The organism is Pontibacter sp. LHS1, from assembly GCF_058932855.1.
Genome location: NZ_JBZYWF010000013.1, coordinates 57,672 through 111,954 on the forward strand (window position 1 = coordinate 57,672; position 54,283 = coordinate 111,954).

Annotated in this window: 57 protein-coding genes (1 of these 57 running past the window's edge); 33 read left to right on the forward strand and 24 right to left on the reverse strand. The window is 50.8% G+C overall.

Annotation, left to right across the window (positions count from 1 at the left end; genetic code table 11):
• On the forward strand, positions 1 to 913 hold the 3' portion of the coding sequence (gene fbaA, locus AC5FXQ_RS18985; protein WP_493603988.1) for a class II fructose-bisphosphate aldolase. Its footprint begins 158 nt before the window's first position; the window shows 913 of its 1,071 coding nt (coding positions 159-1,071); its start codon lies beyond the left edge, outside the window; the stop codon is at positions 911 to 913.
• A 57-nt stretch (positions 914 to 970) separates the two neighbouring features.
• Here fbaA and AC5FXQ_RS18990 read toward each other — a convergent pair whose 3' ends face one another.
• The 5 genes from AC5FXQ_RS18990 to AC5FXQ_RS19010 all read right to left on the reverse strand — a co-directional run bounded on the left by AC5FXQ_RS18990 (position 971) and on the right by AC5FXQ_RS19010 (position 6,284).
• Positions 971 to 1,909, reverse strand: coding sequence for a 1-phosphofructokinase family hexose kinase (locus AC5FXQ_RS18990; protein WP_493603989.1), 939 nt, complete (start codon positions 1,907 to 1,909; stop codon positions 971 to 973).
• Positions 1,910 to 1,982: 73 nt separating this feature from the next.
• Positions 1,983 to 4,385: a glycoside hydrolase family 65 protein gene (locus AC5FXQ_RS18995; RefSeq protein WP_493603990.1), complete on the reverse strand. Its 2,403-nt coding sequence runs from the start codon at positions 4,383 to 4,385 to the stop codon at positions 1,983 to 1,985.
• Positions 4,378 to 5,199 carry a trehalose-phosphatase gene (otsB, locus tag AC5FXQ_RS19000; protein WP_493603991.1) on the reverse strand — a complete coding sequence of 274 codons (822 nt, stop codon included), beginning with the start codon at positions 5,197 to 5,199 and terminating at the stop codon, positions 4,378 to 4,380. The genes AC5FXQ_RS18995 and otsB overlap by 8 nt, the downstream gene beginning before the upstream one ends.
• 31 nt (positions 5,200 to 5,230) lie before the next feature.
• Positions 5,231 to 5,977, reverse strand: coding sequence for an HAD family hydrolase (locus AC5FXQ_RS19005; RefSeq protein WP_493603992.1), 747 nt, complete (start codon positions 5,975 to 5,977; stop codon positions 5,231 to 5,233).
• A gap of 121 nt (positions 5,978 to 6,098) precedes the next feature.
• A complete protein-coding gene (locus AC5FXQ_RS19010; RefSeq protein WP_493603993.1) occupies positions 6,099 to 6,284 on the reverse strand; it encodes a hypothetical protein in 186 nt (61 codons plus the stop codon).
• A gap of 226 nt (positions 6,285 to 6,510) precedes the next feature.
• Between AC5FXQ_RS19010 and pgi the strand changes: the two genes are divergently transcribed.
• Positions 6,511 to 8,160: a glucose-6-phosphate isomerase gene (gene pgi / locus AC5FXQ_RS19015; RefSeq protein WP_493603994.1), complete on the forward strand. Its 1,650-nt coding sequence runs from the start codon at positions 6,511 to 6,513 to the stop codon at positions 8,158 to 8,160.
• A 47-nt stretch (positions 8,161 to 8,207) separates the two neighbouring features.
• Complete coding sequence (locus AC5FXQ_RS19020; protein ID WP_493603995.1) at positions 8,208 to 9,809, forward strand: hypothetical protein; 1,602 nt, start codon at positions 8,208 to 8,210, stop codon at positions 9,807 to 9,809.
• Positions 9,810 to 10,065: 256 nt separating this feature from the next.
• Here the strand turns inward: AC5FXQ_RS19020 and AC5FXQ_RS19025 are convergent, their stop codons facing one another.
• A complete protein-coding gene (locus tag AC5FXQ_RS19025; protein ID WP_493603996.1) occupies positions 10,066 to 11,133 on the reverse strand; it encodes a DNA topoisomerase IB in 1,068 nt (355 codons plus the stop codon).
• 140 nt (positions 11,134 to 11,273) lie between these two features.
• Between AC5FXQ_RS19025 and AC5FXQ_RS19030 the strand changes: the two genes are divergently transcribed.
• The 4 genes from AC5FXQ_RS19030 (at position 11,274) to AC5FXQ_RS19045 (ending at position 16,871) form a co-directional block, all read left to right on the forward strand.
• Positions 11,274 to 11,684, forward strand: coding sequence for a hypothetical protein (locus AC5FXQ_RS19030; RefSeq protein WP_493603997.1), 411 nt, complete (start codon positions 11,274 to 11,276; stop codon positions 11,682 to 11,684).
• A 90-nt stretch (positions 11,685 to 11,774) separates the two neighbouring features.
• Entirely contained in the window at positions 11,775 to 14,624 is a 2,850-nt protein-coding gene (locus AC5FXQ_RS19035; protein WP_493603998.1) for a M16 family metallopeptidase, read from the forward strand.
• Positions 14,625 to 14,837: 213 nt separating this feature from the next.
• Positions 14,838 to 15,674: a M48 family metalloprotease gene (locus AC5FXQ_RS19040; protein ID WP_493603999.1), complete on the forward strand. Its 837-nt coding sequence runs from the start codon at positions 14,838 to 14,840 to the stop codon at positions 15,672 to 15,674.
• A gap of 57 nt (positions 15,675 to 15,731) precedes the next feature.
• Complete coding sequence (locus tag AC5FXQ_RS19045; RefSeq protein ID WP_493604000.1) at positions 15,732 to 16,871, forward strand: App1 family protein phosphatidate phosphatase; 1,140 nt, start codon at positions 15,732 to 15,734, stop codon at positions 16,869 to 16,871.
• 49 nt (positions 16,872 to 16,920) lie between these two features.
• On the opposite strand, the gene AC5FXQ_RS19050 is transcribed toward AC5FXQ_RS19045, so the two are convergent.
• Positions 16,921 to 17,415: a YybH family protein gene (locus tag AC5FXQ_RS19050; protein ID WP_493604001.1), complete on the reverse strand. Its 495-nt coding sequence runs from the start codon at positions 17,413 to 17,415 to the stop codon at positions 16,921 to 16,923.
• The gene (gene mtgA / locus AC5FXQ_RS19055; RefSeq protein WP_493604002.1) at positions 17,402 to 18,139 is read right to left on the reverse strand and encodes a monofunctional biosynthetic peptidoglycan transglycosylase; all 738 of its coding nucleotides are present in this window, start codon (positions 18,137 to 18,139) and stop codon (positions 17,402 to 17,404) included. Before mtgA ends, AC5FXQ_RS19050 begins: the two co-directional genes overlap by 14 nt.
• A gap of 158 nt (positions 18,140 to 18,297) precedes the next feature.
• Between mtgA and AC5FXQ_RS19060 the strand changes: the two genes are divergently transcribed.
• Both AC5FXQ_RS19060 and AC5FXQ_RS19065 read left to right on the forward strand, forming a co-directional pair.
• On the forward strand, positions 18,298 to 18,933 hold the full coding sequence (locus AC5FXQ_RS19060) for an LON peptidase substrate-binding domain-containing protein (protein ID WP_493604003.1): 636 nt from the start codon (positions 18,298 to 18,300) through the stop codon (positions 18,931 to 18,933).
• The gene (locus AC5FXQ_RS19065; protein WP_493604004.1) at positions 18,933 to 20,162 is read left to right on the forward strand and encodes a metallophosphoesterase; all 1,230 of its coding nucleotides are present in this window, start codon (positions 18,933 to 18,935) and stop codon (positions 20,160 to 20,162) included. The genes AC5FXQ_RS19060 and AC5FXQ_RS19065 overlap by 1 nt, the downstream gene beginning before the upstream one ends.
• A gap of 8 nt (positions 20,163 to 20,170) precedes the next feature.
• Here AC5FXQ_RS19065 and AC5FXQ_RS19070 read toward each other — a convergent pair whose 3' ends face one another.
• Together AC5FXQ_RS19070 and AC5FXQ_RS19075 are read right to left on the reverse strand one after the other, a co-directional pair.
• A complete protein-coding gene (locus tag AC5FXQ_RS19070) occupies positions 20,171 to 21,079 on the reverse strand; it encodes a diacylglycerol/lipid kinase family protein (RefSeq protein WP_493604005.1) in 909 nt (302 codons plus the stop codon).
• Between the two features lie 42 nt (positions 21,080 to 21,121).
• Positions 21,122 to 21,919, reverse strand: coding sequence for a M48 family metalloprotease (locus AC5FXQ_RS19075; RefSeq protein ID WP_493604006.1), 798 nt, complete (start codon positions 21,917 to 21,919; stop codon positions 21,122 to 21,124).
• Between the two features lie 275 nt (positions 21,920 to 22,194).
• Between AC5FXQ_RS19075 and AC5FXQ_RS19080 the strand changes: the two genes are divergently transcribed.
• Positions 22,195 to 22,386 carry a hypothetical protein gene (locus tag AC5FXQ_RS19080; RefSeq protein ID WP_493604007.1) on the forward strand — a complete coding sequence of 64 codons (192 nt, stop codon included), beginning with the start codon at positions 22,195 to 22,197 and terminating at the stop codon, positions 22,384 to 22,386.
• Positions 22,387 to 22,463: 77 nt separating this feature from the next.
• Here the strand turns inward: AC5FXQ_RS19080 and AC5FXQ_RS19085 are convergent, their stop codons facing one another.
• Positions 22,464 to 23,279 carry a murein L,D-transpeptidase catalytic domain family protein gene (locus tag AC5FXQ_RS19085; RefSeq protein WP_493604008.1) on the reverse strand — a complete coding sequence of 272 codons (816 nt, stop codon included), beginning with the start codon at positions 23,277 to 23,279 and terminating at the stop codon, positions 22,464 to 22,466.
• 269 nt (positions 23,280 to 23,548) lie between these two features.
• Between AC5FXQ_RS19085 and AC5FXQ_RS19090 the strand changes: the two genes are divergently transcribed.
• Entirely contained in the window at positions 23,549 to 23,938 is a 390-nt protein-coding gene (locus AC5FXQ_RS19090; protein ID WP_493604009.1) for a hypothetical protein, read from the forward strand.
• A gap of 62 nt (positions 23,939 to 24,000) precedes the next feature.
• Here AC5FXQ_RS19090 and AC5FXQ_RS19095 read toward each other — a convergent pair whose 3' ends face one another.
• The gene (locus AC5FXQ_RS19095) at positions 24,001 to 24,402 is read right to left on the reverse strand and encodes a hypothetical protein (RefSeq protein WP_493604010.1); all 402 of its coding nucleotides are present in this window, start codon (positions 24,400 to 24,402) and stop codon (positions 24,001 to 24,003) included.
• Positions 24,403 to 24,611: 209 nt separating this feature from the next.
• Between AC5FXQ_RS19095 and AC5FXQ_RS19100 the strand changes: the two genes are divergently transcribed.
• The gene (locus AC5FXQ_RS19100) at positions 24,612 to 24,947 is read left to right on the forward strand and encodes a hypothetical protein (RefSeq protein WP_493604011.1); all 336 of its coding nucleotides are present in this window, start codon (positions 24,612 to 24,614) and stop codon (positions 24,945 to 24,947) included.
• A 93-nt stretch (positions 24,948 to 25,040) separates the two neighbouring features.
• On the opposite strand, the gene AC5FXQ_RS19105 is transcribed toward AC5FXQ_RS19100, so the two are convergent.
• Positions 25,041 to 25,499 carry a DUF4199 domain-containing protein gene (locus AC5FXQ_RS19105; protein WP_493604012.1) on the reverse strand — a complete coding sequence of 153 codons (459 nt, stop codon included), beginning with the start codon at positions 25,497 to 25,499 and terminating at the stop codon, positions 25,041 to 25,043.
• A 47-nt stretch (positions 25,500 to 25,546) separates the two neighbouring features.
• The gene (locus AC5FXQ_RS19110; protein WP_493604013.1) at positions 25,547 to 25,993 is read right to left on the reverse strand and encodes a DUF4199 domain-containing protein; all 447 of its coding nucleotides are present in this window, start codon (positions 25,991 to 25,993) and stop codon (positions 25,547 to 25,549) included.
• A gap of 362 nt (positions 25,994 to 26,355) precedes the next feature.
• Here AC5FXQ_RS19110 and AC5FXQ_RS19115 point away from each other — a divergent pair, with 362 nt between their 5' ends.
• Positions 26,356 to 27,981 (forward strand): ABC-F family ATP-binding cassette domain-containing protein, encoded by a 1,626-nt coding sequence (locus AC5FXQ_RS19115; RefSeq protein WP_493604014.1) that lies wholly within the window; start codon positions 26,356 to 26,358, stop codon positions 27,979 to 27,981.
• 36 nt (positions 27,982 to 28,017) lie between these two features.
• On the forward strand, positions 28,018 to 28,710 hold the full coding sequence (locus tag AC5FXQ_RS19120; protein ID WP_493604015.1) for a hypothetical protein: 693 nt from the start codon (positions 28,018 to 28,020) through the stop codon (positions 28,708 to 28,710).
• A gap of 81 nt (positions 28,711 to 28,791) precedes the next feature.
• On the opposite strand, the gene AC5FXQ_RS19125 is transcribed toward AC5FXQ_RS19120, so the two are convergent.
• Together AC5FXQ_RS19125 and AC5FXQ_RS19130 are read right to left on the reverse strand one after the other, a co-directional pair.
• Positions 28,792 to 28,941: a lmo0937 family membrane protein gene (locus AC5FXQ_RS19125; RefSeq protein WP_007660460.1), complete on the reverse strand. Its 150-nt coding sequence runs from the start codon at positions 28,939 to 28,941 to the stop codon at positions 28,792 to 28,794.
• Between the two features lie 67 nt (positions 28,942 to 29,008).
• The gene (locus AC5FXQ_RS19130) at positions 29,009 to 29,161 is read right to left on the reverse strand and encodes a lmo0937 family membrane protein (RefSeq protein WP_007660459.1); all 153 of its coding nucleotides are present in this window, start codon (positions 29,159 to 29,161) and stop codon (positions 29,009 to 29,011) included.
• Positions 29,162 to 29,596: 435 nt separating this feature from the next.
• Here AC5FXQ_RS19130 and AC5FXQ_RS19135 point away from each other — a divergent pair, with 435 nt between their 5' ends.
• Both AC5FXQ_RS19135 and AC5FXQ_RS19140 read left to right on the forward strand, forming a co-directional pair.
• Positions 29,597 to 30,502, forward strand: a complete 906-nt coding sequence (locus AC5FXQ_RS19135) for a 3-hydroxybutyryl-CoA dehydrogenase (protein ID WP_493604016.1) — start codon at positions 29,597 to 29,599, stop codon at positions 30,500 to 30,502.
• 1 nt (position 30,503) lies between these two features.
• Positions 30,504 to 30,893 carry a VOC family protein gene (locus tag AC5FXQ_RS19140; protein ID WP_493604017.1) on the forward strand — a complete coding sequence of 130 codons (390 nt, stop codon included), beginning with the start codon at positions 30,504 to 30,506 and terminating at the stop codon, positions 30,891 to 30,893.
• A gap of 92 nt (positions 30,894 to 30,985) precedes the next feature.
• Here AC5FXQ_RS19140 and AC5FXQ_RS19145 read toward each other — a convergent pair whose 3' ends face one another.
• Positions 30,986 to 31,798 (reverse strand): 2,3,4,5-tetrahydropyridine-2,6-dicarboxylate N-succinyltransferase, encoded by an 813-nt coding sequence (locus tag AC5FXQ_RS19145; RefSeq protein WP_196114695.1) that lies wholly within the window; start codon positions 31,796 to 31,798, stop codon positions 30,986 to 30,988.
• A gap of 51 nt (positions 31,799 to 31,849) precedes the next feature.
• On the opposite strand from AC5FXQ_RS19145, the gene AC5FXQ_RS19150 reads away from it, so the two are divergent.
• The 12 genes from AC5FXQ_RS19150 (at position 31,850) to AC5FXQ_RS19205 (ending at position 43,428) form a co-directional block, all read left to right on the forward strand.
• A complete protein-coding gene (locus tag AC5FXQ_RS19150; RefSeq protein WP_493604018.1) occupies positions 31,850 to 32,980 on the forward strand; it encodes a glycosyltransferase in 1,131 nt (376 codons plus the stop codon).
• A 76-nt stretch (positions 32,981 to 33,056) separates the two neighbouring features.
• The gene (locus AC5FXQ_RS19155; RefSeq protein ID WP_493604019.1) at positions 33,057 to 34,055 is read left to right on the forward strand and encodes a 3-oxoacyl-ACP synthase III family protein; all 999 of its coding nucleotides are present in this window, start codon (positions 33,057 to 33,059) and stop codon (positions 34,053 to 34,055) included.
• Positions 34,056 to 34,152: 97 nt separating this feature from the next.
• The gene (locus AC5FXQ_RS19160) at positions 34,153 to 34,809 is read left to right on the forward strand and encodes a metal-dependent transcriptional regulator (protein WP_493604020.1); all 657 of its coding nucleotides are present in this window, start codon (positions 34,153 to 34,155) and stop codon (positions 34,807 to 34,809) included.
• 1 nt (position 34,810) lies between these two features.
• Complete coding sequence (locus tag AC5FXQ_RS19165; protein ID WP_493604021.1) at positions 34,811 to 35,743, forward strand: metal ABC transporter solute-binding protein, Zn/Mn family; 933 nt, start codon at positions 34,811 to 34,813, stop codon at positions 35,741 to 35,743.
• Between the two features lie 12 nt (positions 35,744 to 35,755).
• On the forward strand, positions 35,756 to 36,547 hold the full coding sequence (locus AC5FXQ_RS19170; protein ID WP_493604022.1) for a metal ABC transporter ATP-binding protein: 792 nt from the start codon (positions 35,756 to 35,758) through the stop codon (positions 36,545 to 36,547).
• Between the two features lie 117 nt (positions 36,548 to 36,664).
• Positions 36,665 to 37,948 carry a metal ABC transporter permease gene (locus tag AC5FXQ_RS19175; protein WP_493604023.1) on the forward strand — a complete coding sequence of 428 codons (1,284 nt, stop codon included), beginning with the start codon at positions 36,665 to 36,667 and terminating at the stop codon, positions 37,946 to 37,948.
• A gap of 153 nt (positions 37,949 to 38,101) precedes the next feature.
• A complete protein-coding gene (locus AC5FXQ_RS19180; protein WP_493604024.1) occupies positions 38,102 to 38,980 on the forward strand; it encodes a metal ABC transporter permease in 879 nt (292 codons plus the stop codon).
• A gap of 73 nt (positions 38,981 to 39,053) precedes the next feature.
• The gene (locus tag AC5FXQ_RS19185) at positions 39,054 to 39,593 is read left to right on the forward strand and encodes a thioredoxin family protein (RefSeq protein WP_493604025.1); all 540 of its coding nucleotides are present in this window, start codon (positions 39,054 to 39,056) and stop codon (positions 39,591 to 39,593) included.
• A gap of 70 nt (positions 39,594 to 39,663) precedes the next feature.
• Positions 39,664 to 41,043 (forward strand): tRNA uridine-5-carboxymethylaminomethyl(34) synthesis GTPase MnmE, encoded by a 1,380-nt coding sequence (gene mnmE, locus AC5FXQ_RS19190; protein ID WP_493604026.1) that lies wholly within the window; start codon positions 39,664 to 39,666, stop codon positions 41,041 to 41,043.
• A gap of 238 nt (positions 41,044 to 41,281) precedes the next feature.
• Positions 41,282 to 41,848 carry a helix-turn-helix domain-containing protein gene (locus tag AC5FXQ_RS19195; protein WP_493604027.1) on the forward strand — a complete coding sequence of 189 codons (567 nt, stop codon included), beginning with the start codon at positions 41,282 to 41,284 and terminating at the stop codon, positions 41,846 to 41,848.
• Positions 41,849 to 41,915: 67 nt separating this feature from the next.
• A complete protein-coding gene (locus tag AC5FXQ_RS19200; protein WP_493604028.1) occupies positions 41,916 to 42,995 on the forward strand; it encodes a tyrosine-type recombinase/integrase in 1,080 nt (359 codons plus the stop codon).
• 82 nt (positions 42,996 to 43,077) lie between these two features.
• On the forward strand, positions 43,078 to 43,428 hold the full coding sequence (locus AC5FXQ_RS19205; RefSeq protein ID WP_493604029.1) for a helix-turn-helix domain-containing protein: 351 nt from the start codon (positions 43,078 to 43,080) through the stop codon (positions 43,426 to 43,428).
• Between the two features lie 515 nt (positions 43,429 to 43,943).
• Here AC5FXQ_RS19205 and AC5FXQ_RS19210 read toward each other — a convergent pair.
• From AC5FXQ_RS19210 to AC5FXQ_RS19220, 3 genes are all read right to left on the reverse strand, one after another.
• A complete protein-coding gene (locus AC5FXQ_RS19210; protein ID WP_493604030.1) occupies positions 43,944 to 44,666 on the reverse strand; it encodes an NAD(P)H-dependent oxidoreductase in 723 nt (240 codons plus the stop codon).
• A 138-nt stretch (positions 44,667 to 44,804) separates the two neighbouring features.
• Positions 44,805 to 45,740, reverse strand: a complete 936-nt coding sequence (locus AC5FXQ_RS19215) for an AraC family transcriptional regulator (protein WP_493604031.1) — start codon at positions 45,738 to 45,740, stop codon at positions 44,805 to 44,807.
• A gap of 189 nt (positions 45,741 to 45,929) precedes the next feature.
• Entirely contained in the window at positions 45,930 to 46,406 is a 477-nt protein-coding gene (locus AC5FXQ_RS19220; protein WP_493604032.1) for a DoxX family membrane protein, read from the reverse strand.
• A gap of 635 nt (positions 46,407 to 47,041) precedes the next feature.
• Here AC5FXQ_RS19220 and AC5FXQ_RS19225 point away from each other — a divergent pair.
• The gene (locus AC5FXQ_RS19225; RefSeq protein WP_493604033.1) at positions 47,042 to 48,013 is read left to right on the forward strand and encodes a GlxA family transcriptional regulator; all 972 of its coding nucleotides are present in this window, start codon (positions 47,042 to 47,044) and stop codon (positions 48,011 to 48,013) included.
• A gap of 19 nt (positions 48,014 to 48,032) precedes the next feature.
• Here AC5FXQ_RS19225 and AC5FXQ_RS19230 read toward each other — a convergent pair whose 3' ends face one another.
• Positions 48,033 to 48,605 (reverse strand): Crp/Fnr family transcriptional regulator, encoded by a 573-nt coding sequence (locus AC5FXQ_RS19230; protein ID WP_493604034.1) that lies wholly within the window; start codon positions 48,603 to 48,605, stop codon positions 48,033 to 48,035.
• A gap of 214 nt (positions 48,606 to 48,819) precedes the next feature.
• Between AC5FXQ_RS19230 and AC5FXQ_RS19235 the strand changes: the two genes are divergently transcribed.
• Complete coding sequence (locus AC5FXQ_RS19235; protein ID WP_493604035.1) at positions 48,820 to 49,245, forward strand: DUF4357 domain-containing protein; 426 nt, start codon at positions 48,820 to 48,822, stop codon at positions 49,243 to 49,245.
• A gap of 108 nt (positions 49,246 to 49,353) precedes the next feature.
• Here the strand turns inward: AC5FXQ_RS19235 and AC5FXQ_RS19240 are convergent, their stop codons facing one another.
• The 3 genes from AC5FXQ_RS19240 to AC5FXQ_RS19250 form a co-directional block, all read right to left on the reverse strand.
• Positions 49,354 to 50,058: a ClpP family protease gene (locus AC5FXQ_RS19240; protein WP_493604036.1), complete on the reverse strand. Its 705-nt coding sequence runs from the start codon at positions 50,056 to 50,058 to the stop codon at positions 49,354 to 49,356.
• A 127-nt stretch (positions 50,059 to 50,185) separates the two neighbouring features.
• On the reverse strand, positions 50,186 to 50,404 hold the full coding sequence (locus AC5FXQ_RS19245) for a hypothetical protein (protein ID WP_493604037.1): 219 nt from the start codon (positions 50,402 to 50,404) through the stop codon (positions 50,186 to 50,188).
• 6 nt (positions 50,405 to 50,410) lie between these two features.
• Positions 50,411 to 50,971, reverse strand: coding sequence for an RNA polymerase sigma factor (locus AC5FXQ_RS19250; RefSeq protein ID WP_493604038.1), 561 nt, complete (start codon positions 50,969 to 50,971; stop codon positions 50,411 to 50,413).
• Positions 50,972 to 52,313: 1,342 nt separating this feature from the next.
• Here AC5FXQ_RS19250 and AC5FXQ_RS19255 point away from each other — a divergent pair.
• The 3 genes from AC5FXQ_RS19255 to AC5FXQ_RS19265 all read left to right on the forward strand — a co-directional run bounded on the left by AC5FXQ_RS19255 (position 52,314) and on the right by AC5FXQ_RS19265 (position 54,192).
• Complete coding sequence (locus AC5FXQ_RS19255; protein ID WP_493604039.1) at positions 52,314 to 52,892, forward strand: Crp/Fnr family transcriptional regulator; 579 nt, start codon at positions 52,314 to 52,316, stop codon at positions 52,890 to 52,892.
• Positions 52,893 to 52,957: 65 nt separating this feature from the next.
• A complete protein-coding gene (locus AC5FXQ_RS19260) occupies positions 52,958 to 53,398 on the forward strand; it encodes a carboxymuconolactone decarboxylase family protein (protein ID WP_493604040.1) in 441 nt (146 codons plus the stop codon).
• Positions 53,399 to 53,694: 296 nt separating this feature from the next.
• Complete coding sequence (locus AC5FXQ_RS19265) at positions 53,695 to 54,192, forward strand: DoxX family protein (RefSeq protein WP_493604041.1); 498 nt, start codon at positions 53,695 to 53,697, stop codon at positions 54,190 to 54,192.
• Positions 54,193 to 54,283 lie beyond the last annotated feature (91 nt).

Genomic DNA, 54,283 nt, shown 5'->3' on the forward strand with positions numbered 1-54,283 from the left:
AGTTATCATTCAATTCTCACACGGTGGTGCGCAGTTTTTTGCTGGCAAAGGCCTTGAGAACGATAACCAGAAAGCCGCTGTTGCAGGCGCTGTTTCCGGTGCCCAGCACGTGCACCTGATGGCTGAGGCCTACGGTGTTCCGGTAGTGCTGCACACCGACCACGCTGCTAAGAAATTGCTTCCCTGGATAGACGGTCTGCTGGACGCCGGCGAGAAATACTACGAGCAACACGGCAAGCCACTTTACAGCTCGCACATGCTCGATTTGTCAGAAGAAGAGATCAAAGAGAACATCGAGACCTGCGCCAGCTATCTGAAGCGCATGAACAAGATCGGCATGACTGTAGAGATCGAGCTCGGTGTGACGGGTGGTGAGGAAGACGGCGTGGACAACACCGGCGTGGACAGCTCCCGTCTGTATACCCAGCCTGACGAAGTGGCTTATGCCTACGAAGAGCTGAAGAAAGTAAGCGACCGCTTCACCATCGCGGCGGCATTCGGTAACGTGCACGGCGTATACAAGCCAGGTAACGTAGAACTGCGCCCTGAGATCCTGAAAAACTCACAGGACTTTATCAAAGAGAAATTCGGAACAGGCGACAACCCGGTAAATTTCGTATTCCACGGCGGTTCAGGTTCTGAGAAAGCGAAGATCACAGAAGCGATCGGTTACGGAGCCATCAAAATGAACATCGACACGGATATGCAGTGGGCCTTCTGGGACGGTGTGAAAAACTACTACGAGTCAAAAAGAGACTACCTCCAAGGCCAGCTCGGCAACCCGGAGGGCGCTGACTCTCCGAACAAGAAGTACTACGACCCGCGCGTGTGGCTGCGCAAAGGCGAAGAAAACTTCATCGCCAGACTGAAAGAGGCCTTCGAAGACTTAAATTGTGTGAACAAGAATGCCTAAGGTATAGTTTTAGATTATGAGGAAGGGTGAGGCGAGAGCTTCACCCTTTTTTATTTACTACCTATGCTCCATTAACCACTGGTAAATCTCCTCGGTATCCTCTTTGCGGCAAAGTTCAGATCCCGGTGTCATGGTCGCGGCGGTGCCGGCGGCTACGCCGTAGCGCACCACTTCCTCCAGCGGGCAGCCTCTGAGCAAACTCATCACAATACCAGCAACCATGCTATCACCAGCACCAACGGCACTCTGTTGCTTCACGGTGGGCGGTACCACGTAATGTATACCTGACTCTTTGGACGCCAACATGGCACCGCGAGGGCCAAGCGACACCACCAGCACCTTACACTTGCCCTCATTCAGCACCTGCATGGCAAAATCTTCTTGCTCCATCGCTGAGATATGGTCTTTTCCGGCCAGTTTGGCTAACTCACCCAGATTGGGTTTGATCAGGTATAGCCCCTCTCCTGCCGCCTTCACCAAGGCCTCGCCGGAGGTATCCACGATCAACTTGAAATTGCGTTCGTGCGCGATCACCGCCATCCGGAGGTAAAAGTCATCGGGCACACCTGGAGGAAGACTGCCGCTGGCTACCACATACTCGGGTACCTGCTCCAACTTCTCCAGTTTATCCAGCACCTGCTGCCACTCCGACTCCTCGATGTAGGGACCTGGCATGCCGAAACGAAACTGGTCGCCGGTGCTGTCCTCCATTACCATCAGGTTCTCGCGGGTCCAGCTTTTGGTTTGGCCGGACCAATATTCCACACCCTCTTCCTTTAACAGGTCACAGAGCTTTTCTCCGGCTGGTCCTCCAGAGAGTAGCCAGGCGCAGGAACTTCCACCCAGTTTATGGATAGCGCGCGAAACATTGATGCCTCCTCCCCCCGGCTCGTATATGGGCTCGTCGCAGCGGAGCTTCTTCTCAGGCAGCACCCGCTTCACATGGGTGCTTTTGTCTAAGGCTGGATTGATCGTGATAGTTAGAATTTTATGCATGCTTCTTCAGGTATAATAGGTTCCGACGCAGGTATAGGTATAGGTATAGGTATAACTTGGGTCCTAAATAGCTTTAGCGCTGAATATCAAATTCCTTCTGATCACCTGTCCGGAAGGTATAGACTTTGCCCTGAACTCCTATTTTTACTTCTTTGGACCAACCTTTGTCAAACGTGATGATCATTTTCCTGGTGGTAATATTCAGTTGCAGCCAATGTCCCCGATAGCGCAGCTGCAGGTTGAGGCAGGGCATCTCATCGGGAAGCACGGGGTTCAGCCACAGCACGTCATCGCGGATTTCGAGGCCGGTATAGGCGCGCTGCACGAGGTCTACCGTACCCGCCATGGCACCAAGGTGTATGCCTTCAGCTGTGGTGCCGCCCTGTATATCCTCCAGGTCGCTCATCAGAGCCATCTCAAAATTAGCCCAGGAACGCTTGCGGTCTGAACGGGCCAGCACCCATGCATGTACGATCTTGCTTAGTGTGGAGCCGTGGGAGGTGCGCTGTTCGTAGTAGGCGATGTTATCAGGTATGCTCTCGGGCTTGAAATCATAGTCCAGTTGCCTGAAGATAGAGAGCAGCTCTTCAGATGAAAACAGATAGAAAAGCATCAGCACGTCTGCCTGTTTGCTGGCTTTATACTTATTCACGTTGTCACCTTCGCTCTCCAGAATGCGATCGAGGCGCATAGCCTCTCCGTATTTCGCTTTGTACGTCTCCCAGTCGAACTCCTGCAGCTGATCGTAGCCATCAAACTGCGCGATGATCTTCGTGTCTTCCAGAAAAGGAACATACATCCGCTTGCTGATCTCTTCCCAGCGTGTCAGATCATCCGGGGTGAGGTGCAGCTTGGTAAGCAGCTCTTCGAAGCGGGAGTCGTCGATCACCTCCTTTAGTTGCAGCGCCTTCTGAATCACCCACACAGCCAGCACATTGGTATAGGCGTTGTTGTTCAGGCCTATTTCGTTTGAATCGGGATATTCGGTGTGGTACTCGTCAGGACCTACCACATGCAGAATTTCGTAGCGCCCGGTTTCTTTATTCAGTGTGGCAATGGTAGACCAGAACTGGGCGATGTCCAGTAACAGCTCAGCGCCGTGATAGCTGAGGAAATCCATGTCTTCGGTGGCCTGGTAGTAATTCCACACATTGTATGCCACTGCCGAACTGATGTGCCGCTGCAGGTAAGTGTTGTCAGGCAGCCATCGGCCGGACTGCGGATTGAGGTGAATGACCTGACTTTCCTCCCGGCCATTGCTGCCGCTTTGCCACGGAAACATCGCCCCTTTATAGCCCGACTCTTTCGCTGCGCTCCGGGCCTCGTTCAGGCGGCGGTAGCGGTACATGAGCAGCTCCCGCGTAATGGCAGGCAGGTGCAGGTTGAGGAAAGGAAAGATAAAAAGTTCGTCCCAGAAAATGTGTCCTCTGTAGGCTTCCCCGTGCCAGCCGCGGGCAGGCACGCCTACATCGAGGTCGACGGTATGACCGGAAACTGTTTGCAGCAAGTGAAACACGTGCAACCGCAGAACCGATTGCACCTTTTTGTTGCAGGCCGTGTCGAGGTCGCAGCGGTTCCAGAGCCGCTGCCATGCCCGCTTGTGCTCTTCCAGGGACTCTTCAAAGGTGCCTTGCCTGATGATGTTGACACAGGCATCCAGCAAAGGTTCGGAGGTGGCCCAGTCGCGTGAGGTATAGAGCAGCACGCTCTTTTCGAGGCGAAGCGGCTGGCCTTCGGTAGCCTGCAACTTAAACTGATGCTCTACATAGCCCTGTTCGATTCTGGTCTGCGGCAAAATGCCGCTGGAGTCGCCGTTCAGGTATACCCGTGTGCGGGCTACCTGCGCCATGCGTGTTTTAGACTGCACCGTCTGCACCACCAGGTACATGCTTTCTTCATCATACTGCCCCTGGTCGAGCGTTTCCAGGTGCTGACTAGCGAGTGCGCGGTAACGGGCTACGCCGCTGTTGATCACCCGTCCGTCCAGGGCGGCACGCAACTCCACTTCTCCCGACCAATTGATTGGTGTCAGTTGCCACTCCAGCGCAGCGAGGTGTGGGTTGGCCATGCTGACAATGCGGCGGGTGTTTAGTTTCGACTCACGGCCCTTGCCGTCGCGGAAATGCACCGAGCGACACAGTATGCCGTGCTTCATGTCCAGCTCCTGCCGGAAATCCTGCACCTCCACGTTGCTCATGTGAAACCACTCTTCACCTGACTGCCGGAAGGAAACCGGAAGCCAGTTGGGCCAGTTCACGAGATCTTCATTTTCGATCTGCTTGCCGGCCACTTCGGAAGTGAGCCGGTTGTAACCGCCGGCCAAGTAGGTGCCGGGGTAATAGATGTCTGCTTCGGCACGTGCTTCTTCAAATGCGCCACGGGTGGCAATGTAGCCATTGCCTAAAGTGCAGAGCGCTTCGCGCAGGGTTTGCTCTTTGGGAACCCACTTATCGTAAATGATGCTCCATTCAGCCATGGCTTATTTTTTTGATAGTGTCTGTCAGGTCTTCCAGAAAAACACGCACTTCGTCTACACTTTCCAGGCGGTAGGTAGCGGCCGTCTTGTCGTCGTGCTCACCTACCAGTATACCGATGCCCTGCCCCTGCAGCTCGGCAAAGGCATCTTCGTCGGTAATATCGTCGCCAATGTAGAGCGGGAGGTAGTTGCCCTGGTTCAGGCCCAGTTCTTCCATCAGCCACATCACCGCTTTGCCCTTGTGCCAGTCAATATTCGGCTTCAGTTCGTAGATCTTTTTGCCCAAGCCAATCTTCAGCTGCGGCATGGAGTCCAGCACCTCATCCACGGCTTTTCGCACCGCCTCTACCTGATCGACGGCAACGTTGCGGTAGTGCACTGCTATCGCGTACTTTTTCCGCTCTACCAGACTGCCCTCCACTTTTCTGAGCTTTTCCTGAAGCATGGTATCTGCTTTGTCAAGAGCGGACAAGGCGGCTTTGGCTCCACCCGGTTCCGAGGCCATACCTCCCGGACCAGTTATATCAAAACCGTGGGAACCGGCAAAGTACAGGTTATCAAGCTGCACGAGTCCCTCCACATTCTGCCGGTCGCGGCCGCTCACCACGGCCACCTTCGTAACGGTAGCCAACTCTTGCAGGGCCTGCCGCATTTCGTCGGACAGCACAGCCATTTCGGGGCGCTGCACAATGGGGGTCAGACAGCCGTCGTAGTCGAGGAAGATGGCGGGCGTTTTGACCTGAAACTGTGCTTTGAGTTCATTGAGCTGGTTGAGGGCCGAGGGTAGTTCGTGCGCCTCACGTTTCTGTATCATAGTGTTGGATTAGGGGTGTCGATAATGTGGTTTATACCTTCGGAAATTCTTTGATAACAATGTCAGCACCATTTGCCTGTAGGCCTTCGGCATCGTGGTGACGGTCTATACCTACCACCAGCGCAAAGCCACCGGCTTTACCAGCCTGCACGCCTTTACGGGCATCTTCAAATACGGCGGCCTCCTCAGGCGCTATACCTAGCCGGCGGGCTGCCTCTAAAAAGATATCAGGCGCCGGTTTGCCTTTCAGTCCCAGCTCAGCGGACTGCAGCCCATCCACATGCTCTTCAAAGAGCCGCTCTATACCTGCGGCATGCAGTACATCCACACAGTTCTTGCTCGCCGATATGACAGCCGTGCGCATGCCGTTTTGCCTTTGTCGCTTCAGCCAGGCAATGGTGTCTTCAAACACATCCACGCCCTCCTGCTTGAGCAATTCCTGAAAGTACATATTTTTGAGATTCCCTAGGCCCCCCACTGTTTCTTCTCCTACTTCATCTTCTGGTGTACCCTCGGGCAGAGTAATACCGCGTGAGGCCAGAAAGTTGCGCACCCCATCGTAGCGGGGGATGCCATCAATGTGCTCCCGGTAGTCGGTTTCAATGTCGAGTGGTTCGTAGCGCTTTCCTTCTTTCTCGCCGCGCTGTTTCAGGTAGGAATCAAACATGCGCTTCCAGGCTTGGGCGTGTACCCGGGCTGTTTGTGTAATGACACCATCAAGATCCAGAATCAGTGCTTTTATGTTTTTGTCTTGAAGTAATTGCTGGAGGGTACTCATAGTTCGTTGGTTTTTTGAAATGAAAGAATTCCAGAGAAGTGATAATCTGCCTGATCTAAATGACTCAACTGCAAACTGAAGCCAGCACATGAGCCATTCAGATCAAGCGGATTTTTTATCCCTAAGGAATACCTTCTGTGCGTTCATGTGGTGGTATGTCAGGTCCCTGCTCCGGCCGGGTCGAGAGATGCTGTCCGCCGGTTACATACTTCGCATGGGTGGGCGGTGTCCTTTTCCCGTCATCCTCCCGCAGGATCTTTGCTTTAGGGGAGTTTTTATCAGTGGGTTGGTTCTTTTCCTCTTTCATAATCTGTAAGTTTAAATGTGTAATTCAGATAAACCAGGTGCAGAAACAATAAAGCCCCGCATCAGTCTTTCCAATCTTAAACCTACGCAGCTACAAGTTAAATGATGCCGATTGCAAGCCCAGCACCTAAAATACTGTATCTTTAAGCCTCAAATCCTGCTCATTCAAACAACCTTGCAGGAGTTTTCAGAGTAGTTTCAGCCGTAACCATCATACAAAATAAAACATGCTACACACCGACAACCCGACCACAACCAAAGCCTGGAAAAAACTGGAGGATCACTTCACCCAGCTAAAAGATCAGCACCTGCGCGATCTGTTTAAAGCTGATCCGCAGCGCTTCGAAAAGTTTTCCTTTGAAGTGGACGGCACACTGTACGACTTCTCTAAAAACCGCATCACCGAAGAAACGCTGGACCTGCTTGCCCAGCTGGCAGAGGAAACGAAGGTGCCTGCCGCCATCGAAAGCATGCTACGCGGCGAGAAGATCAACGCCACTGAAGACCGCGCCGTGCTGCATACCGCCCTGCGAAACTTCACCGATCAGGAGCTGGTGGTAGACGGAGAGAATGTGCTGGAGGAAGTGCGGGATGTGCAGCGCCAGATGAAGGACTTTTGCAACCGTCTGCACAGCGGTGAGTGGACAGGCTATACCGGCAAAAAAGTGCGCCATGTGGTAAACATAGGTATAGGCGGCTCCCACCTGGGTCCGCAGATGGTGACCGAAGCGCTGAAGAAGTACCAGAAGCCGGATATCGAGGTACATTTCATCTCCAACGTAGACGGTACAGACGCGGCAGAAGTGCTGCGCAAAGTAGACCCGGAAACGACCCTCTTCATCATCGCTTCCAAGACTTTTACGACAAAAGAAACCATTGCTAACGCCCATACGGCACGCAGCTGGTTTCTGGAAACTGCCAAAGACGAGGCGCATGTGAGCAAGCATTTTGTGGCCCTCTCCACCAACACCGAGGCGGTTTCTAAATTCGGTATTGCGCCGGAAAACACCTTCCGCTTCTGGGATTGGGTAGGTGGCCGCTTCTCGCTTTGGTCAGCCATTGGTTTGTCGGTGGCCTGCGCCCTGGGGTATGACAAGTTCGAGGAATTGCTGCGTGGCGCCGAGGCCATGGACAAGCACCTGAAAAATACGCCGATGCGCCAGAACATACCGGTGCTGATGGCTTTGCTGAGCATCTGGTATACCAACTTCTTTGAGGCGCAGTCACATGCTGTGCTGCCGTACGACCAGTACCTGCGCCTGTTGCCAGAGTACCTGCAACAGCTGCAGATGGAAAGCAATGGCAAGACCGCTATGCGGAACGGTGAGTTTGTGAACTTCCAGACGCAACCAGTGATCTGGGGAGCAGCCGGTACCAACGGGCAGCACTCTTTCTTTCAGCTGATCCACCAGGGCACGGTGCTGATTCCTTCTGATTTCCTGGCCCCGGTGAATAGCCATAACCCGATTGGCGAGCACCACCCTATGCTCCTTTCCAACTTTTTTGCCCAGACTGAGGCCCTGATGAAAGGAAAAACTGAGGAAGAAGTACGTGCCGAGCTGGAGAAGAAAGGTATGGCCGGCGAAGAGCTGGAGCAACTGGTGCCGCACAAAGTGTTCGAAGGCAACAAGCCCTCTACCTCCATTATGTTCGATCTGCTCACGCCTTATGCATTAGGCAGTTTGATCGCTATGTACGAGCACAAAACGTTTGTGCAGGGCGTGATCTGGAACGTGTACAGCTTCGACCAGTGGGGCGTGGAACTGGGCAAGCAACTGGCCGGCACGATTGAAGAGGAAATCCTGGGCAACAAGGAAGCTGAGCATGACAGCTCCACCGCCGGACTGATCAGCTACTACAGACAAAAACGCAAATAGCGAAAACCTTGTGACGGTGCTGCGTTTAAGTAAGGTATCTATACCTTATGCAGCACCTATACCTTAAAACGGCGCTTCTGCTGCTTCTCACTCTATTATTGAGCGGTTGCGCCGACAGTGATTTTTACCAGGAAGACGCATTGGTGCAGCCGGGAGAGTATGACCTGCCTCCGGCTGGCACTGACAGCGTATGGGTGGTGGCAGGCCGCCACTACGAACGCGGCTGGCTGCACCGCCTCTTCTGGGGCCGACACCACCGTGACAGTTGGGTCACTCCCGTAAAGCTTCCTGTGTTCGATCTCTCACGCATGAACGGTGGCATGAAGGTTGTCAAAAAAGGCGGGGGCTACCAGACCAGTAGCTTTCAGCTCCAGGACAGCCTCGGCCGCATTTATGCTTTCCGCTCCATCGACAAAGACCCGGTGCTGGTGCTGGCCAAATTCTGGCGCCCCACCTTTGTCACCAATATACTGCGCGATCAAACCTCCTCTGCCAATCCCTACGGCGCCCTAATCATACCTGACTTAGCCGGCGCCGCCGGGATCTACCATACCTCTCCCACCCTCTACTATGTACCCACTAATGATACTTTGTTTGGAGAACATGCCGGGGCGGTACAGGGCAAGGTATACATGCTCGAGGAGAAGTTTGAAGGTATAGCCGATACGCTGGGTATGTTCGGTCAGGTGACAGGTTTTGAAGATTCCGATGATGCCCTTCGCATGCGCTATGAAACTAACACACACCACTTCGATCAGAAGGCTTTTGCCCGCGCCCGGCTACTGGACGTGCTGGTCGGTGACTGGGATCGCCACAAAGGCCAGTGGGATTGGGCGGCTTATCAGGAAGGACCAGAGGATATCAGGTATAAACCCATACCTAAAGACCGGGACCAGGTATTCCTGAAAATGAATGATGGGGTTATGCCTTTTATCGCCACCAGCAAACTGATGGCCCGCAAGTTCAACTCCTTCGGACCGAAGATCAAAGATGTAAAAGCCCTGATGATCAATGCACGGTTTATAGACGAGCGTCTGCTCCATGAACTTACCCGGGCGGACTGGGTGGCAATAGCAGAGGATATGAAGCATAGGCTCACAGATCAAACCATCGAAAAGGCGGTCAGAAACCTGCCGCCGCCCATTTTTGCCCTTAAGGGAGAAAGCACCATCCAGAGCCTGAAAAACCGACGCGATCAACTGCCTCAGGTGGCTGAAGAGATGTATGAAATCCTGGCCAGGCATGTGACCATTGCCGGCACAGACGAGAGCGACAAATTTCATGTCAAGCGGCTGGACGATGAACGCACGGAAGTCTTGTTGATACGCCCTGCCCAAAACGGTATACCTGAGAAGGTGCTGTACCATCGCATACTTTTCAGAAAAGAGACTGAAAAGATCACACTGCACGGCCTTAGCGGAGACGATGAATTTTTGCTGGAAGGCGATGTAGCAGAAGGTATACTGGTAGAGGTATTTGGAGGATTAGGCGAAGACGAAATCAGGGACAGATCGTCTGTAAAAGGCTGGCGCAAGATGACGCACATCTACGACACCGAACGCGGCAATGAGATCGACTTCGGCACCGAAGCTAAAGACCTCACCACCCGGGATGTGAAAGTGCATGCCTACGACCGGGAAGGGAATTAAAGTTTAAGAGTTGGGGAGTTTGAGAGTTTAGGAGTATATATCTGTTGTAACAGACAATCATCCAATAGTATTAACTTAGGCGTTTTAGTATCATTTCGACCAAACGGAGAAATCTAAAGCGTTGCCTTTGTGTTAAAAATTCAAATTTCTCCTTTCTAGCAAGATAACAACATGGTCGATTACCCATAAAATCAGCAGAATCGGAATAGAAACTGTCCCTTTAAACTAAAACCCCAACTCTTAAACTCTTCAACTCCTAAACTCTCAAACTCTTTTCAAGCATCTTCAGCACAAACTCTTCCATGCTGCTGAGGTGTTGGGTTTTGGATTTGGATGGGTCGTGCTTTTTGAGGTAGCTCATCAGTTTGTCTTCCCGGAAGAGATTCACAACCTCCGGATGGATGTAGTACTTACTGCAAACAGTTGGGGTGTTACCCAGGCCTTTGGCCACTTCTTTCACGGCTTCTTTTATACCTTTCTCTTTATCGATCTCCGGGTCCTCGTCGATTACCCGCTCCAGGCACTCCACCATGCGTACAGTGCCACCCCAGGTTCTGAAATCCTTTGCAGTGAAATCGTGTGCGGTCACATCCCGCAGGTATTCGTTCACGTCGCCGGACTCCAGTGTTTGCCGCTCCCCGTCTTCATCATAATACTGAAACAGGTCATAGCCCGGAATGTCCTTGCACTTTTTGACCAACTGCGCCAGCCGCCTGTCTTTCAGGTCGATCTTCTGCTCCACTCCCTTCTTGCCCACAAACGAAAAGGTAACAGTGCTGCCATTAAAGGTAACGTGACGGTCGCGCAGCGTGGTAAGGCCATAGGACTTGTTTGACTTGGCGTAGGCCCGGTTACCGATCCGAATCAGCGCATTATCCATAATCGACACCACCAGGGCTGTCACCTTACGCTTGTCCAGCTTGCGGGATTGAATGTCCTGCTGAACCTGCTCTCGCAGTGCTGGCAGTGACTTTCCGAATGTGATCATGCGGCCGAACTTAGTCAGGTTGCGGGCATTTTGCCATTCAGGGTGATAAATATACTGCTTGCGCCCTTTGTCGTCCCTACCCGTAGCCTGCAAATGACCACGGGCTGATTTAGCAATCCATACTTCGGTCCAGGCGGGCGGTATCACCAATTTTTTGATTCGTTCGAGCGTCTTTTCATCTGTCACTTTCTCCCCTTTGTGGTTAAGATAATAAAAGCCAGTACCGGCTTTCTTACGAGTGAGACCCGGCTTCTCGTCTGAGGTGTAGATTAACCCCGCCCACTCGGCCGAGAGAGCAGGATCTTTATATAAATTATGTAGTTCTTTCTTCGTCATCTGCTGAGGCATTAGGCGCCTCCTGCCCATAATACTTCAATCTTGTGCAAAAGTTATTCGCCTCAAAGGTGGTGCACCCGCTTTTGCTTATACCTCCTCAACATTTACCCTTATATTTGCCTCCGGATAATGACGTACCCATGACCATACATAAACAGATCTCTTACCTCTACGCCTTCTTTGGCGTGTTCATGCTGGGCTGTGGCGCAGTGGCCGTAGATGTGGCTGGCGAACAGGCCCGTACTGCGCTGATCACAGGTATAGCCGGTGGTTTGCTGGCCCTTATTGCCGGCCACTTCCTGAACCGCCGCCATCGCTGGGGCTTTTTGCTGGGCTCGGCCGAGGCTGGTCTGCTGACGCTGCTGCTGGGCTGGCGATCGGGCACCTATTTTATCCGCCTGCTCGAGATGGTGCAGGAAGCGCCGGAGCCTAACTCTACCCAAACGGCAGGTATGGCTTTCCTGCTCACGACGGCCATGCTCGTAGTCGCGCTTTTGACTCTGGCCGTGTCTGTTATGTTCGCAAAACAAGTGTTTGCCGAGACAAAATAGGTGTTCGTCTATATTTTTCTATAGCATTAAACCTTTATGTGTTATATTGGTCCTAACACAAGACCAATCGTTCACCTAAAACAATTTAATATGCTACAGAAAATCGGTTTGAGTATCGTGCTCACGGCCAGTGTGGTCAGTGCAGCCGAGGCGCAGACAAAACTCGTGGAGAAGGTAACCAAGAAAAGCGATGAGCTGGTTATACCTTACGAAAAGTATAAACTGGCCAATGGCCTCACCCTGATCGTGCACGAAGATCACTCCGATCCGGTAGTGCATGTGGACGTAACCTACCACGTAGGCTCTGCCCGCGAAGAAGTAGGCAAGTCCGGCTTCGCCCACTTTTTTGAGCACATGATGTTCCAGGGCTCCGACAACGTGGCCGACGAAGAACACTTCAAAATTGTGTCGGATGCTGGCGGTACCCTGAACGGTACTACTAACCGCGACCGTACCAACTACTTCGAAACTGTACCAAGCAACCAGTTGGAAACAGCCCTTTGGCTGGAGGCTGATCGCATGGGCTTCCTGCTCGACGCTGTAACCCAGAAGAAATTTGAGGTGCAGCGCGAAACGGTAAAGAACGAGCGTGGTCAGAACTACGATAACCGTCCTTACGGTCTGGTGTACGAGAAAACATCACAGCACCTGTACCCGCACGGTCACCCTTACTCCTGGACTACGATTGGTTACATCGAGGACCTGAACCGTGTGAACGTGGACGACCTGAAAAACTTCTTCCTGCGCTGGTACGGACCAAATAACGCGACTGTAACAGTGGGTGGCGATGTGAATCCGGCTGATGTTGTGAAGCTGGTAGAGAAATACTTTGGCTCTATACCTGCCGGCCCGGCCGTGGAGGACATGAAGCCAATGCTGGCGAAGTTGGACCAGGACCGCTACATCTCTTACGAAGATAACATCCGCTTCCCAATGCTGCGTATGACTTACCCGGTGCCTGAGGCTGGTCACAAAGACGAGCATGCACTGGACGTACTGGCTGAAATCCTGGGACAGGGTCGTAATTCTATCTTCTACAAAAACTTTGTAAAAGAGCAGAAAGCGATGCAGGCTTCTGCCTTTAACTCTACATCAGAGCTGGCAGGCGAATTTGGCATCACCATCATGGCGTATCCAAACAGCACACTGGCTCAGATGGAAGAACTGCTGCGCAAGTCAATCGCTGAGTTTGAAACCCGCGGTGTAACCGACGAAGACCTGCAGCGCTACAAAGCCTCTGCCGAGTCGAGCCTGATCAACCGTATGGCAAGCGTGAGCGGCAAAGTATCACAGCTGGCTGCCTACGAAACGTTCCGCAATAACCCGAACTACCTGCAGGAGGAAATTCGCCGCATCAACGCGCTGACCAAAGACGACGTGAAGCGTGTGTACAACCAATACATCAAAGGCAAGCATGCCGTTATCCTGAGCGTGGTGCCAAAAGGCAAGCCAGAGATGGTGGCCAAAGCTGACAACTATACCGTTGATACCAACGTGTCGGTAGCACAGCCGCAGGATTACAGCGGCCTGAGCTATACCAAGGCAGTTGACTCATTCGACCGCAGCAAGCGCCCGGTAGCGGGTCAGGCTAAAGCCGTGAGTGTACCGAACTTCTATACCTCTAAGTTCAAGAACGGCATGAAGGTAATCGGCACCAAGTCTGATGAGATTCCAACCGTTACACTGCAACTGACCATACCTGGCGGACACCGTTTGCTGGCCAATAATCCTGGAAAAGCAGGTATAGCTTCACTTACAGCATCTCTGTTGAACGAGGATACTGAGAATTACACGTCAGAAGCATTCACCAACGAGCTCGACAAACTGGGTAGCTCTATCCGCATCGGCTCCGGCACTGAAGACACCTATGTAACGGTACAGTCGCTGAAGAAGAACCTGGACAAGACTCTCGTGCTGCTCGAAGAGCGCCTGTTCCGTCCTAAGTTCGCCGCCGATGACTTTGAGCGTCTGAAAAAGCAGCAGCTGGAAGGTATAGCCAACCAGTCGACACAGCCAACGGCCATTGCCAGCAGCGTGTACAACAAACTGCTCTATGGCGAAAACCATATCATGGCGATCCCAACTTCTGGTACTACGGAGTCGGTAAGCAGCATCACGCTGGACGATGTGAAGCAGTTCTACGCTGCCAACTTCACACCTACGGGAGCTGAGCTGGTAATCGTAGGTGATATCACAGAGAAAGAGATCATCGGTAAACTGGCCTTCCTCAAGAACTGGAAGAAGAAGAACGTGACGGTACCTGCAGATGTGAAGGCTCCGGCCATTGCAGGCACTAAGATCTACTTCGTAGACAAGCCAGACGCGGCGCAGTCAGAAATCAGAATCGGCTATGTAGCCCAGCCTTATGACGCGACAGGTGAATACTACAGAACATCGCTGATGAACTTTGTACTGGGTGGTGCCTTTAACAGCCGCATCAACCTAAACCTGCGTGAAGACAAAGGCTATACCTACGGTGCCCGTTCAGGCTTCGGAGGCAGCCGTTTTGCTGGTCCTTACACGGCTTCTGCCGGTGTACGTGCCGATGCCACTGCCGCTTCTGTAGTTGAATTCATGAAAGAGATCAATGACTACAGAACAAAAGGCATCACAGAAGAAGAGCTACAGTTTATGAAGAACTCTATCGGTCAGTCAGATGCCCGCCAGTACGAAACGCCTGCACAAAAAGCGAACTTCCTGGGCCGCATCCTGCGCTACGACCTAAAGAAGGATTACGTAAGCAAGCAGACGCAGATTCTAAACAACATCACAAAGCAGGAAATCGACGCCCTGGCAGCCAAGCACCTGCCAGCCGACAAAATGCACATCGTGGTAGTGGGTGATAAGAAAACTGTATTGCCTGAGCTGCAGAAGCTGAGCTACGATGTAGTGGAGCTGGATACCAACGGCAACCCCGTAGGTACCTCTTCCGTAAAATAGATCATACTACACTTGGAAAAGCCCCTGAATTTCAGGGGCTTTTTTTATTTGTACTGTTTTGAACCGCCACTGCTCTACTCCCCCCTCAAACCAAGGCTAATTTTAATCCGTAAGCGCATACTAAAATCAATTTCCGTTAGTTTTAAGCTAATCGCAGGGTATAGCATTACAACCTGTACCTTCGCACAGCTTAAACTTATCACCCCTAATCAAATGATGAAGTATATCAATCTTACTGCACCCTGGCTGCTTGTTTTCGTCAGCGTGTTTTTCATGAGCAGTTGCAAAGACAATGAAGGCGTAATCTTTTCTACCCAGGATGACATCCGACTAGGTGAGCAGGTATCACATCAGGTAGACTCCACTTTCCGCGCCCAGGGCAAGCTACTGGAGCGCAACTCTAGCAACGCCAATGTGCAAAAAGCCTACACCCACCTCGACCGCATCGTGAACCGGGTACTCAACTCCGGCGAGATCAAGTATAGAAACGAGTTTGTCTGGTCCGTAAAGATCATCGACGATCGTGAGACACTAAATGCGTTTGCAGCACCGGGTGGACATATTTATGTGTATACCGGCCTGATGAAGTTTCTTGATGACGAAGACCACTTTGCCGGCGTGCTGGCCCATGAAATTGCTCATGCCGACAAGCGCCATAGTGTACAGCAACTACAGCGCGAGTACGGCATCGCCATTCTGCTTTCGGTAGCGTTGGGCAACAATGCCGGCACACTTCAACAGATAGCAGGTCAGTTGGCCGGCACATTGGCTGGTTTGCGTTTTAGCCGGGGTGCCGAAACCGAGGCCGACAACGCCTCTGTGGTATACCTGGACGCCACCGATTACTACGCTTGTGACGGAGCAGCTGGTTTCTTCGTGAAGCTGAACGACCAGGCCCAGGGCAGCAATCCGCCAGAGTTCCTGAGCACGCACCCGAACCCGGACAACCGCATTGAAAACATACAGCAGCAGGCGCGGCAGCGCAACTGCTCCACTGACGGGCCCGCTAACACTGATTTTAATGAGCTGAAAAGAAGCCTGAACTTATAACCAGCAAAGGTCTGCCGCAGGGCAGGCCTTTCTGTTTAAGCACCATACCTAAACACTATGAAAAAGATAAAGAACACTGCTGCGAAAGCAGTTTTAAAAGTTGAGGAGAAATTCGACACCCTGACATTTAACCTGCGTCGCAAACTCAATATGTTTGGACCGCTGCATATTATGACTTACCGCAGCTATGGCACTCCTACCCGCCTGTATGTAAAGGGCCGCGTGCTGGTTGACAAGAACATTACGGTGTCAGAAGAAAATGACACGCTTTGGGAGAACATCCTGAACATGTACAAGCGTTTTAACAGCCGTGAGATTCCGGGAGCACGTGTTGAGCTATGCCTCGAAGATCAGAAGCACGAGATCACAACGGACATTGAGGGCTATTTTGTGGTGAACCTCGCCCCCGAAAAGCCGCTGCAATTAGAGGACATCTGGCACACGATCGATGTAAACCTGACAGACTCTCCCGTAGCGTTTGAAGGTCCGGTTAAGGCGCAGGCGCATGTACTCGTTCCACCACCAGATGCAGAGTATGGCATTATCAGCGACATCGACGACACCATTGTGCGAACCGGTGCCACGAGTCTGCTGCAGACAGGCCGAAACGTGCTGCTCAATAATGCCCACTCCCGTATACCTTTCCACGGCGTGTCTTCCTTTTACAAGTCACTGCAGCTGGGGCGAAACGGGAAGCGCAACAATCCCTTTTTCTACGTCTCCAGCAGCCCCTGGAATACCTACGACCTGCTCTACCATTTTCTGGAGCTGAACGAGATCCCGCAAGGTCCGCTCCTGCTGCGCGACTTTGGGATGGATGAAAGCAAGCTCGGCGCCTCTGATCATATGAGCCATAAGTACAAGGAGATCGAAAATATCCTGATCACATACCCGGAGCTCAAGTTCATCCTGATCGGCGACAGCGGGCAGCAGGATGCAGAGATTTACGCCGAGGTCGTGCGCAATCATCCGGGCCGCATACTAGCTATATACATTCGGGATGTAAATATCGAAAAGCACTCCAAGAAAGTAGTGACAATTTTCGACGAGTTTAAGGATAGCAAAGAAGTGGAAATGGTGCTCGTGAAAGAAACGCTGGAAGCAGCCGAACACGCCGCCCAATGCGGTTATATCTTTAATGAAGAACTCCCGGAAATCGCCAGAGAAACAGAAGTAGACGCTGCGGGAGATGAGTAATTAGATTGAATGAATGAGTGGTTGAGTGACTCACTCATTCACTGAATTCCTAACTGGAATGGTCTGCTACGATCTTCCAGCCCTCGGGGAAGCGTTTCAGGATGATGGAGAAATGTCCCTGGAGGTCGCCTAGTTCGGCTTCGCGCTGAAGGTGCCATTTGCCTACTACCAGCATGTTGTCAGCAGCCAGGTGGCGTATTTCCTTCAGGTCGAAGGTCAGCTTGCCCATGGCCGCCGGATCAGGGTAGCTCTTGCGGTAGTTGTCGAGGGTCTTTTGCCAACCGTAGGTCAGGCCGCTTTTGCCGACGAACAGCAGGGAGTCTGATTTCCAGTAGTCCTGCATAAAGCAGTCGAGGTCGCCCTGACTCCAGCAAGCCGACTGCGAGGCCAGCATGTCACGCACCTGGGCTTCTGCCACCGCCGTGTCCTGTGTAACAGGAGAATCTGTGGTAAGCTCCACCTGCTTTTCTTCCTGCTGCTGACAGGAAGTGAATGACAGGCCTATACCTAGGACCAGCGCGTAGATAGACTTATTTCTTCTCATCTTTTTCTGGAAGTATGGTTTTGATGTAAGTGGTCCCGCCCAGTCGGCCCATCGCACGGGCTATGCGGTACTGTCGTCCCAATACATAAGCCGATGGTCGCTCGGCAGAGTATCGGATCGGGTTTGGGAGAACCGCTGCCAGTCGTGCCGCCTGCTGACGACCGACCTGCGAAGCCGGCTTCTTGAAGTACTTTTGAGAGGCTGCCTCCACACCAAACACCCCGTCTCCCATTTCCGCAATATTCAGGTATACCTCTATGATGCGCTGTTTGCCCCAAAGCAGTTCGATCAGAAACGTAAAATAAGCCTCCACTCCTTTGCGCAGGTAACTCCGGCCATGCCACAGAAACACGTTCTTGGCCACCTGTTGGCTGATGGTGCTGCCCCCTCTGATGTTGGTTCCCTTCTGATTGCGCTTGAACGCATCGGCAATGGCATTGAAGTCGAAGCCATGGTGCTCCAGGAAAAGCTGGTCTTCTGATGCCACCACGGCCAGCGGCAACTGATCCGACATCTCCTCCAAAGAAACAAACTTATACCTGATCGCAGGCTCAGCCTTGCCTGCTGCACCGGCTTCGGCACGTCGCTTGACCATGTGCAGCGTAACAGGTGGAGCCACCCAGCGGTATACCAACACCCACAGCACACTCAGGAGCACGAGGCTCAGCAAAAGCTTTGTAGTGACGAGCCTGATCTCGCGAAAGCCCAGCCGTTTCTTCTTCATTTTAAAAGGTTGAAAATAAGTGCGCAAAGCTAAGTGTTTTGGCTTATAATGCAACAAAAGCAACCACACTGAATTGAGATACTTAACACGGCTCTGATCATACCCGTATTCCATATACAAATACCTGTAATGCCTGTAATCAAGCTAAAGAAAAGACCATGCAAAAGTATCTGCCATTGTTTCCATTGAATATCGTGGTTTTTCCGGGCGAGAAGCTGAACCTGCACATCTTCGAGCCACGCTACAAACAGCTGGTACACGACTGCATCAAAAGCGGCGGGACCTTTGGTATACCTACCTTCATCAACAATGGCGTGGGACTATATGGTACGGAGATCAAACTGCTGCACGTCGAGAAAAAGTACGATACCGGGGAGATGGATATACGCACCCAGGGTCTGGGCATATTCAAGATACTGGAGTTTGACAGGCAGGCGCCGGGTAGGCTGTACGCAGGCGGCAAGGTAGAGGAAGTAGAGAACCTGGAGGACGAGGACATTGTGACGAAGGTACAGATACAAGAGAAGCTGCAGGAATTGTATACAGCCTTAGGTATAAGCAGCATCCTGATGGAGCTACCCGAAAACTTCACCTCTTTTGACGTTGCCCATCATTTAGGACTTAATACTGAACAGGAATATACCTTATTGCAGTGTAACAGTGAGGCTCTGCGGCAAGAGATGATCCTGCAGCACCTCGAACAGGTATTACCTATCGTAGCTGAAACCGAAAAACTGAAGGAACGCGTCAAGCTCAACGGCCATTTCAAAAACCTCACACCACCTAACTTCTGATGCTGCTATACTTCATCCTCATACCTACCGTGCTATTTGTGGTTTTTGGTCTTTTCAGCTACTGGCAGGAGCTCAGGTACCGGAACAAACCATTCTATAAACTATCTGATGTAGGCTGGCGCAAATGCCTGCCCAAACCGGAGGCGCGGCTGGTGCACAGCATCGCTTTTATGGGAGACGTGGGTTACGTAGCCACCGATGGCACCGACCCAGTGATGCGGCTATTGGAAGAATGGCAGGAAAATACCGGGCCAGATGGAAGTGTTTTGTTTCTCGGGGACAACCTTTACCCTGTAGGACTTCCTGCTGAAACACACCGACACTACCCTGCCGCCAAAGAGCGCCTGGACTTCCTGCTGCAGCAAATGGGTACGTATGCTGGCCGCAAAATTTTTCTGAGTGGTAACCACGACTGGAACAAAGGGCGCAAAAAGGGGCTGGAGTATGTCTTGCGGCAGGAAAAGTATGTGGTGGATACACTGCGGGACGAATGCAGCTACCTGCCACGCCACGGTTGTCCGGGACCGGATGCCATACAGCTAGCCGACGGGCTGCTGCTGGTGATCATCAACACACAGTGGTGGGTGCACCGCGGGGAAAAGCCGATGGGACGCAATCAGGGCTGTCCCTATGATGACATCGAAGACTTCTTCCTGCGCCTGAACAAGATCTTAAGACGAAACAGGCACCAGCGCATTGTGGTGGCCGCGCATCATCCGCTTTACAGCAATGCCCTCCACGGTGGCAAATTCACGATCAAGCAGCACATTTTTCCGCTGACTGCTGCGCACAAGCGCTTTTATATCCCACTGCCCATTTTCGGGTCGTTGTATCCTTTCTACCGCAAAATGTTCGGTGCCTATGAAGACATGTCGCACCGGAAATACCGCAAGATGCGCAAACGCCTGCTCCGTATATTCCACCAGTACAGCAACATCGTGTATGTGGCAGGGCACGACCATAACCTGCAGCACTTCGTGGTGCGGGACAATCATTACATCGTCAGCGGGTCCGGGAGTAAAACATCATTCGTGAAGAAGGGCGGCAAAGCTACCTTTACGCTGGAGCAGCGGGGTTTTTTTGTGCTCAACTATTATGATACCGGCGAGGTATGGATAGAAGCCCTTGCGGTGGCAGAGGGGGAAAACGTTTCAAAGCCCGGAGCTGTTGTGTTCAGAAAAGAACTCGGTTCCGTACTGCAACCAAAAGAGCAGACGCAGGAGGTATAGTTTTTCGCTCAACCTTCCTCTTCAGGTATAGGCAGTAAGACTTTCAGACTTTTAGGGTGCATCGTTACTTTTATCTCCTCCCCCAGCTCAGCCGGCTCCCCATCAATGTGCACTACTTCATGGTCAACATTGTAAACAGTGGCTTTGCGGCAGCTGATACGGCGGGTATAGACCGAACCGTCTATGTTATCTGTATACATGCGGAAGAGCAGTGCCGGAGCTGCGGCCTTGGGGAAAGGCTCAATCAGGCAGATCTCAAAACGGCCGTCGTTCAGAATTCCGCTCGGGTTGATGGCAGCATTGCTCCCAAAGGCATTGGCATTGGCAATCGTGACCATAAAAGCCTCTCCCTCAAAATTCTCCGTATCCGTTTCTATGCGGTAGAACTTTGGTTCGTAGTTCATGTATTCCTGCAAGGCTATCCAGGCATAGGCACCAGGGCCCCGTTTGTCACCCTCACAGAATCGCTTTACGACAAGAGCATTAAAACCCAGATCGCTCAGGTGAATAGAAGGCTGCCCGTTCAGATCAATCGTGTCGATGTTGCGCACCACATGTTCGTGGATCAGCTGCAGCGCCTCCTCTGTGTCCTGCGGTATACCCAGGTCTTTTGAGAGTCCGTTGCCTGAGCCGAGCGGAATGATGCCCAGGGGCGTTTTACTGCCAATCAGGAGGGCCCCAACCAAGCTAACAGTACCATCTCCGCCTACAGCAAACACTGCATCGTACTGATGCTGCTCGATTAGTCTCTTTACATGATCCTGATCTCCAGCACCAGTGGTACGGTATATGGTGCAGCTCAGCTGATACTCGGCACAGGTAGTCCTTATCTCTTCCTCCAGCTCGCTTTTGTCTATGTCGCCTGCGATGGGATTGATAACAAATAGCAGGTTTTTAATCTTATCCTCTTGTTGCATGCTGATGTCGTGGTGTCGTTGGTTGGTTTTAAGTTTGACGGCTTATTCGATCAAACCAGCGGGCAAGCCATTTGGATATTCCTGTTGGATGGCACGCTCTATCTCAGCTATACGGTTGCCTGGGTTTGGGTGCGTTTGTGTGAACTCAGGACCACTGGCACCGCCGCTGGCTTCCTCCAAAATGCGCATCACCTCTAGCATGGCCCGCGGGTCATAACCCGACTCACCTGTCAGGCGCACCGCCAGCCTGTCGGACTCCAGTTCATCTTCCCGGCCGTAGCGCATGTTCATCAGTTTCCCGATCATGGCGGCAGCCACAGCACCAGTCTGAGAGGCAGGGTTATCCGGATCATAAGTGGCAATGGCAGCTGCGCCTGTAAGGCCTTGGGTAAGCTTTGCCTTAGCTAGTTGCTGGGCAGAGTGTCGCCCAACCACATGCCCTATTTCATGGCCCAGCACACCTGCCAGTTGTGCCTCTGAACTAAGGCGGCGCAGCAGGCCAGCTGTTATAAAGATCTGTCCGCCAGGCAGGGCGAAGGCGTTTACGGTATTTTCATCTGCCAGCAGGTGAAAGTCGAACTGATAGGGTGTTTCTCTGACACGGGTATTCTGAACAAGGCGCTGCCCTATCTCATTTACCTGCGCCCTCGCCTGCTCGTCAGGGTGCAATCCACCATATTGAGAAGCCATTTTTGGGGCGGTCTGTAGTCCCAGGGCGATCTCTTGCTCTACGGTCATGTCTACGTGCTGCACCTGGCCGGTAAACTCATTTTCCTGCCTGTTGCACCAGTATGTGACCAGTGATACCGCCGCAATCACGATGGCGACGATAAACTTCATGACTGCTCTCATCTTACGCTACTTCTTAAAAGTTTTAACTGCCAGTCAAATCCATGGCCAACTGTCGCACAAAAGTATCTGAGCCGGTCGGGTATGCTGCTTCATCATATACTTTTATTGCACTAAAAAGTATACGCAAGCGCAAGGAAAAAAACGAGCAGTAAAAGACAGGTATAGGTATAAGGAGTATAAATAGCTACCCTATTTTATATGAAATTCGTAATACATTAAAATTGCTGCAAAAGCAGCTTCAACTAAAACGGAATATCATGAATATGAAACGAACATTCGGTGCCATTCTGACCATACTAGGTATAATCGGCATCATCTGGGGGGCATATGCTTTTGTGATGGGAGGCGACGGTGCAGCTATTGGCCAGTACACGGCCGCAGTGCCCTTTATTGTAGGCCTGATCTTTTTCTTTGCGGGTATCAACCTGGTTAAAACAACAAAAGACCAGACCTGAGTCTATCATGCTATAAAACAGAAAATGCCACGTCGGATTATCGGCGTGGCATTTTCTGTTTTTGGGTTGGCTTAACGCTATGTGCGAACGGGTGATGTACCCTGCAGCGCTGCAAAGCCCTCAACGGCTCGCTCTATGTTCAGGTAGTCCGAGGTATAGGCCTTATCTGCACTGTGAATGTAGAGCACGGTATTGTCCTTGATCAGCTCGATCACGTCACCCGAAATAGCCCTCGGCACAGCCGGGCATCCCAGGCTACGACCTAGCCGGCCATACTGCTTCACAAAGTCATCGCTTACGTAGTCAGCGCCGTGCAGCACGATGGCACGCTCCATGGCTTTGGAGTTATACTTCTCGTCCATACCTGACAAGCGCAGCGAAAGGCCATGCTTGCCATAGTAAGTCTTGTCGGTGAGGTAGAAGCCCATGCTGCTCATATTGGAGTTAGGCTCGTTCGAAAATTTCTCTGCTCTTACATTGCCTGTATTGCGGCCATGCGCCACCAGGTTATTATAGAGCACTTTATTCGCATCCAGATCAATAATCCACATGCGCTTCAGGTTACTCGGCTTTGTAAAATCTACAACTGTGAGGATCTGCTTGTCAGTAGCCGTCAGCCCGTCCTGCTTAAAGTTATGGTAACCGGTATAAGCCCGCTCAAACACACTGAAAGAAAGCCCGGCTATCTTTAAACCCGATCTGTTGTACACCTCCTGCACATGCTCATCAAAGGCAAGTTTTTTCTCGGCTAAGGACAAGCGGGCAAGGGAAGTGGAAGTCAGCATGGTTTCTGCCGTGCGTCCCGTCGGATCCGACTCATCGTGTCGGGCCCCACCAGGAGTGGCAACCAGCATGAAACTAAGGGCAAAAGAGGTAACAATAGCTCTTATCATAGGGTTATTCTACTTATAGGGTTTTACGCAATTACAATACTAACAGGGAAAAACACAACAATTGTTCCCCTCCACCTTGTTTATATCCCATATACTGTTCATTGTAAAGCTCGGCCGACTCGCCTATATGCTAAACGCTTGTGCACCTGCTGCTTATTATGTGAGTCAGGTATATTTTTTAGGCTTATGAAGTTTTCTGTTTTATATATTAGTGTTTTTACTTGTATGCCAAGGTCTGATGCTGCAATTTTGAGGTAAGAGAATTGCAGATGAAAACGTACTACTTCTATACCCTTTTACTGATAATGCTGCTGGGTTGCGCTGACCCGGCCCGCATTGAAGGCTTCGACAGCGATAAATGGCAACAGGATAAAAAAGGCTGCCAGGGGCAACGTAGTACGATGGTAAACGAGTTTGATGCGATTCGTCGCGAGCTTTACGGACGACCGGAGGCGGAGGTCAAGGATATACTGGGAAAACCCGATGCAGAGCAATTGATGCGACGGGGGCAGCGAGTATTCATCTACTATTTTGAACCTGGCTCCCATTGCAGTGAGCGGAACAAACTCTCCGAGGCTAACCGGGCTGAGGTACGCTTCAATGCCCTGAGCAAGGTAAGCGAAATCACCTACCTGCGTCCTCTTCCCGTTTCAAAATAATGCCCAAATTAATGCCAAAAGCCCACCTTATGATGGGCTTTGCTATTCGGGAGCATTGTCTACTATTCTTCATCCTCTTTACCAGTCAGTAAATTGACGTGCTGACGTCCTTCCAGTTCCAGAAATTGTTTCAGCTGTTTTTCGGTCAGAATGCCAGCCATCACTTTGTCCAGTTGGATCTGTATCTCTCTGTAAGTACGTTGCAGTTCCAGGGGGTCTTCCAGATTCAACTCAGCTTCAACCATACGCTGGTACCGCTCTTCATGCAGCAATTCTACCTGCATCAGTTGCTCTTCGCTTAGATTCAGTTCACGCTTCATTTCCAGGATCGCCATCTGCGGACCACTCAGGTTGAGAGCCAGCACCTTCTTGTCCAGGTCGTCGTCTGTTTCTTTGAGCCGCTGCGCTTGTGCAGTGCTAAGGGTAAGTCCTAGTATAATTAGTATGGGTATAATTCTTTTCATGGTATTCGGTTATTTCACCATCAAATGGCTACTCTTTGTTGTACAGTGTTATGAACGGAATTACATTACATTGGTTCTGCTAGAAAAGACATATTTTTTAGATTTTTCTAATAGCATAGTTTTATTCAAATATTGCATTAATAGCAAGATTTCAAATTGATTTTTAACTATAAAAATAAGTTGTATTCGAAATCAACTATATCGTAACTATGCCTCCTGATAATAGTATAAAAAGAAAAACCCTCGAAATAGTATTTTTAACAGTGGCTCCCGGTTCCGCAAAGGCGGCTCCCTCCATACAAAGTGAAATTACCATGAAAACTAAATATTATAATCCCAGTTCGCTTGAGGTTAACTTCGCAAAAGCATTTCAGGACCTGACGCAACAGCTAGAAGATAGGCTGGATGCAGGTAAAGTTGTCAATATCACGCCTATACATGATGCAGACAACCCGATGGTCATTTATAAATTAAAAGATGAGGAAGGCGATTTACATGAAGTAGTTATACAAATAATACAGCGGCCCGACAACCTCGTCAGTTGAGACGGCAGTAAAATCCAAAAAGAGAGGCGACCCGGAAAATTCCGGGTCGCCTCTCTTTTTGGAAATATCTTGTTTGTTATAGGCGTACTCCCATCATGGGCTGCCGGGCACTTTATGGTCGCGGCGCTTAAACCACTGCATGGCGATGAACGCCACCATAAAACCGGATATCACACCTTCCAGCATCAAGACCATGAAGATCACGATACCGGGCGTGATGGCCATTCGCCCACCGAAGAACTGCTCTCCGGCCAGCACATTGAGCAGCGCATTATCAAAAGCCTTGATGTAGATCACCATAAATACCGCGAACAATACCGTTGCCAGGATTGATGTAATAACACCCGTACCCAGGCCCTGGAAATAACCGATGTTGCCTTGCCGGCTTATCTTAAAGGCACGAATGGCCATGGTGACACCTATTGCCATGATCACGCCGTTCAGAAAGCGTAGCTCAATGACCTGCTCCAGACCAACGAGCTTCATAAGCAAAAAATAAACGATTAGTGCCAGTGCCGTGAACAGGCCGTATTTGAGGCCAATCTTTTCCATGATTTTGGGTGCAATTTTCTTCTTTGGTTGACAGCGTATTTATCTTATTACCTGATACGTTCTGGAGTTGTATGATCAGGCCGTTTAAACCACTGCATAGCGATGAAGGCGATCCAGACTCCAGGCACAGAGCCATAAAGAATTGTCATTCCGAACACAGCCATGATGGAGATGCTCTCTGGGAAAAGGGAACTTACCTGCAAGCTTCTGAGGTACTCAGGATCCAGCACAGACAGGTAGAGCACCAGAAACAAAGCCAGTATAGTTGATGAAACGACGCCGACGGTCCCCCCTATTGCTATTCCTTTCAGATAAGGAATCATACCGTTCAGAGCTCGTTTGTAGCTTGAGATCGCCACAACTATACCGATCACCAAAAACAGGCCACTAAGCAGAGACAGTTCTACTCTGTTTTGCAGGTTGAGTACTCCCATTAGCAGGAAGAAAGCGATATGAGCCAGCCCTGTATAGATACCATATTTGATTGAAATCATTCCGTAGGATACTTTTCCAGATGCCATATTACGTGTGTTTATATCAGAATCAATTTTTTATAAAAATGAACAGATTAACTGCTCAAATGGTTAAATGAATAAAACTGGCACATCAACCAGAATATAAAATTCCAGTGCAATCTGCCGTATATAATTAAAACAATATACTAGAGAAAGTAGCGTGGCGTTGTGATTTGCAGCATAAATTTTTCCCCCTACACGCTGAAGCGCTTCATTTCAAAGGAATTACCGGAAGGACAATCCCTGCTTAGCCTATTGGTTTACAGCAATTTGAAAAAAAGACGGTTTTTATTTCGTAATTTTGCACCGCAATCGTTTTACATACTCATTTATAGCTATCTATGATCAGCACCAACAATGTAAGCCTGTCTTATGGCAAGCGTACCCTGTTTGAAGACGTAACCATCAAGTTTTTGCCCGGCAACTGCTATGGCCTTATCGGGGCTAACGGCGCAGGCAAGTCTACCTTTCTGAAAATACTTTCCGGCGAAATCGACCCGAACACCGGCACTGTTGAGATACCGGCCAACGCCCGCCTGGCAGTACTGAAGCAGAACCACTTCGAGTACGACGAGTTCCCGGTTTTGCAGACAGTTATCATGGGCCACAAGCGCCTGTTTGATATCATGCAGGAGAAAGACGCCATCTATGCCAAGGCGGACTTTACAGAGGCTGACGGTGTACGTGCGGCTGAACTCGAAGGTGAGTTTGCGGACCTTGAAGGCTGGAACGCTGAGTATGAGGCAGCAGAGCTCCTGAGCGGACTTGGCATCAGCGAAGATCTGCACTACTCACTTATGAAAGACCTGAGCGGTAGCGAGAAAGTACGTGTGCTCCTGGCACAGGCTCTCTTCGGCAACCCGGATATCCTGCTGCTGGACGAACCAACCAACCACCTGGACGCTGAGTCGATCATGTGGCTGGAGAATTTCCTGGACAATTTCCAAAATACAGTGATCGTAGTATCGCACGACCGCCACTTCCTGGATGCCGTGTGTACGCACGTAGCCGACATCGACTTTGGCAAGATCAAGATGTTTGCGGGTAACTATGGCTTCTGGTACCAGTCAAGCCAGTTGGCTCTGAAACAGCGTGCCGACGCCAATAAGAAGACAGAAGACAAGCGCAAAGAACTCGAAGAATTCATCCGTCGTTTTAGCGCAAACGCTTCCAAGTCGAAGCAGGCAACCTCACGTGCCAAGTTGCTCGAGAAACTGACGGTAGAAGACATTCAGCCTTCTTCGCGTAAATACCCATACATCGCTTTCAAACCAGAGCGTGAAGCCGGTAACCAGATCCTGCATGTGGAGAACCTGAGCAAGTCTGTAGACGGACAGCCGATCTTCACCGATATCTCTTTTATGGTAGATAAGGGTGACAAGATCGCCGTGATTGGCCGAAACGATATTGCCGCTTCTACATTCTTCAAGATTCTTTTTGAAGAAGAGCGGCCTGACTCAGGTGAATTCAAGTGGGGCACGACCATCACAGCTTCTTTCTTCCCGAAAGACAACCAGGAATTTTTCGATACTGATCTGAACCTGGTGGATTGGCTGCGTCAGTACTCTACAGAGAAAGACGAAAGCTTTATCCGTGGTTTCCTGGGCCGTATGTTGTTCTCGGGCGAAGAGTCGCTCAAGAAAGCCAACGTGCTGTCGGGTGGTGAGAAGGTGCGATGCATGTTCTCCCGCATGATGCTTCAGTCGGGCAACGTACTCGTGTTTGATGAGCCTACCAACCACCTGGACCTGGAGTCGATCACAGCATTGAACAACTCCCTGCGCGATTTCGATGGCACGATCCTGTTCTCCTCTCATGACTTACAGTTTGTGGACACCATTGCCAACCGCATCATCGAGCTGACGCCGGGTGGCATCATCGACAAGCGCATGGGCTACGAGGAGTACCTGTCAGATGACAACATTAAGGAGCTTCGCAAAAAAATGTACGCCACAGCCAAGGTATAGCGTATATACCTGCGACAACCTGTAATAGAGCAAGATATGCCGCTACGCTATAGCTACAAACTACTGGTACTGGTACTGACCCTGTGCTGCCTGCTGGGCAGCACAGCGGCCATGGCCCAAACAGAACCCGACACGGTGCGCCGCAAACGTGAACTGCCTACAGGACCAACTGTAGAACCACAACAGCAACGGCAGCCCCGTGTGACGCAACCACAAACCCAGCCAGAGGTAATCCGCCCGCAGGTGGTGCGCCCGGGCGAAGAGGCGCCACAAGCGCTGATCGACCGCATGTTCTGGGGTGGCAGCTTTGGCCTGCAGTTTGGCACCTTCACCAACATTTCGCTGCTGCCGGTAGTCGGCTATCGGGCTACTGAAACCTTTTGGCTAGGTATAGGCGGCGTTTATCATTACAGGAGGTTCAGAGGCGATAGCATGCACAACTACGGTGGCCGTGTGTTTGCGCAGCAGCAGGTATTTGAAAACTTCCTGATTCATGGCGAATTTGAGCAGTTGAGTGTGGAGCTCCCACTGATGAACTACAATACAGGGGTTTACGAATTCAGCAGGCGCTTTATAGGTATACCGATGGCCGGACTCGGCTACAGGCAAAAAATTGGCGAACGGGGTGCAGCAGATATATTGCTACTCTACAATTTCAACGACTCCTTTGCCTCTCCTTACTCTAACCCGGTTATCAGAGCGGGTTTTAGCTTTCCGTTCAGAAAGTAACCAGAGACAAAGAGAGACAAAGGTATAAAACAGAAAAGGCTGCAACTAGTTGCAGCCTTTTCTGTTTTTAAGTAAGTATTATCAGCCCCGTATCAGTCGTAGCAATACCACGATCACGGCGATCACCAATAAGATGTGAATCAATCCACCTACAGCGTCAGGGAATCCGAGGAATCCGATCAGCCAAAAGATAACTAGCACAACGGCTATGATATACAATAAATTTCCCATAGTTTTAAATATTTTAATTTCGAAAATATAGTCTGTTATCCTATCTAACGTAGTTCCGCTATATAGGTTAAGCGCCTCGTATCAGTCGCAGCAGCACTGCGATAACAGCCAGCACTAAAAGTACGTGGATAATACCACCTACAGCGTCAGGGAATCCGAGGAATCCGATCAGCCAAAAGATAACTAGCACAACGGCTATGATATACAGTAAATTTCCCATAGTTGTTAAGTTTTAATTTCTCCTTTTCAATGCATTGAAAGCAAAACCGTCTGCTTTGTTTTCAATGCTGGTCGCATAACCAGCTTTGCATTTTTTTGTTTTAAGCTTTTTACGAGCCCAATACTTTAAAGGATGTATATAATCGCATTTTTTTGTATACTTTAAGCTAATATTATTTTTATCAGTTATTACAAGCTACCTAAAATAAGTCGATATCCTTTTGATTTACAGTTAAATCATTACTTCTGTTACAAATAAAATTGCCTGGCATAATTTTGTATAGAATATTAACTATACCTGGTACCTCAAGGCCCGCTGCCTGGCTTTACATGGCATCAAAAATTGAAGTCTTCCAAGAGAAATGTTTTTAAAATCGATGTTTGTCCGAATTCTGTTAGCTTTGTAATAGATTTTTAACTATACGCATATAGCACTATGAAGAAAATAGCAGTCATTGGTTCGGGCACTATGGGCAACGGCATCGCCCACGTGTTTGCCCAGAATGGTTTCTCAGTCTCATTGGTTGACATTTCGGAGGAGGCTCTCAACAAGGCACTCGCCACTATTACAAAGAACCTCGACCGCATCATGGCCAAAGGCAACCTGACGGAAGAGCAAAAAAGCCAGACGCTGGATCGCATCAGCACTTATACTGATCTCAAGCAGGGTGTGCAGGAGGCCGACCTGATCGTAGAAGCAGCCACTGAAAATGTGGATCTGAAACTGAAGATCTTCAGAGACCTGGATGCTTTCGCCAAGCCGGAGGCAATTCTAGCCAGCAACACCTCCTCTATTTCCATCACCAAAATCGCTTCAGTAACCAACCGCCCGGACAAGGTGATCGGCATGCACTTCATGAACCCGGTGCCGGTAATGAAACTTGTGGAGATCATCCGTGGCTACTCTACTTCAGACGAAGTGACCAGCCAGGTGATGGACATGTCGCTGCAGCTGGGCAAAGTGCCTACCGAGTGCAACGACTACCCGGGCTTTGTAGCCAACCGTATCCTGATGCCGATGATCAATGAGGCCATTTACTCTCTCTATGAAGGTGTGGCTGGCGTGGAAGAGATCGACACCATCATGAAATTAGGGATGGCACACCCGATGGGACCACTGCAACTGGCAGACTTCATTGGGCTGGACGTATGTCTTTCGATCCTGAACGTGCTGCACGATGGCTTCGGTAACCCGAAATACGCCCCATGCCCATTGCTGGTAAACATGGTGCAGGCAGGTCATAAAGGCGTGAAGTCAGGACAGGGCTTCTACTCCTGGACACACGGCAACAAAGAACTGATTGTGGCCGACCGTTTTAAGAAAAAGCATTTCGCGCAATAGTGTGGCACAGACCTTTAATGTAGTAGGCTGGTTTGAGATACCAGTGACGGATATGCCACGGGCTATTCGTTTTTACGAATCCGTACTGGGCTATACCTTGCACTACCAACCGATGGGCGAAGAGGAAATGGCCTGGTTCCCCTGGTCAGATGAAGGTTCTGGCGCTCCCGGCTCTCTGGTAAAGCACGAAAAGCACTACACCCCATCAACCGAGGGCACGTTGGTATACTTCTCCTCCCCTTCAGGCGATCTGGCCAACGAACTGGCCAGGGTAGAGCAAGCGGGCGGGAAAGTACTGCAGGACAAAACCCTGATAGCAGAAGACATTGGCTTTATGGCATTGTTCCTCGACACCGAAGGCAACCGTGTTGCCCTGCATTCAAGAGGCTAGGCTATACCTTAAAATAAGCTATACCTTAAAAACAGAAATCCCCCTGCTGGTATGACAGGGGGATTTCTGTTAAATAAAGGGAAATATAGAAATTAAACGGCTACTGCGTTTTCACGAAGGGCATCGTTCAGTGAGGTCTTCAGGTCAGTGCTCTCCTTGCGCTGTCCGATGATCAGGGCGCATGGCACCTGGAAGTCACCTGCAGGGAACTTCTTGGTATAAGAGCCAGGAATCACCACAGCACGCGGCGGCACATAGCCCTTGTACTCCTTCGGCTCGCTACCGGTCACGTCGATAATCTTGGAGCTCCCTGTAATGGTCACACCCGCACCGATCACTGCTTCCTTGCCAATGCGACAACCTTCTACCAGGATGCTGCGCGATCCGATAAAGGCTCCGTCTTCGATAATCACCGGGGCTGCCTGTACTGGTTCCAGCACGCCGCCCAAACCAACACCGCCACTCAGGTGCACATGTTTGCCCACCTGTGCGCAGCTACCTACAGTCGCCCATGTATCCACCATTGTGCCCTCTTCCACGTAAGCGCCGATGTTTACATAAGAAGGCATCATGATCACGCCTTTGGCAAGATAAGCACCATAACGGGCCACCGCATGCGGCACGACACGCACACCCAGCTCAGCATAATTCTTTTTAAGGGCGATCTTGTCATGAAATTCAAAAGGCCCCACCTCGATCGTCTTCATGGCCTGGATCGGGAAGTACATCAGCACGGCCTTCTTCACCCACTCATTTACTTTCCAGTCGTCACCTGCCGGCTCTGCCACACGCAGACGTCCTTTGTCAAGTTCTTCTATGACAGCGCGAATCGCTTCGATCGTATTCTGCTCTTTCAGCAAGTCACGGTTTTCCCAAGCCTGCTCTATTATCTGCTGTAATGCCATGCTATTTTTCGTTTTTAGAGAATGAATGCGTAAAAGTATTAAATTTAGGCGATGTCTGAAAAGAGAATCCTGCTGGCCTCGCTCCTGAAACCCATAAATGACACCCGAATCTATGAAAAGCTGGGTACGTCGCTTAGCAAAATTCAGGATGCGAGCATCCATTTAACCGGCTACGAGGCGCCTATACCTGCAGGAGCACCGGCCAACATGCACTTCCACCCCATCTTCCGGTTTCACAGACTGAGTGCTGGCCGTATGGCTGCCCAACGCGACTACTATCGTCTGCTACAGCACATCAGACCACAGCTAGTCATCGTGAGCACACACGAACTGCTGTTGCCCACCACGCTGTATAAGGCCAGGTATGGCACCCGGATCGTCTACGATATACAGGAAAACTACAGCCTCAACCTGCGCGCGCAGCACAACTACAGCTGGCCACTCAAACACCTGTTGGCCTTGGCAGTGCGGGGTATTGAAAAGATGACGTCCAGCCGCATTGATCACTTCCTGCTGGCCGAGCGCAGCTATGCGGAGGAGCTTCCTTTTTTAGGCAACCGCTATACCTTTATAGAGAACAAATACAAAGGCAATCCGATCGAACCTGCAACGCCGGTCAGACTGCCAGCTACAGGGCAGTTGCGACTACTCTACAGCGGCACCATAGCAGAAGAGTACGGCATATGGGAGGCGATTGGGCTTGCAAAGCAGCTACAGGCGGTTCGGGGTGATGTGAAGCTGACCATTATCGGTTACTGTGCCAGCAGCTATACCTTAGCGCGACTCAGAAAAGCGTGCCAGACACTGCCATTTGTGGAGTTGATCGGTGGCGACAAACTGGTACCGCACCCGGACATACTGCAGCAAATACAAAAGAGTCATCTTGGTTTGCTGCCTTACCGCCCCAATGCCAGCACATTCCGGTGCATCCCCACCAAACTGTATGAATACATGGCCTTTGGGTTGCCTATTCTGATCCAGGAAAACCCTTTGTGGCAAGGTATAGTAGAGGGAAACGACGCCGGGCTGTCTGTTGACTTTGGCCGAATAAATGTAGAAGAGCTTAACAGCGGACTTCCCCCTAGAGCCTTCTACCAGCCAGGTATACCTGCCTCCATCTACTGGGAAAGCGAAGAAGTGAAACTACTGCACGTGATCAACACACTGCTGTCTCAGTTATAGACAGTATGAAAAATTATTTTTAGACGAATCTAAATTAGAATAAAATCAGTATATTTGTAAAGCTAAACCTTATATTATGCGAAACTCAAAGATAGCTGGCGTAGGCCATTATGTACCTGAGAAGGTGGTCACCAATTTTGACCTGGAGAAACTCATGGAAACTTCTGACGAATGGATACGTGAGCGTACAGGTATACAGGAGCGCCGCTACTTCCAGGAAGGCGTAGACACCACCTCCAATATGGGAGCCAAGGCTTCCATGAAAGCACTTGAAATGGCGGGCCTAAAGCCTGAAGACGTAGACATGATCGTATTTGCGACGCTCAGCCCTGACTATGTATTCCCTGGCTCCGGCGTGCTGATGCAGCGTGAAATGGGCCTGAAAGAAATACCGGCGTTGGATGTGCGCAACCAGTGCTCTGGCTTTGTGTACGCCCTTTCTGTAGCAGACCAGTTCATCAAAACCGGCATGTACGACAACATCCTGGTGGTGGGCTCTGAGATTCACTCCAATGGTCTGGACTTCTCCACCCGTGGCCGCAACGTATCCGTGATCTTCGGTGACGGTGCCGGCGCCGTGGTGCTCTCCCCTTCTGAAAGCAACGAGCGCGGCATCCTGTCCACGCACCTGCACGCTGATGGTGAGTTTGCCGAAGAGTTGGCTGTGATCAATCCGGGCAGTACCAAGAAGGACCGCCTGACGCATGAGATGATCGACGAAGGCACGATCTACCCTTATATGAACGGCAACCAGGTGTTCAAGCATGCCGTGACGCGCTTCCCGGAAGTGATTGAAGAAGCACTTAACAAAAATGGCTATAAAGCATCTGATGTAGACATGCTTATACCGCATCAGGCTAACCTGCGCATCACCTCTTACATACAGCAGAAGATGGGGTTGCCAGCTGAAAAAGTGATGAGCAACATCCACAAGTATGGCAACACCACAGCTGCTTCTGTACCGATCGCCCTGAGCGAAGCCGTGCAGGAAGGGCGCATCAAAGAGGGTGACCTGGTATGTATGGCAGCCTTCGGTTCCGGCTTCACCTGGGCCTCTGCGCTTATTCGTTGGTAAATACTAATTGTGAATGGGTGAATGAGTGATTGAGTGAATTTTTATAGCTCAATTTTTATTCACTCAATCACTCATTCACCCATTCAAAACTAAACCTGTGCACAGTTTTACTGAAGAGAACTACATAAAAGCCATTTACAAACTTTCTGATGGCGGCAACCATGAGGTGAATACCAATGCCATTGCCGATGCGCTGGATACCAAGGCTGCGTCTGTGACGGACATGCTGCGGAAACTCAGCGCAAAAGGTATAGCTGACTATGTGAAGTACCGGGGCGTGACGCTGACCGAGAAAGGTGAGCGTGTAGCCTTGCAGATCATTCGCAAACACAGGTTATGGGAGGTTTTTCTGGTCGAAAAACTGAAGTTCAACTGGGACGAGGTGCACGACATGGCTGAGGAGCTGGAGCACATTAACTCTGATCTGCTTATCAGGCGGCTCGATGAGTTCCTGGGCTACCCAAAATTTGACCCCCACGGCGACCCGATTCCGACGGAAGACGGCGAGATGAACACCAAGCAGCAGCGCCTGCTGGCGGAACTGGAAGTGAACAGCTCCGGAACCGTAGTAGGCGTCAATGACTCACAGCCGCTTTTCCTGCAGTACCTCGACAAAATGGGGATATTCCTGGGAGCCAAGATTAAAGTGATAGATAAAATACCTTACGACAACTCGCTGGAGATTAACCTGGAAAACAAAAAAAACATGGTAGTATCCAGTGAAGTGGCGCGTAATATCTTCCTGTCTGCTTAGTATGAAAACCCCTGCTCTATTTCTGAGTCTGCTGCTGGTTCTGCTGTTGGGTACAGCCTGCACCCAGGTCGATACCAGAGGCGAGGTGCCGTCCGGAAAGCGGATGCGGATCGTAACCACGACAGGTATACTGAAGGACGCCGTCGTGAACATCGTAGGCGACGCGGCCGATGTGGACGCGATCATGGGAAGCGGCGTAGACCCGCACTTGTACAAAGCTACCCAGGGCGACCTGAACAAGCTGACCGAAGCGGATGTCATCATCTACAACGGGCTGCACCTGGAAGGGAAAATGGGGGAAGTACTGGAGAAACTGAGCCGCTACAAAACGGTATTGGCCGCGACTGCAGGTATACCTGAACACCAGCTGTTAAAGTCAGCAGAGTATGCCGACAGCCACGACCCGCACGTGTGGTTCGACGTATCCCTATGGATGCAGGTAGTCGGGCACCTGAGCAGCGAACTCCAGAAAAAAGACCCGCAGCATGCAGCGGTATATCAGGCGCAAACAGCGGCCTACCTGCGTGAACTGTCAGCGTTGCACAACGAAACCAAAGCCGCCATTGCCTCTATACCTGAGCAGCAGCGCATCCTGATCACGGCGCACGACGCTTTCGGCTACTATGGCGAGGCCTACGGCATTGAGGTGCGCGGTCTGCAGGGTATCTCCACCCTATCTGAGTTCGGACTGCAGGATGTGTCTTCGCTAGTCAAGTTCATTGTGGCAAACAAGATCAAAGCGGTGTTTGTCGAGTCCTCGGTATCGCCGAAGGCTATTGAGGCCGTGGTGCAGGGCAGCAGCAAACGCGGTCATACCGTGCTTATTGGCGGCACACTTTTCTCCGACGCCATGGGCGAAGAGGGAACACCCGAAGGCACCTACACCGGAATGGTTCGGCATAACACAAACACGATTGTAACTTCTTTAAAATAAGAAGGCTAACATATGATACTTCAAGTAAAAAACCCAGTAGTAGAAGTACACGACCTGACGGTGAGTTATGACCGCAAGCCGGTGCTGTGGGGCATTGACCTCACCCTGCCGGCCGGTGCGCTCGTGGGTGTGATCGGTCCGAACGGTGCAGGCAAATCTACTCTTATCAAGGCTATGATGAACCTGCTGCCAGTGAGCAGCGGCTATGTACGCATCTTTGACCAGCCGTTGAAGCAGGTATACAGCCGCATCAGCTATGTACCCCAGCGTGAGTCGGTGGACTGGGATTTTCCGGCCTCGGTGTTCGATGTGGTGCTGATGGGCAGGTACGGGCAACTGGGTCTGTTCAAACGTCCGCGCAAAGCCGATAAAGACGCTGCCATGGAAGCGCTCGAAAAAGTAGGTATGCAGGGCTTTGCAAACCGGCAGATCTCGCAGCTCTCCGGTGGACAGCAGCAGCGGGTATTCCTGGCGCGGGCACTGGCCCAGAATGCCGATATATATTTCATGGACGAGCCTTTTGCCGGCGTCGATATTGCCACCGAAACGGCCATCATCCAGCTGCTTCGCCTGATGCGTGATGAGGGCAAGACCGTGATTGTAGTGCATCATGACCTGCAGTCCGCCTCTGATTATTTTGACTGGGTGGTGCTGCTCAACATGCGCCTGGTAGCCTCCGGCCCTACTGAGCAGGTGCTGAATCAGGAGCTATTGGAGCAGACCTACGGCGGCAAGCTCACCCTGCTCTCCAAAGTAGGCGACCTCCTCCGCAAGCAGGAATTCCCGGCGAGGGAGAAGAGTTGATTTTGAATGAGTGATTTAGTGAATGAGTGATTAGAAGATATGGCCTGTAGGGACAGGTCGCGACCTGTCCGAATCGTGCACCAAGCAATCAACGACTAACAATCAACAATTAACCACATGCAGGACTTCTTAGAGTTTTTCTCCTTCACCGATGCCAACATACGGTACGTGACGCTGGGCTCGGTGCTGCTGGCTGCGAGTTCGGCGGTGGTGGGCTGTTTCACGCTGCTGCGCAAGCGGGCGCTGGTGGGCGATGCCGTGGCGCATGCCGTGCTGCCGGGTGTCTGTCTGGCCTTTATCCTGTCAGGCACCAAGAACCCGTTCATCCTGCTGATCGGCGCATTTGTGACAGGATGGCTTTCGCTGGTGGTGATCGATTACATTACTTCCCGTTCCCGCATCAAAGAAGACACAGCTATCGGGCTGGTGCTCTCGGTCTTCTTTGGTATAGGTATTCTCTTGCTCACCGCCATACAGCAGACCGGCAATGCTGCCCAGAGCGGACTCGACAAGTTCCTGTTTGGCAGTGCGGCCTCACTCATCGGCGAAGACCTGATTGCTTTTGGGGTGGTAGCGGTGTTGCTTCTGGTGGCGGTGGTGTTGTTCTTTAAAGAACTCACCCTGCTTTGTTTTGATCAGGCTTATGCCCGCACCATCGGCTTTCCGGTACGCGGACTGGAACTGCTGCTTACGACCCTCACCGTCTTTGCCGTCGTGGTAGGTATACAGGCTGTGGGTGTCGTACTGATGGCTGCCATGCTGATCACTCCGGCAGCTGCTGCTCGCTTCTGGACCGAAAACCTGAAAGTCATGCTGATACTGGCTGCCTTGATAGGGGCATTTTCAGGTATAGCAGGCGCCTTTGTCTCTTACACAGCCCCTTCTATGCCAACAGGTCCCTGGATTGTGCTGATTGTATCGATGATCGCGATCCTGTCTTTTGCCCTGGCTCCCGGTCGTGGCTGGGTTGCCCGCATCTTGCGGCAGCGACGCAACAAGACCCGCATTCTGGAAGAAAACCTGCTCAAACTGCTCTACCAGCTAGGCGAACTCCGACAGGACTATGGCAGTGCACGCAGTTTGGAGGAGTTGCTGGAGCGACGCAACATACCTAAAAAGGAAGCCTTGAGCGGATTGCAAAAACTAAAGCGGCAAGGCTATCTGCGAAAAGAGGACAAGCGCTGGTTGCTGACACCGGAAGGCGAGAAACGCGGTCGTCGGGTAGTGCGACTCCATCGCCTTTGGGAACTATACCTGACACAGTACCTGAACCTGGCCTCCGACCACGTGCATGAAGACGCCGAAACCATCGAGCACATCATCACCCCGGAACTGGAGCAGCGACTCATCGAAGAGCTCAACTATCCCGATCTCGATCCGCATAGCGCGAGAATTCCTTAATGGAATTGAGTGAATGAGTGATTTAATGAATGAGTGATTAGGGGGTAGAAAGTTTGGAAGTTAGAGAGTTAGAGTGCGTTGTATGGACAGATCAAGGCCTGCCCAATCGTGCACGAAAAACAATTAACCATCAGCAATTTAACAATTTAATACGTGAACGCATTCTGGATCATATTGACGGGAAGTTTAGTGGCAACATGCTGCAGTCTGTTGGGTTGTTTCCTGATACTGCGACGCATGGCCATGGTGGGCGATGCTATTTCGCATGCCGTGCTGCCAGGCATCGTGATTGCATTTATGTTTACTGGCTCGCGTGACACCATTCCGATGCTGATCGGGGCCGGACTGCTGGGTGTGCTCACCACTTTCCTGATCGAGTTCTTCCACCGCTTTGCGCGGGTGCAGGCCGATGCGGCTATTGGCGTCACTTTCACCTGGCTTTTTGCCATCGGCATCATTCTGATCTCTGTGTTTGCCGGTCAGGTGGACCTGGACCAGGACTGCGTACTTTATGGCGAGATAGCCTATGTGCCGCTCGACCTGATCATCACCGAAGGCGGTCTGAGTATGGGACCACGCACTGTCTGGATGCTGGCTGTAGTAACCCTGCTGATCGGCTTATTTATTATACTGGGGTATAAAGAGCTTTTCCTGACGACCTTTGACCCGGCCTTTGCGGCAGCTATTGGCATTTCCACTTCCCTCTGGTATTACCTGCTGATGGGTGCCGTGTCGCTTACCACAGTAGCTTCATTTGAGTCGGTGGGTGCTATCCTGGTGGTGGCTTTTCTGGTTGCTCCTCCTGCCACAGCTTACCTGTTAACTGACGACTTTAAAAACATGCTGGGGATTTCAGTCCTGCTCGGGATCATCGCCTCTTTTGCCGGTTACTACCTGGCGGTTTGGCTCGATGGGTCTATTGCCGGTGCCATCGCCACCGTGACAGGTATAGAGTTTCTGCTGGCCTTCCTTTTTTCGCCAACCCACGGCAAGCTGCGCCGACAAAAGCGTGTGCAGCCCCTGGGACACTAGACTGAAAACAAGGTATAAAGCAACATATATGGAAAGCTTAACTTTAAGCGTTCTGATTCAAAGATAACCTGCTATGCTACAGAAGACATTTCTCCTGCCATTGCTCGCACTGTTGTTGTTCTGCAGCTATACCTGGCACGATGTAACGCCTGCCGAAACCACCCTACAGAAAGAAGCCAGGATCAATTGGATCACCATTGAAGAAGCTGCCGAAAAGATCAAAAAGCAGCCTCGCAAGGTCGTGATTGACGTGTATACCGACTGGTGTGGCTGGTGCAAAAAGATGGACAAGTCTACTTTTACTGATCCTGCAGTAGTGGCTTACATAAACAAAAACTACTATGCCGTGAAGCTTGACGCTGAGGGCAAAAAGCCAATTACACTCAATGGCCATACCTATACCTTTAAGGAACAATATCGGGCACACGAACTGGCCGTAGCCCTGCTACAGGGACAGATGTGTTACCCGACCACCGTATACCTGGACGAAAAGTTTAACATGCTCACGCCCGTGCCAGGTTACCTCGATGCCTCCACCTTTCACAAAATCCTGACTTATTTCGGGGACAATCATCATAAGAGTAAAACCTGGGAAGAGTATACCAAAAAGTAGGAATTACGAATGCTAGGTGAAGAATGCCCGATTAATCCCTAATTTTGTGTTTTAAAACTCCTGCTATACCTTGACCAATCAGTTCATCCATACCGATACCATTGCAGCGGTAGCCACAGCGTCTGGTACGGGCGCCATTGCGGTTATCCGTCTTTCAGGCCCGGAGGCCATCACCATCACCAATTCAGTTTTCAAAGGAAAGGACCTCACCCAACAAGCCAGCCATACCATCCATTTTGGTACGCTCCGCGATGAGGACAAGATCATCGATGAAGTGCTGGTGTCCCTGTTTGTGGCCCCTCACTCCTACACCAAGGAAAATGTGGTGGAGATCTCCTGCCACGGCTCCGATTTCATTGTGCAGCAGATCATGCAGTTGCTCTTGAAAAAGGGTGCCCGTCTGGCGAATGCCGGTGAGTTTACGAAACGTGCATTTTTGAACGGGCAGTTTGACCTGGCTCAGGCTGAAGCCGTGGCCGATCTGATTGCCTCCGACTCCGCCCTTTCGCATGAAGTGGCCATGAAGCAGATGCGCGGCGGTTTTTCTCAGGAAATAAAGCGACTGCGGGCCGAACTCGTGCACTTTGCCTCCATGATCGAGTTGGAGCTTGATTTTGGAGAAGAGGATGTGGAGTTTGCGGACCGTGATCAGTTGCGCACCCTGATCCTGAACATTCAGCAGATCATCCGGGAGCTGCTCAAGTCCTTTGAACTGGGGAACGTGATCAAAAACGGGGTACCGACCGTTATTGTAGGCAAACCAAATGCTGGCAAGTCTACCCTGCTCAACAAGCTGCTGAACGAGGAGAAAGCCATCGTATCGGATGTGCCGGGTACAACGCGCGACTTCATCGAAGATGAGATCAACATTGGGGGCGTTACGTTCCGCTTTATCGACACAGCCGGCCTGCGCGAAACAACTGACAAGGTGGAGGCGATCGGCGTGGAGCGCACCATGCAGAAGTTGAGCCAGTCCTCCCTGATCATCTACCTATTCGACATCACCGACACAACACCGGAAGAACTGCAGTCCGAACTGGAAGTGCTAAACCCTAAGAAACTGCCTTTCCTGCCTGTAGCAAATAAGATTGATCAGGCCTCGCCGGATAAGTTGGCTGCTTTTGCAGGTATAGAGGGGCTTGTGCAGATATCCGCCGCGGAGGGTGCGAACCTGGAGGACCTAAAGCAGGCGCTAGTGGACAAGGTAAACATTGGCAAACTCAATACGCAGCAGCAGACCATCGTGACCAACCTGCGCCACGTCGACAGTCTGAACAAAACCTACGAAGCCCTGGACGATGTGCTGAACGGGCTAGGCCTGGGTATGAGCGGTGATCTGGTAGCCGCCGATATCCGCCGCGCGCTCTACAGCCTCGGCCAGATCACGGGTGAGATTACAACGGATGATCTGCTGGATAACATCTTCACGAAGTTCTGCATCGGCAAATAGATTCTTAAAATAAGCCAATACCAAAATAAAGCGAAAGCCTGATTATGATTGATAATCAGGCTTTTTTGCGTCCACGCCTATTTGTTAATCAAAATTGATATTCTTAAATTTATAGTACTGTTGTACCTCGTTCGTACCCAAATTACAGTATTTGTACCCCAGTACTGAAATCGGGGGAGATTATTTGACTTATTTAACACTAATCATACTTAGCTAACTCTAACTGCCCTTATAAGCAATGAGTTCTAACATCAGAATACAGCGTATTTGCCAGCAATGCGGACAGGAGTTCACCGCCAGAACAACCGTCACCCAGTACTGCGGCGACAACTGTGCCAAGCGTGCCTACAAAGCCAGAAAGAAGGCCGGCAAAGTGGAGGCCAGCAACAGGGAAACGGAGCGCATCCGGAATAAGCCTTTGGAGGACATCAAGGCAAAGGAGTTTCTGACCATCCGTGATACGGCCCTCCTGATCAACTGCAGCAGGCAAACGGTTTATAACCTGATCAAAGGCAATATTCTTCCCGCCGTTCAGCTGTCTGCCCGCAAAACCATCATCAAGCGGGCTGACATTGACAAACTGTTTCAGCTTACCCCTTTGACCCAAACCGCTGGGCAGCTCGCGCCACCCGCTTTCAACCCCGCCGAATGCTATACCCTGACACAGGTGCAGCAACAGTACAGAATCTCTGAAAAGGCGCTGTACGACCTGATCATACGGCACAACATCCCGAAGTACAGGCAGGGCATTTACGCCTATGTCCCCAAAAAGCCGATTGATGTACTCCTGGGCCCTATTTTATGATATAACCCAAATTCCCGCTGTCATGACAAAAGTAGCCTTATGACGCAAGCCGATCTCTAAAGCAAGAATGACGCTTTACCTCGACTTCTACCCCCCTATCCCCCACCCCGACACGGGCAAGCTGACCCGTCGGGAGTTTCTGGGTCTTTACCTGTTTGAAAAGCCGAAAACGCAGCTGGAGAAGCACCACAATAAAGAAACACTGGCGCTGGCTCATAATATCTGGGCGCAACGGCAGCTCGCCATACAAAATCTGCATTTCGGCTTCCTTTCCAGAGAGAAGCAAAACATCACATTGCTTGATTACTACAAGAAAGAGGTTGCCAAGCGCCATGGCTCCAACGGGCAAACCTGGCAAAGCTCACTGCTCTATTTACAGGACTTCTTTGCTGAAGGGGTAAAACTTTTTGAGCTGACCGTCACCGACTGCAATGCGTACAGGGACTTCCTGCTCCACGCCGAGAGCCAGCGCAGCAAAAGAAAGGCGAAGATCTCCCGCAACACGGCAGTCTCCTATTTCAATAAGCTGAAGACCACCCTTAAAATGGCCTACAAGGAAGATCTCCTCAAATCAGACTTGAACGCTAAAATTTCTTCCATCAAACCAGCAGAGACAAAACGGGAATTCCTCACCCTGGAGGAGCTGCAGGCGCTATACGGAACGGACTGCCCCCTGCCTGTCCTGAAGCAGGCCGCCCTTTTCTCCGCCTTAACGGGCCTCCGCTTTTCTGACATTGAAAAACTTACCTGGCGTGAAGTGCAGCACAGCCAGGCGGAGGGCCACTACCTGCAGTTCAGACAGCAGAAAACGCAGGGGGTTGAGCTGCTTCCCATCTCTGAGGAAGCCCTACTGCTCCTAGGGGAACGAAGATCGCCTGATATGCCGGTATTTGATGGTCTGGAATATTCCGCCCAGAACAATAGCCTCCTGAGAGACTGGGTCAAGGCGGCCGGTATCACGAAATACATCACCTTCCACTGTTTCAGGCACACTTATGCCACCCTGCAGCTTTCGCACGGAACCGACATCTACACCGTGTCCAAGCTCCTCGGGCACCGGGAACTGAAAACGACGCAGATCTATGCAAAGGTGATCGATCGCTCCAAGCGGGAGGCGGCCAACCGCATCACACTGAAAATAACATGATTGCCTATTACCCTTTATAGTTGAACATGAAGCAAGCTCCATCGTCCATCCTATATAATCCTTCAATTTAAAGAAAACAGATATGGAAAACTTAACATTTGAAAAACTCCCTCAGGCAGTGAGTGCGCTGCATGACAAGCTAAGCCGCATTGAGCAACTCCTTCTGGAAAGGCAGGGCCCGGAAAAGGAGGAGGAAATGTTCACCGTCGCGCAGGCGGCAGACTTTCTCAAGATTTCCGTGGGCACGGTTTACCTAAAAGTCAGTAGCAGGGAAATCCCGGTCAACAAAAGGGGGAACCGTCTCTATTTTTATAAGTCTGAGCTGGAGGAGTGGGTAAAAGGGGGCAGACAGAAAACGGTGTCAGAGTTACAGCAGGAAGCGCAGCAGTATGCCGGAAAGGGTACGAGGCAAAGGCAATTCACTGTTTCATAATCATGAATAAAGAAGTCAAGAAATGGTTTATGTTAATCACTTTCAACGCTCAAAAATGCGCATCAGTCTCTCGTAAGATGCGAAATGGTGCCATCGCTTAGGACTTTTGCGGATTTCAATGAATGCTACCTGACCTACATTCCTCAAAACCTGCTTTTGTCACTTCAAAATTGTAATGATGTGAAGCTCGTGTAAGCAAAATTTGTAAATCGTAAATCTGTTAGCTGTCTTCTGTTGTACCTGCTGAACCACAATCTGTTTAAAAGCGATACAACGTTCAATTATGTTTTATAAAATCAAGCTGACCTGGAGGATTGTCGTACTGTCGTAGTTGGGCCAGAGCTGGCTAAATTCCTATGCTCCAAGCTTCTCCTAGAGGGACAACACGCCACAGCGCCCTGTCCCTCTAGGAGACCGGAGGACTTCCCGTCCGATTCAGTTCCGGCGGAGCCATAGCCTTCCATCAGGCCATCACAGCACCAAAGTATCGAGGCCAAGCTTTCAGGCACCTTTGGTTATGAAGTAAGAGCTGGTTCTGGCTTCAGTGTCAGCTCCGTCGGGTCAAAAGCATCGAGCCCGGGGAAGAAGAGAGGCGCTGTACGCATTAAGGATGCAAGTCTTTCCTTGTATGCTTCCAGGTATTGCTCCCGAACCTCTTCCCCCACCTGAGCGGCCTGCCAGGCTATAAAGGGAGGCAACACATCAAAGCCTACAAAACGCAGCATGCCCAGCTGGATTCCCAGCAGATAGTGGTCCATCTCCTTAAAAATACCGTTTGCGCTAAACATGGCCTGAGAGCCGCCGGTTGTCATGGAAACCATGGCCCTTTTGCCAGCAAATTTGCCACGGTCCTGCCATTGCTCATCATCATAGGCTGCCCCCATGGCAAAAACACGGTCCACCCAGCCTTTCAGGATGGCGGGCATAGAATACCACCACATTGGAAACTGGAAAATAAGGACATCACACCAGTTGAGCTTTTCGAGCTCCGCCTGAATATCAGGGGCAAATCCCTGATGGGTAAAGGCGTGCATCTCCTCCCGCATCTGCTTGTAATACTCCGGGTTGTGTCGCGTGGTGAAGTTTTCCCAGCCGGAGATGGCATTCCATCCCATCTTATATAGATCTGACACGATCACCTCATGCTTATGCTCCAGCAGAAACTGCTCGGCAGCACGGGTAAGCGCCCCGTTGAAGCTCTTGGGTTCCGGGTGCGCGTGAACAATAAAAACTTTCATAGCAGTATTTAATTATAAGTTTTTTTACAAATATCTGCCCTATTCAAGTGCAAACCCCTGTAAAAAAGGAAGGTTTAATGTTGAAAAATACGGTACTTTCAGGTACCGAAGAAGGGAGTGGCTGTGCAAATCCACGCATCATGAAGCGGCATCCGCCGTCAATGCCTGCCGCTGGCGGAACTCCGAGGGCCTAAGGCCGGTAAGCCTTCTAAAAAAAGCAGAAAAGTACTCCGGGTTTTCAAATTGGAGCTCATCGGCAACCTGGGCAATGCTCTTGTTAGTTTGCAGCAGTAGCGCCTTGGCATAATTGATCTTCGCTTTATGAATCAATTGGAGGGCTCCCTGGCCACTAACTTTTTTTATCGTCTGGGAGAGATGTTTCGTGCTGATATGCAGTCTGTCCGCGTAATCTTTTACATTCGATAGCTCCAGCAGATGCTCGTGCATCAAGTGCTCAAACTCCGCAAAGATCGCCTGCTCACGGTTTAGGATACTCCAATGGCCCTCAACGTTTTTGTAATGCCTTTTCCCTAATAGGAGAAGTACCTGCAAGTAATGTAAAATGATTCTTTTACTATTGGCGTCCAGGTGCTGGTACTCATTGAAAATGCTGGTGAATAGTGGGGTGAATGCCACCACCTGATCTTGCTCCAAGAAGATATAGGGACAGTTAAAATGGTTAAAAAATGGCAAGTCATGTAACGGCAGTCCATCCGAAGCAGTGGTCCCGATGAATTCCGGGGTAAACAGGATGGTGAAGCCTTTCAAGTTTTGCTTGTGCTCCGCGATCAACGCTGCGGAATTCAAACGCTGAGGGCTTATAAAAGTCAAGCGGCTACCGCTTGACTGACTCGCATACTGATCAATCGTATAACTGTACGCTTGAGTAATTTCCAGAGAGATTTCATAAAAGCTCTGTCTGTATGCCGATAGGTCTATCAAGGAATCCGAGGCCAGGTCCTCGTACCTGTAAATCACAAAGCCCTCCAAGGAGGTGTGAACAGGCAGATGACAGGTATTCAAACAGGCATCAATATGGTTAAAGTAAATAATATCATCGGTTATCTCTTTCATACAAGCTAATGGCTAAGATTTAACAGGCTACGCTAATAACACCAAAGAGACGGCACACATGCTAACAAACCTATGCGCAGCCTTTGATGCGCATACAATGGGGGAAGCCTAGCTCGAGCTGGCTCCAACTGGATGGTGAAAAGCGGATAGACAGCAGCTTCCATGGGCAAGCACGGCAAACCGCAGCGTTCACCCTATGACGTGTGCTTCACCCCTGCCCCTGTTCCGGTTTTGCTGCATCGCATCCAGGCTGAAGGGGTAGCTGGCAACATTTGCCAGTAATACACACGCACTCGCCCCTATCCAGACAGAATAGGTGAAGGTGGATTTAATGCCTAGTCCCATGGACATGGTCAGGGCAAAGAGTAGCAGCAGGCCCCCTGAGCCAACCGCCGCCAACCTGGTTTTGTAGCCAATGAGGAGTTGTACGGCAAAAACAACCTCTAGCACGGTGGCTGCCATAGCCAGCAGCTCCCCAACCTGGGGAGGGACAAAAAAATTGAGCTTGTTGGAGTAGGCTAGAAAATTTTCCCAGTTGCCCCAGGAGGCGTTCGGACTCCCGGGTTCTCCCCAGATACCCAGCCGATCCGCAACCGCCGATAAAAAGGCGGTCGCTACTGCCACTCTTGCAAAAAGCTGGCTGAACCTATCGCTATTATTCCGCATAATCACTTGTGTCTTGTACTGCCACAAAATTATGCAGCCGCCGTGTAGCTATCCTTAAACTGGTTTAAGAAATATACTTACGCAGTTTTTACTGCTTTTCAAGAATGCATGGACCCGGAACAGGCAGCCTTTTATTTGACCACAGAAAGAGGAAATCGCTAAAAACCCTTCGCGTACACTTGCTGATAAAGTTGGAGTTTCATCGTTATACGCTGGTCAACAGCTGCGGCATTTCACCTACCTGTTGGGACAGTTAAACCGCTTGTACGCGTGGGACTTGATAGCGCACCACCCCAGGCATAGCATTAGCATGACGCATCTCTAGCGCAACTTTCTATTGGTCCAGCCTGCCGCATAGGGAAGCAGTGCCCGCAGCGTCCCCCCCAGCCTATAAACCGGCACACAGGCTGGGGTAAAGAAGACGCCTGCCTGTCGCAAAGCAGTCTTGCTCCAGACAAGCGCAGCAGCTTCCGGGGGAGAGCTCTGAGGCGTGAGCGCCCTACCTACCTCGCCTGCCTTGCCCTAAGCCTAAAAAAAGCCGTCAGTATTTCCCACTTTGCAAACAAAGGTTATATTTCGGGTGAAATCACATTGTTTCAGCCAAGCTAACGGACCGTGCTGTTAAACCAAATCAGATGCCACGTATGAAGACGATCAGTATCCTTGTCCCCCACCAGGGTCTTGTGGCGGCGATCGGCAACGCCTCCTACCTGTTTGCCATGGTCAATGACTTTCTCGAGCAGGGCGGCAAGCCTCCCTTGTACGAGGTGCAGCTGGTCGGCCTATCCCCGCAGATGAGACTGGGCAAAGGACACTTTCAGGTACAGGCCGACACCCTCATCCAGGACACCCGCAAAACAGACCTGATCATCATCCCCCCCATGAGCGGCGACATGGAGCAGGCGGTCCAGCTCAACCGCGCCTACGTCCCCTGGATAAAGGCGCGCTACGAAGAGGGGGCGGAAGTGGCCAGCCTCTGTGTGGGGGCCTTTCTGCTGGCGGAAACAGGTCTACTCCAGGGTCGGGAGTGCTCTACCCATTGGAACACCTCCCCGCTCTTCAGGCGCCTGTTCCCGTACGTGCAGTTGGTTGACCACAAGGTCATCACAGACAACCACGGCCTGTACACCAGCGGTGGCGCCAACTCCTACTGGAACCTCTTGATTTACATCATCCGCAAGCATGCAGGCGGGGAGATCGCCCGGCTCGCCTCCAGCTACTTCGAGGTCGAGCTCGGCAGGAACAGCCAGTCCCCTTTTATGGTGTTTGAGGGCTATAAAATGCATGAGGACGAGCTGGTCCGAAAGGCCCAGCTGTACATAGAAGACAATTTCCAGCAGGGTTTCTGCCTAAGCCAGCTGGCCGAGCGATGCCACCTGTCGCGCCGCACCCTACAAAGGCGCTTCAAAAGTGCAACGCAGCTTACCCTTACTGACTATATTCACCGGGTCAGGGTGGAGGCGGCCAAAAACCTGCTGGAGCTGAAAACCCTTTCTGTGGGAGAGGTCATGGACAAGGTGGGGTATCAAGACCCGAAAGCCTTCAGAAATGTCTTTAAAAGGGTAACGGACCTCTCGCCCCAGGAATACAGGAGCAGGTATACCTAAGGGAACAATCTCCCGCAGGCTAGGCCAAGGAAATTCTACGGCGGATACGGCTCAGGGCCTGTGGCGTCACCCCGATATAGGAGGCAATATGCTTCAGCGGGATGTGACGGAGTAGTTCAGGTCTTTGGGAAAACAGATCGGTGTAACGCTGCTCAGCCGTCTTGTTCAAAAAGGACAGCTCCCGGCTGGACTTGATTAAGAAGAGCTGCTCTGCGTTCTTTCTTCCTATTTCATTACCAACTTTGGTGTGCTGGTATACCTGCTGTAAGTCCTGATGGCTCATACGCCACAGCCTGCAGGCCGTCAGGCATTGAATCTCATATTCACACGGGGCCTGTGTCAGGAAGGAATCATAGGCACTGACAAACCCTCCTGGAAAAACAAAACCAAACGTCACGTCATTCTCAACCTTGGGAATATATAGCCGGAGAATGCCGGATTCAACAAAGGAGAGGTAATGCTCCGTAAAGCCCTGTTGCAGGATGATACTCTTTTTAGGGAAATCCACAGGTTTCAGCTTGGAACTGAAGAATGCCCAGTCTTCCTCGCTTAACTGTGAAAAGGAGTCTATGTGGTTTCGAATATGTTCCATCACTTCCGGGGGCTGCTTTCTTCACAAACAGCAAAGCGTAGCTTTCGTTTAAAGTCCGGAAGGTACGCGTTATTGTCGTAAATCACGCTTCAGGCTACTACAGTAATTTGGCCTTCCCCCATCAGCCTACCGCTTTCACTTCTGATAGGCAGCATTTTAGCAGAAGATAAGCGTACCCCCACAGCAGGCCATTTCTGAATCCGATCGTGCAGCGATGGAAAAGTTTATTCCCAACATTACGTTGCTTGTGAATGCACTTGGGCACAAAGTATTTGATGAAAAGCGTGAAAACAAAAAGAGCGTCCAGGAGCAAACTATATTCTATCTAAGAGGCGCCGGAGCTCAAGGTGCACCAACAGCGGACGGGTTTGTGATATACAAAGTCTCAAAGGCTGCTGTATCTACGGTAGCTTCCATTTCACCGTCTTTTGCTAAACGAAGACAGCAACTAGTTGATCAGAATGTACTCACTCTTAACAGTGATGTTTACGAGTTTACCGAAGATACCATCCTGAGCAGCCCCTCCACCGCTGCGGTGGTAGTAATGGGCAGAAATGCTAATGGATTAATAGAGTGGAAACTCTCAAATGGAATTACACTAAAAGAGTATGAATCTACAGACAGGGTAGAAGCGATTTAAACTGTCTTTGGCCCAGCATTCTTTGATTCTGTAATTTTCACACCAAGCGCCTGAGTTTTATTAAGCTCAACTCTAATAAAGTTGAGCTTAATTTGACATCCACAATACTTACCTCTCCCGCATCAGCACCTCATCAATAATCCCGTACTCCCGGGCTTCCTCAGCACGCATCCAGTAGTCACGGTCGGCGTTCTCGTGAACCTCTTCGTAGGCTTTACCGCTGTGCGAGGCGATGATCTGGTAGAGTTCCTTTTTCAGCTTCAGCACCTCTCGAGCCGTAATTTCAATATCAGATGCCTGGCCTTGCACGCCGCCTAAGGGTTGGTGAATCATGATGCGGGCATGTGGCAGTGCCGAGCGTTTGCCTGCCGCTCCTCCGCAAAGCAATACCGCTCCCATCGACAAGGCTATACCTGTGCAAATGGTGGCCACATCAGGTTGCACATACTGCATGGTGTCGTAAATTCCGAGGCCGGCGTATACCGAGCCGCCCGGGCTGTTAATATAGAGCAGGATGTCCTTTTTCGGGTCAGCGGCCGATTCCAGGAAAAGCAGCTGGGCCGTAATGATGTTGGCGATGTTCTCCTCCACCTGTGTCCCCAAGAAAATGATGCGGTCCATCATCAGCCGCGAAAACACGTCAATTTCCCGGAAGTTGGTTGGCCGTTCCTCTATCACGGAGCGGGTCATGTTCTGCACCCGGTGCTGGTGTGCTATCCCCTCTACGTGGTGCATGTACTTATCTACTGCCAGACCGTTCAGCCCTTGGCTGTAAACGGCATATTTTCGAAATTCAGTCTTATAGTTCTGCATGGCTGTTTCGTTTTTATGTTTGAAATGTTTAGGCAAAAGGGTATCCCGCCTCAGCTGATGGGCTGAGGCAAAGGTGGTAGGTATAAATTTGCTGTTTGGTGAGGTAGCGGCGCTCGTAACAGGTTGCCTACCCGAATAGCCGCCGATGAATAGCCTGAAGCTCCTGTTGCAGCTGCCTGCGACCGGCTTCGCGCACAGCCTGGTAGGCAAGTTGCTGCGCCTCCGCCTGCTGCTGCCACTCCCGGTCCCAGAGCAACCTGATCTCGATGTCTTGTTGCTCCTCCTCCGGCAAGCGAGCCTGCAAAAAGGCTTCCAGGGTCTTTATGTTTTCCAGTTCAGTACGCAAAGTCCTTTACCTGAAATCGTGTATGGTGTAGGCTGCCAGTGATTTTCGGAGCCGCTCCAGGCACTTGTACTTCTGTACCGTGGCAGAACGCACCGAACCATATTGCAGCTTTTCTGCTATCTGCTCCATTCGCTGCCCCAAGTAGTAGAACGACACCAGCACCTGACTGCACTTTTCTCCCAGCTTCTCCACAAACGTGGCCAGCTTCTGGTCTGCCTCTATGGACGGATCATCCTGTTGCAGCTTATCGTACAGCTCAGGTGAAAGCTCCTGTTTGCGGGCTCGCTTCTCTAACTCACGTTTCCACAGGTTTTTACAAACGGCTACCAGGTAAGTGCCTGCCGACGATGTGAGCGTTAGCTGGTCTTGCATCACCTTCTCGTAAAACAGGATGATTGCTTCCTGCACCAGGTCCTGTGCATCGTGGGCGGTGCCGCTGTGCTGCTTTACATGGTGCAGCACCGTGGGGTATACCTTGGCGTAGATATTCTCCAGCGTCTTTTCCCTATCATTTATCAGCCCCTGCCGCACATCCGAAGCCACGGCAGGTATAGCGAAAGTCTCCATAAGCTTTTTTTATAGTTAATCCGAAAAAGGCGCCAACTATCACCCAGGCCCTGCTATTATTTTTAAGTCAGTTACTTTCCTGTAAACGGTCATTTGATGTTTTAAGTCAGAGTAGCGGTACTTCTCATACGGTATGTTGCTGAATAATACAGGTTTGCAATGGGTCAGGTTCTCCATCAGGTATAACCCAAGGGCCAACCCTTTTAGTTGGTAGTAAAGTATGGTTATATAAAACCGTACGCTTCTGATGACCAGCCATAACCTGCCTAATCAAAGCCAGTCTTCAGCCATTCTAACCAGTCTAGGTATATACCGGCGCCTGATGGCTGACAATATCTCTCGGCTCAAAGATCATTTTCACAGGACTGCCAGCCAATGCCGTTGGACCATCACTGGAAAAATGGTGCAGAAAGCTCCCTTCCTTGCTATCATGTGCGGCATGTTCCTTCATCTTTTTTAACATTACCTGTAGGGGTGTACAGCCGTACGGCTTCAAATCACAGGCACGGCCAGCTATCAATACTAGTTTCAGAAAGATGAAGCAAACTTAACACCCAAGGCGATATGGCAAAATGGTTAGAAGTGCCATTTTACAGGGCCATTCGTGCCAATAAAGCAGGGCCTCTCCACTTTTCATAGTACAGGTTGCATAAAAGCGAACGCATATGTCTCAGCGTCTATAGCCAACCAATTAAGGGGAAGGACACAACCAGCCTCCAGGTACTGCCTGACATGAATCCTATCTGTTCGTTCTGTAAGTAAACACCCCGCAAACCGGATACCCGGAGCATTTGCCGTAAATATCCACACACCGAATTTCAAGGCCCCTTTTAGCTTTTTGAAGTGCCTGGTGAAATACAGTTATATGCCATCAAGTGGGCTATAAAAATATGGCTTGTCGTACCATGCCATGCCTCAGGAAGCTGGCCGTATCAGCGGCCGATGGCGTCACAAAAAAGAACCTTCGCAAATACATTCAGCGCAGCCAAGCAGCATCGGGGGAACCAGCGGCATCCGAACAGCATTTCCTTTCTAAGGAAAGGCACCAATGGGTTAGCCAGTGGTTAAAAGCCTTCACGTACTGCATACCCCTACCTGCAGCGAGAAAACAGGCTGTTGCCCATCATGCCTTAGGTATGAGGAAGCGGTAACAGTGGAAAGTATGGATGGCTAAAACGAGGGTATCCAATACACATGCTGACGAAGCGCCTTTAAAAAAAATGAGGTATTATTGCTAGTGGGCAGCAGGCAGACTCCGGGCTACTTCAAAACGCTGCATAAGCCTTTCAGGCTTCATTGTGACATTTTTCATTCAGGTCTCTCATAAAAATGATTCAACGATATGGACATAACCGACAGCTTACACCAGCACATTTCCAAGTACATTCACTTTAGCCAAGAAAGCTTCACAGCAATTCTCCCCTATTTTCAGGTAAGGGAGATAGCGAAGAAAGAAATGCTCATGGAAGCAGGCAACCTTTGCAGGAGCTGCTTCTTTGTGCTGAAAGGATGCTTGCAACTCTATTATGTCAGTGAGAAGGGAGCGGAGAAAACCCTGCAGTTCGCCATAGAGAACTGGTGGCTTTCAGACTTTCTGGCCTTTCATCACCGACAGAATACCGAGTTTTACATCCGGGCGGTGGAGCCCACGCAGGTACTCTGCCTCACCTATGAGAACCAGGCTCACATGCTGGAAGCTTTTCCTGCGCTGGAAGCCTACTTTCGGAATGTCTACCAGATTGCTTATGGCGCTTCGCTCATGCGGGTGAAGTTTCTATTTGATTACTCAAAAGAGGAAATTTATTTTCACTTCACACGTCACTTCCCTGAGTTTGCGCAGCGCGTTCCCCAGTACATGCTTGCCTCCTACCTGGGTCTCACACCGGAATACGTCAGCGAGATTAGGAGAAAGCTTTCTTAAACAGGCTTAAGATTATTTCGCATGGTCGGCCTTTTCTTTGCACCAACCTAAACACGATAAAACGCATGGAAAAAAGAGTTCAATTTGATGCACGAGAGCCAAAGGCGCTGGAAGGAATGTATGCTATGGAGCGTTATCTGCAAAACAGCAGGCTCAGCGACAAGCACAGAGACCTGATTAAAATCAGGGCCTCCCAGCTCAACGGCTGTGCTTTTTGCCTGGACATGCACACCAGGCACGCCTTGCAGCATGGGGAAACACAGCAGCGCCTGTTTGTACTGAGTGCCTGGCGTGAATCCGACCTGTTCACGCCGGAAGAACAAGTACTTTTGCAAATAGTAGAGGAAGTCACCCTGATCCACCAGGCCGGGCTCACTTCCGATACCTACCAAAAGGCGCTGGAAGTTTTTGATGAGCAGTATCTCTTACAAATCATTATGGCTGTCACGGTTATCAACGGATGGAATAGAATAGCCATCAGCGTCCGGAAGCCGCTTGAAGCTTAAGGCAGCACGGGCTAGCCTCACGTCTTCCAGGTAAGTGGCTGCCAGGTGCTGCCTTTGGGACTAACCTGTCAAGCTAGGGAACGTGACGGCACAGGAGGAGCAGGATGCAGGTTGCAGTGGCGCGAACTTAGGGCATGGCGCATGCGGACAGCTAACAGGAGAATGTTAACCCAGGTTCATTGCCTCTCTGCATCTGTATACCCAACTTGCATCAGAAAGGAGAAATGTTTGACAACTTCCTCCTGATCTGCCTGAGTTTTATTTATGCAGCAGCTTAAAAGTTAACTGTTTAAATCATGAAACCATTAGTCGTACTACTCGTAGCTTTTTTTCTTGCCCTCATCGCCATTCGGCTCATCAATGGGAAATACAAGACAGCAACAGCCGGTCGCGTTGCCATGTCTGTGATGCTGGTCTTCACAGCCATGGGGCATTTCAAGTTCGACCAGGGGATGGCCCTGATGATCCCGGATTTCATCCCCTACAAGCTTCAGGTGGTCTACTTGACAGGATTGTTGGAAATAGCGGCCGCGGTTGCACTTTTACGGCCAAGGTTTAAGCGCATGACCGGCTGGCTCCTGATCGCCTTCTTTATTCTGGTCTTGCCGGCCAATATCCATGCCGCGCTACTGCAGGTGAATCATGAACAGGCCACCTATGACGGCTACGGCCCTGCCTACCTGTGGTTCAGAATTCCTTTGCAGCTTTTTTTCATCGGTTGGGTCTACCTTTGCTGCATCCGGCGACGGACAGCTACTCCGAAGGAACTGCAAACTACTATCAGCTATCAGTAAGAGGAACCGGCCCTGTCAGGCGCTTTACCCTGTGGCCTCTACCGTCTTGGCGAGATCCGACACCAGCAGCAGGTGCATGAGGTGCGACAGG

Coding starts and splice junctions, on each gene's coding strand:
- AC5FXQ_RS19260 (WP_493604040.1), top strand. CDS start 52,958: ATGGAAAAAAGAGTTCAATTTGATGCACGAGAGCCAAAGGCGCTGGAA.
- AC5FXQ_RS19065 (WP_493604004.1), top strand. CDS start 18,933: ATGCTGCTATACTTCATCCTCATACCTACCGTGCTATTTGTGGTTTTT.
- AC5FXQ_RS19125 (WP_007660460.1), bottom strand. CDS start 28,941: ATGGGAAATTTATTGTATATCATAGCCGTTGTGCTAGTTATCTTTTGG.
- AC5FXQ_RS19215 (WP_493604031.1), bottom strand. CDS start 45,740: ATGAAAGAGATAACCGATGATATTATTTACTTTAACCATATTGATGCC.
- AC5FXQ_RS19265 (WP_493604041.1), top strand. CDS start 53,695: ATGAAACCATTAGTCGTACTACTCGTAGCTTTTTTTCTTGCCCTCATC.
- AC5FXQ_RS19060 (WP_493604003.1), top strand. CDS start 18,298: ATGCAAAAGTATCTGCCATTGTTTCCATTGAATATCGTGGTTTTTCCG.
- AC5FXQ_RS19025 (WP_493603996.1), bottom strand. CDS start 11,133: ATGACGAAGAAAGAACTACATAATTTATATAAAGATCCTGCTCTCTCG.
- AC5FXQ_RS19115 (WP_493604014.1), top strand. CDS start 26,356: ATGATCAGCACCAACAATGTAAGCCTGTCTTATGGCAAGCGTACCCTG.
- otsB (WP_493603991.1), bottom strand. CDS start 5,199: ATGATACAGAAACGTGAGGCGCACGAACTACCCTCGGCCCTCAACCAG.
- AC5FXQ_RS19255 (WP_493604039.1), top strand. CDS start 52,314: ATGGACATAACCGACAGCTTACACCAGCACATTTCCAAGTACATTCAC.
- AC5FXQ_RS19150 (WP_493604018.1), top strand. CDS start 31,850: ATGTCTGAAAAGAGAATCCTGCTGGCCTCGCTCCTGAAACCCATAAAT.
- AC5FXQ_RS19075 (WP_493604006.1), bottom strand. CDS start 21,919: ATGAAGTTTATCGTCGCCATCGTGATTGCGGCGGTATCACTGGTCACA.
- AC5FXQ_RS19135 (WP_493604016.1), top strand. CDS start 29,597: ATGAAGAAAATAGCAGTCATTGGTTCGGGCACTATGGGCAACGGCATC.
- AC5FXQ_RS19170 (WP_493604022.1), top strand. CDS start 35,756: ATGATACTTCAAGTAAAAAACCCAGTAGTAGAAGTACACGACCTGACG.
- AC5FXQ_RS19085 (WP_493604008.1), bottom strand. CDS start 23,279: ATGATAAGAGCTATTGTTACCTCTTTTGCCCTTAGTTTCATGCTGGTT.
- AC5FXQ_RS19210 (WP_493604030.1), bottom strand. CDS start 44,666: ATGAAAGTTTTTATTGTTCACGCGCACCCGGAACCCAAGAGCTTCAAC.
- AC5FXQ_RS19155 (WP_493604019.1), top strand. CDS start 33,057: ATGCGAAACTCAAAGATAGCTGGCGTAGGCCATTATGTACCTGAGAAG.
- AC5FXQ_RS19145 (WP_196114695.1), bottom strand. CDS start 31,798: ATGGCATTACAGCAGATAATAGAGCAGGCTTGGGAAAACCGTGACTTG.
- AC5FXQ_RS19050 (WP_493604001.1), bottom strand. CDS start 17,415: ATGAGAAGAAATAAGTCTATCTACGCGCTGGTCCTAGGTATAGGCCTG.
- AC5FXQ_RS19130 (WP_007660459.1), bottom strand. CDS start 29,161: ATGGGAAATTTACTGTATATCATAGCCGTTGTGCTAGTTATCTTTTGG.
- AC5FXQ_RS19090 (WP_493604009.1), top strand. CDS start 23,549: ATGAAAACGTACTACTTCTATACCCTTTTACTGATAATGCTGCTGGGT.
- AC5FXQ_RS19240 (WP_493604036.1), bottom strand. CDS start 50,058: ATGCAGAACTATAAGACTGAATTTCGAAAATATGCCGTTTACAGCCAA.
- mtgA (WP_493604002.1), bottom strand. CDS start 18,139: ATGAAGAAGAAACGGCTGGGCTTTCGCGAGATCAGGCTCGTCACTACA.
- AC5FXQ_RS19250 (WP_493604038.1), bottom strand. CDS start 50,971: ATGGAGACTTTCGCTATACCTGCCGTGGCTTCGGATGTGCGGCAGGGG.
- AC5FXQ_RS19110 (WP_493604013.1), bottom strand. CDS start 25,993: ATGATTTCAATCAAATATGGTATCTATACAGGGCTGGCTCATATCGCT.
- AC5FXQ_RS18990 (WP_493603989.1), bottom strand. CDS start 1,909: ATGCATAAAATTCTAACTATCACGATCAATCCAGCCTTAGACAAAAGC.
- AC5FXQ_RS19175 (WP_493604023.1), top strand. CDS start 36,665: ATGCAGGACTTCTTAGAGTTTTTCTCCTTCACCGATGCCAACATACGG.
- AC5FXQ_RS19070 (WP_493604005.1), bottom strand. CDS start 21,079: ATGCAACAAGAGGATAAGATTAAAAACCTGCTATTTGTTATCAATCCC.
- AC5FXQ_RS19235 (WP_493604035.1), top strand. CDS start 48,820: ATGGAAAAGTTTATTCCCAACATTACGTTGCTTGTGAATGCACTTGGG.
- AC5FXQ_RS19100 (WP_493604011.1), top strand. CDS start 24,612: ATGCCTCCTGATAATAGTATAAAAAGAAAAACCCTCGAAATAGTATTT.
- AC5FXQ_RS19045 (WP_493604000.1), top strand. CDS start 15,732: ATGAAAAAGATAAAGAACACTGCTGCGAAAGCAGTTTTAAAAGTTGAG.
- AC5FXQ_RS19105 (WP_493604012.1), bottom strand. CDS start 25,499: ATGGAAAAGATTGGCCTCAAATACGGCCTGTTCACGGCACTGGCACTA.
- AC5FXQ_RS19020 (WP_493603995.1), top strand. CDS start 8,208: ATGCAGCACCTATACCTTAAAACGGCGCTTCTGCTGCTTCTCACTCTA.
- AC5FXQ_RS18995 (WP_493603990.1), bottom strand. CDS start 4,385: ATGGCTGAATGGAGCATCATTTACGATAAGTGGGTTCCCAAAGAGCAA.
- AC5FXQ_RS19200 (WP_493604028.1), top strand. CDS start 41,916: ATGACGCTTTACCTCGACTTCTACCCCCCTATCCCCCACCCCGACACG.
- AC5FXQ_RS19205 (WP_493604029.1), top strand. CDS start 43,078: ATGGAAAACTTAACATTTGAAAAACTCCCTCAGGCAGTGAGTGCGCTG.
- AC5FXQ_RS19225 (WP_493604033.1), top strand. CDS start 47,042: ATGCCACGTATGAAGACGATCAGTATCCTTGTCCCCCACCAGGGTCTT.
- AC5FXQ_RS19095 (WP_493604010.1), bottom strand. CDS start 24,402: ATGAAAAGAATTATACCCATACTAATTATACTAGGACTTACCCTTAGC.
- AC5FXQ_RS19010 (WP_493603993.1), bottom strand. CDS start 6,284: ATGAAAGAGGAAAAGAACCAACCCACTGATAAAAACTCCCCTAAAGCA.
- pgi (WP_493603994.1), top strand. CDS start 6,511: ATGCTACACACCGACAACCCGACCACAACCAAAGCCTGGAAAAAACTG.
- AC5FXQ_RS19005 (WP_493603992.1), bottom strand. CDS start 5,977: ATGAGTACCCTCCAGCAATTACTTCAAGACAAAAACATAAAAGCACTG.
- AC5FXQ_RS19080 (WP_493604007.1), top strand. CDS start 22,195: ATGAAACGAACATTCGGTGCCATTCTGACCATACTAGGTATAATCGGC.
- AC5FXQ_RS19185 (WP_493604025.1), top strand. CDS start 39,054: ATGCTACAGAAGACATTTCTCCTGCCATTGCTCGCACTGTTGTTGTTC.
- AC5FXQ_RS19035 (WP_493603998.1), top strand. CDS start 11,775: ATGCTACAGAAAATCGGTTTGAGTATCGTGCTCACGGCCAGTGTGGTC.
- AC5FXQ_RS19195 (WP_493604027.1), top strand. CDS start 41,282: ATGAGTTCTAACATCAGAATACAGCGTATTTGCCAGCAATGCGGACAG.
- AC5FXQ_RS19220 (WP_493604032.1), bottom strand. CDS start 46,406: ATGCGGAATAATAGCGATAGGTTCAGCCAGCTTTTTGCAAGAGTGGCA.
- AC5FXQ_RS19030 (WP_493603997.1), top strand. CDS start 11,274: ATGACCATACATAAACAGATCTCTTACCTCTACGCCTTCTTTGGCGTG.
- AC5FXQ_RS19230 (WP_493604034.1), bottom strand. CDS start 48,605: ATGGAACATATTCGAAACCACATAGACTCCTTTTCACAGTTAAGCGAG.
- AC5FXQ_RS19040 (WP_493603999.1), top strand. CDS start 14,838: ATGATGAAGTATATCAATCTTACTGCACCCTGGCTGCTTGTTTTCGTC.
- AC5FXQ_RS19165 (WP_493604021.1), top strand. CDS start 34,811: ATGAAAACCCCTGCTCTATTTCTGAGTCTGCTGCTGGTTCTGCTGTTG.
- AC5FXQ_RS19120 (WP_493604015.1), top strand. CDS start 28,018: ATGCCGCTACGCTATAGCTACAAACTACTGGTACTGGTACTGACCCTG.